The organism is Microbacterium sp. KR10-403 (genome assembly GCF_040196215.1).
In the GTDB taxonomy this organism is placed as follows: domain Bacteria; phylum Actinomycetota; class Actinomycetes; order Actinomycetales; family Microbacteriaceae; genus Microbacterium.
Genome location: NZ_JBEGDC010000002.1, coordinates 569677 through 627347 on the forward strand (window position 1 = coordinate 569677; position 57671 = coordinate 627347).

Genomic DNA, 57671 nt, shown 5'->3' on the forward strand with positions numbered 1-57671 from the left:
CCGGATCGGAGGAGGAACAGTGCCCTCACGCGCGCGCACCCTTGCGCTTCTGGTCGCCTGCGCGGCCGCCACGCTCGCCCTGGGCGGGTGTGCCGATCCATGGGACGCGCCGCATGCCGCGCCCTCTCCGATCGGCACGCCCGCGCCCGGATTCCTGCCCACGCCCGCTCCCACACCGGCGGCGACGGTGACCCCGAAGGCCGGGTCATGGAATGCCGTGCGCCCGTCCCCCGGCTACCGAGTGGTGCTGGTCACGGCCGGCGACGATGCCGCCACGCGCACGCTCGTGGCCGCCGTGCAGCGCTGGGCCGACGCAGAGGAGGTCGATCTGCGCACCCTGCACGTCGACGACGACCTGCTCGCGGGGATCGTGGAAGCCATCGAAGCCGGGCCGGATCTCATCGTCTCCGCCGGCGAGACGCTGGTCGACCCGCTCGAGACGGTGTCGGCGAACAACCTCGACCGGCAGTTCCTCGTGATCGGCGCGGAACTGGCCGAGCCCACCGAGAACGTGACGGCCGTCGACTGGACCGGGGCGTCCTATCGCGGCGATGACGCCGCACGGGCGTCGGCCTTCGACGCGACGTCGTTCACCTCGGAGCGTGCCGGCGCGGCCGTGCGCGCGGGCGTCGCGGCGGTGCTGCACGACCTCACCGGCGTGGTGCTCTGGATCGACTGACCGCGAGCCCTCAGCGCCGGAAGATCCCCGCGGCGAGATCGGGATGGTCGGCGAACACCCCGTCCAGACCGGTGTCGCGCAGCATCCCCCACTCTCCGGCGTAGTCGCCGAAGGCCGCCTTGCCGCCGCGCCCCCGGTACTGCCGCGCGAGGAACGCGTTCTCGGGTCGGCAGGTCCACGCGTACACCGTCAGTCCCCGCGCGTGGGCGTCGTCGACGAGCGTGCCCGCCCCCGCCGCTCCCGTCAGGAACGCCTTGTCGACGCTGATCCCGTCGACCGCGCCGACCAGCGAGTCGAGGCCGGGTGGCGACGCCGTCCACGCGTACGTGGGCGCCTCGCGCCCCTGCGCGAGCGCGAGGTCCACCGGGCTGCCCGTCGCCTCGAGCAGGTAGACGTAGCGCGCGACGATCCCCTGGTCACGCACCTGCGCGAGGGCCGTCGGTTCGAACGACTCGATCACGAGAGGGTGGATGCCGTCGGCCCAGCCCGCCGCACGCAGCTCTGCCGCCACGAGCCCGGGCAGATCCCAGCCGATGCTCGCGAAGTACACGGCGTGCTTGAGCTCGACCACCACGCCGCGGCCCGCGGCGGCCGCCAGATCGAGCACATCGCGCAGTCGCAGCATCGGCTCCTGCCCGTCGTACGCCGTGTTGTCGGGGCGCAGCTTCGGCAGACGCTCGCGGCAGCGGAGCGTCGCCAGCTCGTCCCAGGTGAAGTCCTCGGCGAACCACCCGGTGAACTCGTATCCCGCGAACCGCTTCGTCACGCGCCGCGACGCGAACTCAGGGTGGTCGGCGACGTCCGTCGTCGTCGAGATCTCGTTCTCGTGCCGCACGACCAGCACCCCGTCTTTGCTGACCACGACGTCGGGCTCGACGGCATCCACCCCCTGCGCCAGGGCGAGCCCATAGGACGAACGGGTGTGCTCGGGCCGGTATCCGGGTGCACCGCGGTGCCCGATGACGAGAGTGCTCACCGCCCCAGGCTACGCATCGCGCCTCCGTCTCGCTCTGAGCGGAATCACAGTCCGGGACTGCACGGTTCGAAGGGTTCCCCGTTATCGTTGAACAACAGCAGATCGCTGCCCACAGATTCGGAGAGTGCGAGCATGCCCTCGGCAAACCCCGCTTTCAACAACCCGGCGTTCCAGGACCAGAGTGCGGTCCGGACTTATCCCGGCGGCGCGCAGGCCGCGAACATCGGCGGACAGGCCCAGAGCGCCGCCGCCGCGCAGCAGGCGCAGGCGGCGTCGGTGAACGCCCACCTTGAGGGGCAGTTCGCGGCGCCTTCCGCGGGCGCTGTCGAGACCGACCGCATGACGGTGGAGGACACCGTCTGGAAGACCGTCGGCCTGTTCGGCATCCTCGTCGTCACGGCCGTCGTCGGCTGGTTCTGGTCGTACAGCACCGCCGTCGCGACCGGCCAGGCCACGATCCTCCCCTGGATCATCGGCCTCGCGGGCGGATTCATCCTCGCCATGGTGATCTCGTTCTCGAAGCAGGTGCACCCCGCGCTCATCTTCGCGTACGCAGCGTTCGAGGGCCTGTTCATCGGATCGATCTCCCTCTTCTTCGAGCTCGTCTGGCCCGGCATCGTGCTGCAGGCGACCCTCGCGACGCTCGCCGTCGTGGGCGTCACGCTCGCCCTGTTCGCGAGCGGCAAGATCCGCGCCTCGAAGCGCGCGACGAAGATCTGGATGATCGCGATGATCGGCTACCTGGTCTTCGCGCTGCTGAACGTCGTGCTGATGTGGACGAACGTGCTGCCCCGCGATGCCATGTTCGGCATGTACAGCGTGCGCGTCGCCGGCATCCCACTCGGCCTGATCATCGGCGTCTTCGTGGTCATCATGGCCGCGTACTCGCTGGTGCAGGACTTCGACTTCATCCAGCAGGGCGTGCGCAACCGCGCCCCGCGCAAGTACGGCTGGCTCGGCGGCTTCGGCATCATGGTCACCGTCGTGTGGCTGTACATCGAGATCCTGCGGATCATCGCCATCGCACGCAGCAACTGACCTGCGTCTTAGGGGATCGCCCGGCCGGGCGGTCCCCTTCGTCGTCCCCCGCGCCGAGACCACCCTCCGAGCGCCGGGAAGGCCCTCCCGTCGCCGAGTGCCGCGGCATCCACCGTTGTGGAACGCATACAGACTTCGGACGATCGCACGAACTCCGGACCGTATCCGCTGATCGCTCCGAACTTGGTGCGATTCTCCGAAGTCTGGGAGTGGCGGGGCGGCGACACGGGGATCTTCGTCTGTTCAGCCATGCCCCCAGCCTGCGTCGCGACGGCCCGGGTGCGCGCGCCGCACTGCTGACGGCGGATCCGCTGCCAGCAGAGCGGGCCGCGGCATCCATCGCCGTCCACCTCGCAGGACAGAAGTGCGATCCCGGGCGAGTCGCCCGGCGTGTCGAGGTCCTCGGGCCACAACGTCCTGCGAGACGAACGCCGCCCTGCCGACGGCGGGTCGGCAGGGCGGCGGGAGATGCGGCGAGCGTCAGCTCAGCGCGTGGCCTGCAGCGCGAGCTGCGGCTCCGCCTCCGGCGCGGCCTCGGGTTCGGACTCTGCGGCGACGCCGTGTCCGTCATCCTCGAGGGCGAGCTCGTCGAAGGGGCTGGCGCCGGCCAGCGCGGCCTTCGCCTGTGCGAGGTCGATCTGGTGCGTCCAGCGGCCGATCAGCAGGGCCGCGACCGCGTTACCGGTGAAGTTCGTCAGCGCGCGGCACTCCGACATGAACTTGTCGATGCCCACGATCACGCCCATGCCGTCGAGCAGCTCGGGACGGTGCGCCTGCAGGCCCGCGGCCAGCGTCGCCAGCCCCGCACCGGTCACGCCCGCGGCGCCCTTCGACGCGATGATCATGAACACCAGCAGCGAGATCTGCTCGGGCAGGCTCATCGGCATGCCCATCGCCGACGACACGAACAGCGACGCCATGGTCAGGTAGATCGCGGTGCCGTCGAGGTTGAACGAGTACCCGGTCGGCACCGTGATGCCCACGACGGCCTTCGAGACGCCCGCGTGCTCGAGCTTGGCGATCAGGCGCGGAAGGGCCGACTCCGACGAGGACGTCGAGAAGATCAGCAGGTACTCGCGTGCGAGATACTTCATGAGCCGGAAGATGTTCAGCCCGACGACCATCTTCAGGATGCCGCCCAGCACGACCACGATGAACAGGGCGCACGTCAGGTAGAAGGCGCCGAGGAGGACCGCCAGGGATCCCAGCGCCGCCCACCCGGTCGCGCCGACCACGGCGGCGATGGCGCCGAAGGCACCGACGGGGGCGACCCACATGATCATCATCATGATCTTGAACACCACGGCCTGGATGTGACGGATGCCGGTGATCACGGGCTCGCCGGCCTTGCCCATCGACTGCAGGGCGAAGCCGACCAACAGTGCCAGCACGAGCGTCGGCAGCACCGGGATGTCGCCGGGGATGAGGCTCATCAGGAAGTCGACGGTGGCGTTCGAGTCGCCGCCGGCGGCCGCTTCGTACGGGCGCAGGTCGAGCCCCGCCCCCGGGTGGATGAGGTTGCCGACCACCAGACCGATGATCAGGGCGACCGTGGCCATGACCAGGAAGTAGATCAGTGCGAGACCGCCGACCTTGCCGACGGTCGCGGCACGGGCCACCGACCCGACGCCCAGCACGATCGTGCAGAAGATGATGGGCGCGATGATCATCTTGATCAGCGCGACGAAGGCGGTGCCCAAAGGCTTGAGCGCGATGCCGACCTCGGGGAAGATGAGGCCGATCGCCGCGCCCAGGATCACGGCCACGATGACCGAGATGTAGAGCCAGTGCGTGCGGTCCTTCTTGCGACGGCGGGATGCCGCGGCCTCGGCCGCGCGCGGTGCGGTGTTCTGCGGCGTCATTGCCATGTCCGACTCCTCTGTCTGGGGGATGATGCGCGACCATGCTCCGCCACCGCGGCCGCGCGGGCGCGGTTGCGTTCATAGAGTTCGCGGACTTCTCGGCCGCCGCGTGCGAACCTTGAAGGCGGAGAGGGCGGGTCGATGGGTCGAAGAAGCACCATGGGCGCACCGCGCGCGCCGCGGCGCGTGCGGTCGCTCGCCGGCATCCTCTTCGGCGTGCAGCTCGTGCTGATCATCGCCGTCTGCGCCGCGCTGAGCATCACCAGCTACGTCTCCACGAGCAGCCGGATGCGCACGGCGACCGCCGACCGCGTGCTGAGCATCGCCGAGACGCTCGCCCACGACCCGTTCGTCACCGCGGCCGTGCAGAAGCCCGACCCCTCGGCGACCCTGCAGCCGTATGCGCTCACGGTCATCTCCACCGCCGACGTCGACTTCGTGACGATCATGGACCGCGACCGCACCCGCTACACGCATCCGAACCCCGAGGAACTGGGCAAGAAGTACATCGGCAGCATCGACGAAGCCCTGGAGGGGCACAGCCAGGTCGAGCAGTATGCCGGCACGCTCGGCCCGTCGGTGCGCGCGATCGCGCCGATCATCGACGACACCGGCGCGGTCACCGCCATGGTCTCGGTCGGCGTCACCGTGCGCACGATCTCGATCGCGCAGGCCGCGGCGCTGCCCCAGATCCTCATCGTGGCGCTCGCGGCCATCCTGCTCGGCGGCATCGGCGCGTGGTCGCTCAGCCGCTACCTGAACCGCGTCACGCTCGGCTACGGTCCCGAGCAGCTCAGGCGGCTGTTCGCGTTCTACGATTCGGCGCTGCACTCGCTGCGCGAGGGGCTCATCCTCACCGACGACGACGGCCGGCTCGTGCTGTACAACGACCAGGCCGCCGAGCTGCTGGGCCTGCCGATCACCGGCACGCACGATCCTCTCTCCGTCGACGACCTCGCCCTGCCGGCATCCATCCGCTCCCTGCTCTCATCCGGTCGCGATGCGCACGACGAGATCCATCTGACCGCCGATCGCGTCATCGTCGTCAACCAGCAGCGTGCGCGACAGCCGGCGAGGCGCACCCGCATCCGCGAGGAGAGCATGGGCACCGTCGCGACCCTGCGCGACCGCACCGACATCCAGGAGCTGACCGGCGAGCTCGAGACCATGACGACGCTGTCGCAGGCGCTGCGCGCTCAGACGCACGAGCACGCCAACCGGCTGCACACGGTCGCGACGCTCATCGAACTGGGGCGCGAGCGCGAGGCTCTCGACTTCGCCGTGCGCGACCAGCAGGAGTCGCAGCGGCTGACCGACTCGTTCGTGCAGTCGCTGGACGAGCCGTTCATCACCGCGCTCATGATCGGCAAGGCCGCGCAGGCGCACGAGCGCGGCATCCGTCTGACGATCACCGCCTCCGGCGAGCTGCCGCCCGGCGCCCTCGACGCCCGCGATCTCGTCACCGTCACCGGGAACCTGCTCGACAACGCGCTCGACGCCGCCGCCGCATCCGACGAGCGCCACGTATGGGCCGACTTCTCGGCGGCCGACGGCGAGCTGACCATCACCGTCGCGGACTCGGGCCCGGGCCTCGACACCGGTGCCATCGACACGATCTTCCACCTGGGCGAGTCGACGAAGGCAGCCCCCGCGGCGTCCGGCGGGCGCGGGTACGGGCTCGTGCTCGTGCGGCAGGCCGTGGCGCGGCTGGGCGGCACGCTCGAGGTGGAGTCCGATGCCGGCGCGATCTTCACCGTGACCCTTCCTCTCGACCGCGCGCCCGCCGGAGGAGGCCCCGATGACCGCTGACCGCGAGCTGCGCGTGCTGATCGTCGACGACGACCCGCTGACCGCCGAGGCGCACGCCGACTATGTGCGCCGCGTGGCCGGGTTCGCGGTGGTCGGCGTCGCGCTGACCGCGAACGACGCGCTCGCGCGGCTGGATGGGGCCGCGGCATCCCGCTGCCCTGTCGACGTCGTGCTGCTCGACATGAATCTCACCGATGCGCACGGTCTGGACGTCGCCCACCGCATGCGACAGAAGGGCCACGGGGCCGACATCATCGCGGTGACCGCCGTGCGCGACCTGCAGATCGTGCGCTCGGCGATCTCGCTCGGTGTGACGCAGTACCTCATCAAGCCGTTCACGTTCGCCGCGTTCCGCGAGAAGCTCGAGAACCAGCGCGCCTTCCGCCTGAACCTCACCGAGACCGGCGCCCTGGCGACGCAGTCGGCCGTCGACAACGCGCTCAGCGCCCTGCGCTCGGTGTCGCAGAGTCACCTGCCGAAGGGGCTCCTCGACGAGACGCTGTCCGCCGTGTCGACCGAGCTGCGCACCGCGGGCACGCCGCTGTCGGCCGGCGAGGTCGCCGAGCGGCTCGCTCTGTCACGCGTGACCGCGCGCCGCTACCTCGAGTACCTGCTCGAGTCCCGGCAGGCCGTCAAAGAGCCGCGGCACGGCACCCCGGGGCGCCCGACCTACGAGTACCGCTGGGTCTGAGGCGCCCGCCGAGACCGCCCTCCCATCGCCGAGACGACCCTCCCCTGCGCCGAGTGCCCCGGCATCCACCGTTTCGGAACGCGTACAGACTTCGGACGATCGCACGAACTCCGGACCGTATCCGCTGATCGCTCCGAACTCGGTGCGGTCCTCCGAAGTCTGGGAGTGGGACGGCGACACAATGGGTCGGTGATCCCTCTGCCCGGCGCGGCAGGGGCCTCAGCTCGCGGCGTGCCGCGGGGAGTGCGCAGCGGCCGCCTGCAGCGCCTCGACCAGCGCCGGCTGGATCGCCGCCGGAGCGAACCGGCGCGCGGCATCCCGCGCCGCCGCCGACAGTCTGGACCGCCGCGCGTCGTCGCGCAGCAGCGCGATCGCCGCGTCCGCGAAGCCTGCGACGTCGCCGGGCTCGATGAGCACTCCCCCGTCGCCGATGACCTCGCGCGGCCCGTACTTCGCGTCGAACGCGACCACCGGCAGTCCGCGCGCGAGGGCCTCGGCGATGGACAGCCCCTGCCCCTCGAACGCCGCCGTCGAGAGCATGAGCGCCACGTCGTCGTACACGGCGTCGCGCGCGGCCGGCGTGATGCGCCCGCGCAGCGTGACCGCCGCGCCGAGTCCGAGCGCGTCGATCCGCCCCTGGAGCTCGTCGCGCAGCGGTCCGTCGCCGTACACATCGAGCGTCGCCTCGGGCACCTCCGCGCGCACCCGCGCGAACGCGTCGATCGCCAGATCCACGCGCTTCTGTGCGGCCAGACGCCCCACCATGACCAGGCGGAACGGAGAGCGGGACGCCGCCGGCACCGGCTCCTCGCCGAGCTCGATCGGGTTCGGCACGACGAAGAACCGGTCGTCCGCCCCGAATCGCGCCGCGACGTCATCACGCTGCGCGCCGGTCGGCCACAGCACCGCGTCATAGTCGTGCACGTGCTCGAGCCACCGCGCCCACGGCGGCGCGAGTTCGGCGTCGGGGTCGTCGTACGGCGCCGGCAGATGCGAGTTGTGCACGGTGTGCACGAGCCGCGTGTGCTCGTCGCCCCAGCCCACGAGCAGCTCGCCCACCTGCCGCGCCTCACAGATCACGACGACGAGGCGCTCCGGGTCCCCCTGCCGCTGCTGCGCGACGACGTGGTCGAGCCACGCGCGGTACAGGCCGCGGAGCCCCGCGAGCACCCGGTCGCCGCCCGGCGCGTGCACGACCACCGGCGCGGTGGTGAGGTGCCAGGCGGGGTTGTTCGGGATCACCGGCAGATCGATCAGCGGCCGGCCCGCGGCATCCCGCACCTCCCGGTACTCGATCTCGGGGTCCGCTGCTCCCGGCTCGCCGGCCGCGAACAGCCACGCCGGATCGTGCTGCGCGTCGTCGAAGAGGTTGCGCCAGGCGGCGGCATCCATGCCGTGTACGGCCAGCTCGTCACGCCACTGCGCGTGGGTGGCGACGTCTCCCGCATCGAGCGTGAGGAGGAGGGGATGCCGCGCCCCGGCGTCGACCAGCTGGCGCACGCGCCACGGCACGGCGACCGCGAAGCCGCCGTCGAGCGCGGGCGCGACGCGGCTCGCGAGCACGAGGTACGCGGCGTCGGGCAGGGAAGTCACCGTCCTATCGTGCCGCATCGCGGCCACCCGCCACTCTCAGACTTCGGAGGATCGCACCGAGTTCGGAGCGATCAGCGGATACGATCCGAACTTCGTGCGATCATCCGAAGTCTATGCGCCGCCAAAGCGCGACTACTCAGCCTCGATGCGGAAGACCGGAAAGCCGGGGGCGATCTCGGCCAGCCGCTCGTCGGGCGACGACGCATCGACGCCGTCGAAGAAGCGCCCGACCTCCCACGCCCACGCCTTCAGGTACGCACGCAGGATCGGCGTCTTGTCGGCATCGGCGACCTCGATCGCGGTGAACGACTCGGCGCGACGGCCCTTGCGCAGCTCGCCGGCGCCCGACACCCGCAGATTGCGCACCCACTGCGTCTGGCCGCGCGGAGCGACGAGATGCCGCTGTCCGCCGACGCGCAGCGGGTTCACCGGAGTCGTGCGCCACTCCCCGGAGGAGCGGCCGCGCACGGCCAGCACCCGGCTGCCGGCAACCGGCAGTCCGAGGCGGGTGAAGAAACCGACGACGCCGTTGAAGACCGCGTCGGCACCGGTGGGCTCGATGAAGCGGGAGGTCACCCGTCCATCCTGCCCGGATCGCGGCGCGGCGACTACTCCCACTCGATGGTTGCCGGCGGCTTGCTCGTCACGTCGAGCGTGACCCGGTTGATCTCGCGCACCTCGTTCGTGATGCGGTTCGAGATCTTCGCGAGCACGTCGTACGGCAGGCGCGTCCAGTCGGCGGTCATCGCGTCTTCGCTCGAGACAGGGCGCAGCACGATGGGGTGCCCGTAGGTGCGCCCGTCGCCCTGCACGCCCACCGAGTGCACGTCGGCCAGCAGCACGACCGGGCACTGCCAGATCTCACCGTCCAGACCGGCCTTGGTCAGCTCTTCGCGGGCGATGGCGTCGGCCTCGCGCAGGATCTCCAGCCGGTCGCGGGTGACCTCGCCGATAATGCGGATGCCCAGCCCCGGGCCCGGGAACGGCTGCCGCGAGACGATCGCCTCGGGAATGCCCAGTTCGCGCCCGATGGCGCGCACCTCGTCCTTGAACAGCGTGCGCAGCGGCTCGATGAGCTCGAAGTCGAGGTCGTCGGGCAGGCCGCCCACGTTGTGGTGGCTCTTGATGTTCGCGGTGCCGGTGCCCCCGCCCGACTCGACGACGTCGGGATACAGCGTGCCCTGCACGAGGAACTTGATCGGCGCGCCGCCCGAGGCCGCGGCCTCGGCCACCAGCTCGCGCTGCACCTTCTCGAACGCGCGGATGAACTCGCGGCCGATGATCTTGCGTTTCTGCTCGGGGTCGGTGACGCCTTCGAGATGCCCGAGGAACGTGTCCGCGGCATCCACCGTCACCAGACGCACGCCCGTGGAGGCGACGTAGTCGTGCTCGACCTGCTCGCGCTCGCCCTTGCGCAGCAGCCCGTGGTCGACGAACACCGCGGTCAGCTGGTCGCCGATGGCCTTGTGCACCAAAGCGGTGGACACCGCCGAGTCGACACCGCCCGACAGCGCCGAGATGACGCGCGCGTCACCCACCTGGGCGCGGATGCGCTCGACCTGCTCGGCGATGACACTGTCGCTGTTCCAGTCGGCCGCGAGCTTCGCGGCCTTGTGCAGGAAGTTCTCGATGACCTCCTGACCGTGATCGGAGTGCTTGACCTCGGGGTGCCACTGCACGCCGTAGAGGCACTTCGCGTCGTTGCCGAACGCGGCCACCGGGGTCGCCGTCGTCGAGGCGAGCACGGTGAAGCCTTCGGGGGCAGCGGCGACCTGGTCGCCGTGGCTCATCCACACGTTCTGGTCGGCCGGCTGGCCGCCCAGAAGCACGCCGCCGTCGCCGGTCAGCGCCGCGTCGGTCGCGCCGTACTCGCGCAGACCCGTGTTGGCGACCTCGCCGCCGAGGGTCTTGGCCATCACCTGGAAGCCGTAGCAGATGCCCAACGTCGGCAGCCCGAGATCGAAGACGCCGGGGTCGAGCTGCGGCGCGCCCTCCTCGTACACCGACGACGGCCCGCCCGACAGGATGAGCGCCACGGGGTTGCGCGCGGAGATCTCGGCGGCCGAGGCGGTGTGCGGCACGATCTCGCTGTAGACGCCGGCTTCGCGGACGCGTCGTGCGATCAGCTGCGCGTACTGCGCACCGAAGTCGACGACGAGAACCGGGCGCTGCGAGGTCTCTGTGTTGTCGGTCACCGGGCTCCTTCAGAGGCGGGGGTGGACGGATCGGATGCCGCGGCCGACGCCTCGCGTTCGGCGAGGTAGCGCTTCACATCGCGCGCGACGATGCCCTCCATGATGAAGGACAGGAACGGGACGACGCCACCGGCGGCGAGCATGATGAAGCGCCCGAACGGCCAGCGCATCAGGCTCCACAGGCGGAAGCAGCTGAACAGGTAGACGACGTAGAACCAGCCGTGCACGATGAGGATGGCCATCGAGAGGTTGACGCCGTCGCCGGTCGAGGTGAGCCCGTTGGGGCCGTCCACGACGTCGGCGAACCAGAGGAAGCCGCCGGAGCCGCCCAGGAACAGCTCGAGGCGGATGGGCGTGTACTTGAAGATCATCTCGGCGACCAGCAGCAGCAGGAACGTACCGGTGATGACCGAGCAGATCTGGTAGAACTTCAGGGCACCGCGGATGGCCGGGAAGGTCGCCAGCTTCGGGGCGAGAGGCATGGATCCATCCTACCCGGGGCTCTCCGGGTGCTTCCCGGACGGCGGTGCGGATCGTGCGCGGACGTGACGCGGGTGGGATGCGGACGTGACGCGGGTGGGATGCGGACGTGACGCGGGTGGGATGCGGCATCCGCACCCCACCCGATCGTCACCGCGTCAGCGGATCACCGCGTGGCAGCCGCCGTGGCCCGGTCCGGCATGGCCGCCGCCGTGACCCGGGCCGCCGTGCCCGCCGCCGTGGCCGCCACCGTGCCCGGACTGCGCCTTGTTCACGTGCACTGTGGCGGTGGCGGCATCGCCGTCGGCCTGGGCGACCTTCAGCGTGTAGTCGCCTGCCTTGGTCGAGCGCGGCACCGTCAGCTTCGCGCGGAACGCGCCGTCGTCACCGACGGTGATCTTCCCGAGCGAGACCCGCGCCTTCTTCTTGCCCTGCAGCGTGGCCGTCAGCTTCTCGCCCGCATCGAAGCCCGTGCCGCTGACGGTCAGAGTGCCGCCCGCCGACACCTTCGACGGCTTCACCGTGATCGCGCCCTCGAATGGCGGCGCCGTGATCTCGATCGGCACCTGGATGCTGGTCCCGGTGTCTCCCACCGCCAGCGTCAGCTGCTGGGCACCCTCGGCACCGCTCGGGATCGTGAAGGTGAGCGTGGCGCGTCCGGCCTCATCGGACGCGTCGATCACGGTCGGATCGACGGCGGCCGAGGCGAGCTGCGTGTCGCCGAGCGAGATCGTCACCTCTCCCGGAGCCGGCTCGCCCGCGCTGAATGCGAGCGACGACAGATCGGCGGTGACGGTGTCGCCAGCGCTGTAGCCATCGGCATCGGGTGGGCTCAGCACCACTCCGACCGCGCGCTGGGCGTAGTCGGGCGAGGCTGTGCCGTTCTCCGAGAACCAGTCGACCATCGACTGCAGGTCGACCTTGCCGCTGTCGGCGGTGTTCGCGCCGTCGGCGAGGGTCGTGAAGTTGTCGCCGCCCGCCGCCAGGAACGAGTTCACCGCGACCGTGAACGTGTCATCCGGTGACACCGTCTCGCCGTTGACCGTCATGGTGGTGATGTGCGAACCGGCCTCCGCCGTCGGGTCGTACGTGTACGACAGCGACTTCGAGACGCCGAGCTTGAGCACGGGCCGGCTCGCTCCCGCCGGCTGCCACTGCTCTTCGAGCACCTGCTTGAGCTGGGCTCCGGTGAGAGTCGTCGTCATCATCGTGTTGGCGAACGGCTGCACCGTCGCCGCCTCGCGGTAGGTCACGTTGCCGTCGGGATCGTCGGCACCGCTGGAGGCGTAGGTGATGTCGGTGCGCAGGCCGCCCGGGTTCATCAGCGCCAGATCGGCCCCGGTCGACCATTGCTGCACGTCGGCCACGAAGTTGCCGAGCGTCGACTCTCCACCGCGGTTCTCGGTGGTGCCGTCGCTCTGCCGTGCCCGGTTGAAGTCGGCCGTGACGGCGCCGACCGTCGCATTGCCCGGCCCCTCCGCCGCCGTGACGGCGTCGTCGACGATCCCCTGGACGGTGGGATCGGGGGCGTAGAGAGGAGCACCGTTCGCCGCCAGCGGCTTGATCTCATCGGTGATCGACTCCACCTGCTTGGTGGTCGGATCGACCTTCAGCGTCATCAGCCCGTACGCCTCGCCGTACTTGCCGGCCGAGACGACCGGACGCCCGTCGATCGTGAAGTTGTAGGCGAGGTGCGTGTGCGCCGACACGATGGCGTTCACATCGTCGTCGACGTTGTACACGATCTGTCCGAGCGGTGAGTCGGGCGTCACGCTCGACACATCGGTCGTGGTAGCCCCCTCGTGCACGAGCAGGATGATGACGTCGGCTTCGCCGTTCGTCGTGTCGCCGTCCTTCAGATCGGCGGCCACCGCATTGACCGAGTCGGCGATGTTCCGCACCTCGAGGTCGGCGATGCCTGCGGGCGAGACCAGCGAATCGAGCGCCTCGGTGACGGCGCCGATGAAGCCGACGCGGATGCCGTCGACATCCTTCACCCAGTACGGTGCCAGCGCGGGCTCGCCCGTGGACTTCAGCACCACGTTGGCGTTGATGTACTCCCAGTCGGCCCGCGGCACCACGCGGTCGCGCAGGTCCGCCCAGCCCTGGTCGTACTCGTGGTTGCCCGTCGAGCTCACCTCGAGCCCGGCGGCGTTGAGCGCATCGATGGTCGGATTGTCCTGCTGGATGAACGACGTGAACGTGGATGCCCCGATCAGGTCGCCCGCGGCGGCGAAGATCGTGTTCGGGTTGGCCTCCCGCACCTGCTTGACCGCGGTCGCCAACGCCGCGGCTCCGCCCGAGGCGCCGTCGGCCTCGATGCGCCCGTGGAAGTCGTTGATCGTCACGATGTTGATGTCGACGGGGTCGCCGTCGGCGGCCGTGGCCGGGACAGCTCCCATCACTCCCAGTGCGGTGGCTGCCACCGCCCCCACGGCCAGCGCCGCCAGGCGCGGATGTCTGCGGACAGGATTACGGGACATGTGACTTCCTCCATCCTCACAGCGATGCCATCACCGCTTCAGAGCGTATGCACAGCGTCGTGCATGATGCCGAGCCTAGGGACAGCCGCCGACATCCTCAACGGAATCGGCGAGCCCTCATCCGGCTCTCATCCGCAAGCCCACGGGGCCGGCGCCGTCGGTGTCAGGACCGGGCGCGCGCCTCTTCGATCTCCTCGATCTCCTTCTCGCGCTCGTCGCGCGCCAGGCGATACCAGAGGTAGAAGGCGAACCCGGCGAACACGGCCCACTCGGCCGCGTAGAAGAGGTTGAGCCAGTTGATGCTGTCGCCGGCCTCGGGCGGGCGCGACACGATCGTCACGAGCGAGTCGAGCGGCTCCTGGCTGACGACGTACGCCCGGTACACGTCGAGCCCGGCGTTGTCGTGCCAGCGGCTCACGAGCGCCGCGGGCGACATCGTCTGCATCTCATCGGGAGCGCTGCGCGGTGGCAGCGTGGGACCCTCGTCGGCGACGATGCGGCCCGACACGGTCGTGGTCTGCGGGGCCGAGGCGTTCAGGGCGGCCGCGGCATCCTTCGCCTTCTCGATCGTCGGCGCCCAGCCGATGGCCACCGCGAGCGACGTCGGCGTGGACGTGTCGGCCACACGCAGCTGGCCGGTCACCCAGTAGCCCTGCGCGTCGCCGTTCATGCGCTGCGTCACGATGAGGAAGTCGCCGGCCACGAAGCGACCGGTGACCTCGACCTTCTGGCCTTCGAGCGGCGAGTTCAGGTACTCACCGGGCTCGACGACCTGCGCGATCGGCAGCGCCTGCTCGGATGTCTCGGCGGGCGTGCTCGCGCTCGTGTCGAGCGCGCGGCCCAGCTGCCACTGCCCCAGCCACGCGAAGACGCCGGCCACGACGAGGCACAGGGCGAGCAGCGCCAGCCAGCGCGGGCGCAGCATGACCTCGCGCAGGGTCGGCGGGAAGACCTCGGGCAGGTCGTCGTCTGCGGTCATTCGATGCCGTAGGGCGCCACGACGACCTCGACGCGCTGGAACTCCTTCAGATCGGAGTACCCCGTCGTGGCCATCGACTTGCGGAGCGCGCCGATGAGGTTCGCGGTGCCGTCGGCCACGGGCGCCGGGCCGTACAGGATCTCCTCGAGCGAGGCGACCTGGTCGACCTTCACACGACGTCCGCGGGGCAGCTGCAGGTGGTGCGCCTCGGGGCCCCAGTGGTAGCCCCGGCCGGGTGCATCGGTCGCCCGCGCGAGCGCGACGCCCAGCATGACGGCATCCGCCCCCATCGCCAGCGCCTTCACGATGTCACCCGAGGTGCCCACGCCGCCGTCGGCGATGACATGCACGTAGCGACCGCCCGACTCGTCCATGTAGTCACGGCGCGCGCCGGCGACATCGGCGACCGCCGTCGCCATCGGCGCGTGGATGCCGAGCGTCGCACGGGTGGTGGATGCCGCGCCGCCGCCGAATCCGACGAGGACGCCCGCCGCACCCGTGCGCATCAGGTGCAGGGCCGCGGTGTAGGTGGCGGCACCGCCGACGATGACGGGCACGTCGAGGTCGTAGATGAACTTCTTGAGGTTGAGGGGCTCGGCCACGCTCGAGACGTGCTCGGCCGAGACCGTGGTGCCGCGGATCACGAACAGGTCGACGCCGGCGGCGACGACGGTCTCGTAGAGCTCCTGCGTGCGCTGCGGGGTGAGCGACCCCGCGACGGTCACGCCGGCCTCGCGGATCTGCGCGAGACGGTCGCGCACGAGCTCGGGCTTGATCGGCTCGGAGTACAACTGCTGCATGCGCCCGGTGGCCGCGTCGTCGTCGAGGGTCGCGATCTCTGCCAGCAGCGGCTCGGGGTCGTCGTACCGCGTCCACAGGCCCTCGAGGTCGAGGACGCCGAGGCCCCCGAGCTGCCCGAGCATGATCGCCGTGTTCGGGCTGACCACCGAGTCCATCGGTGCGCCGATGACCGGCACGTCGAACGAGAACGCGTCGATCGTCCAGGTCGTCGAGACGTCCTCCGGGTTGCGCGTGCGCCGCGAGGGGACCACCGCGATGTCATCGAAGGTGTATGCCCGACGCGCGCGCTTGGAGCTGCCGATTTCGATGTCCATGGTCACCCCACTACCCTACCCGCGCGGCCCGTGTGCCGCTTCTGCGCGGTCCTGCCCGCGCCGTGGTTCGTGGCGGAGGATCGCTCCCAGACTTCGGAGCATCGCAGCGAGTTCGGAGCGATCGGAGGCAATCGTCCGAGTTTCGCACGATGTTCCGAAGCCTGAGTACCCCGTGCTCACACGGCCCGCGCGTATCCCGCGGCGACAGCGCGGCGCAGGGTGAGCAGGACATTCGCCGCGTCGTGCACGACCTGCGCATAGCTGAAGCGCAGCACCGTGTACCCGCGCAGACGCAGCTGTGCATCGTGGGCGATGTCGCTGCTGCGCTGGGCGCTCGATGAGTGGAACGCATAGCCGTCGAGCTGCACGACGAGCCGATCGCCGATCACGAGGTCGACGGGACGCCCTGCGAGCACGATCTGCTGACGCACGCGCAGTCCCGCGCGCCGCAGTGGTTCGACGAGAAGCGTCTCGAGGCCGGAGTCCGACAGCCCCGTCACCTGGGCTGCGAGATTCCGAGCCGCGCGGGACGCCCATGCCAGACCGCGCAGGTAGTCACCGGCGAGCTTCTCGATGTTCGCAGCCGATTCCCACAGCACGAGTGCCACATCGTACGGCTGGCAGATGGCGATGTGGGCGAGCGCATCCTCGACGCTCCCGACGAGGGCGGGCGCACCCCACGGCATGACCGGCTTCGCCCAGTGCAGCACGCCTGGCCACGCGTCGCCGAGTCGAGCCGACCCTGCTGTGGGCGGCAGATGCAGGTGGATGCCGCCGCTCACCGCTTCCGGCATCCACCACCCTCGTCGCCGTGCCAGGGTGATGCAACTCACGCGGCCGCCGGCTCGAGCGGCGGTGACGAGGTGCCCATCAGCCTGAGGCAGCGCCAGCCAGACACGGCGGATCAGCGTCGCACGCCGATCTCGCACGAAGGAGCGCAACAGCGCGATCGCGAACCCTGCGCGCAGGAGGTCATCGCGATGCGCGATGCCGTCGTGGCTCTCCAGCCAGGTCGTCAGCTCGTCGAATGTCTTCCGCATCCTCGAAGTCTGGGTGCCCGCGGGAGCCCCGGGACATGCCGGTTCGAAGAATGTGGAGAACTGTCGGCCTCGCCCCGCCTGGGGAGGAACCGGCGTGCTCCCCTGCCAGGCGGCATCCACCCCTCACAGACTTCGGAGAGGCGCATCAACCTCGGAGCGATCCGGCGAATCACTCCGAACTTCGCGCAGTGCTCCGAACTCTGTGAACGCGACGTGGCCCAAGGAGAGTGGATGCCGCAGCCGCAGCCGCCCGCAGAGGATACGAGCCGCGACCCCTACTTCTTGTAGTTGGGCGCCTCGACGACGATCTGCACGTCGTGGGGGTGCGACTCCTTGAGCCCGGCGGCGGTGATGCGCACGAACTTTCCGCGCTGCTTGAGCTCGTCGATCGTGCGCGCGCCGACGTAGAACATCGACTGGCGCAGCCCGCCGATGAGCTGGTAGGCGACGGCGGCGAGCGGGCCGCGGTAGGCGACCTGGCCCTCGATCCCCTCGGGGATGAGCTTGTCGTCGCTGGGCACATCGGCCTGGAAGTAGCGGTCCTTCGAGTACGAGGTCTTCTTGCCGCGCGTCTGCAGCGCGCCCAGCGACCCCATGCCGCGGTACTGCTTGAACTGCTTGCCGCCCTGGAAGACGATCTCGCCCGGCGCCTCGTCGGTGCCGGCGAACAGCGATCCGATCATGACCGAGTCGGCACCGGCCACGAGGGCCTTGGCCAGGTCGCCGGAGTACTGCAGGCCGCCGTCGGCGATCACCGGCACTCCCGCTTCGCGGGCGGCGAGATATGCCTCGTACACGGCCGTCACCTGGGGCACGCCGACGCCCGCCACGATGCGCGTGGTGCAGATCGAGCCCGGGCCGACGCCCACCTTGACGGCATCCACCCCCGCGTCGATGAGCGCCTGCGCGCCCTCGCGCGTGGCGACGTTGCCGCCGATGATGTCGATGTGCGCGAAGGTCGGGTCGGACTTCAGCCGCGTGATGATGTCGATGACGCCGGCCGACTGCCCGTTCGCCGTGTCGACGACGATGACGTCGACGCCCGCGTCACGCAGGGCCTCGGCGCGCTGCCACGCCTCGCCGAAGAAGCCGATCGCCGCGCCCACACGTAGGCGGCCCTGATCGTCCTTGGTGGCGAGCGGGTACTTCTCGCTCTTGTCGAAGTCCTTGATGGTGATGAGCCCGGCGAGCTTGCCGTCGTCGTCGATGAGCGGCAGCTTCTCGACGCGGTGCTTGGCGAAGGTCGCGATGACGTCGCCGGCGCTGATGCCCACGGGACCGGTGATCAGGCCCTCGCTGGTCATGACGTCGCGCACCTTGGTGGTCTGGCGCTCGAAGCCCGAGACGAAGCGCATGTCGCGGTTGGTGATGATGCCGACCAGGCGCCCGTCGTCGTCGACGACCGGCAGGCCCGAGATGCGGTACTGCGCGCACAGCGTGTCGACGTCTTCGATCGTCGCATCGGGCGTCGTGGTGATCGGGTTGGTGATCATGCCCGACTCGCTGCGCTTGACCTGGTCGACCATGGCCGCCTGGTCTTCGATCGACATGTTCCGGTGCAGGATGCCCAGGCCGCCCTGTCGCGCGATGGCGATCGCCATGCGCGCCTCGGTCACGGTGTCCATCGCCGCGGAGATCAGCGGCGTGGCGACCGTGATGTTCCGCGTCACACGCGACGAGGTGTCCGCCTCGCTGGGGATGACGTCGGTGTGTCCCGGCAGCAGGAGGACGTCATCGTACGTGAGACCGACGAAACCGAACGGGTCGGGCTGTTCCATGAAGTGATCCTCCTGACGGCCACCCGGGAGCCGGGGGCGGGCTGACATCGACCGGGTGCGGGAGGGAGATCCCGACCTTGTCAAGTCTAAGCGCCGCACGTCGTCGTTTTGTTCCCGGAGCGGCCACTCCCATCGGGTTCACACCGCAGCGCTCGCACCCCAGCACTCGCCGAGGAGCGCCCGCACCCCAGCGCTCGCCCCGAAGCGCTCACACCACCGCGGCGAGCGCACCGGGTTCGGGGAGGGGATGCCGCGACGCGGCCGGCCATGCGCGCTGCAGCGCCGCGACGGCCCGATCGACCTGCGCGGGCGCGGAGGTCAGCGGCAGACGCAGGAACCGCTCGAACGCTCCGTCGACGCCGAACCGCGGGCCCGCCGTGACCAGCAGGCCCTCACTGCGCGCGGCGAGGGCGAGCTGCGAGCTCACCGGCGCGCCGATGTGCGCCCAGACCGCGAGCCCGCCGTGGACGTGCGGCACCGTCCAGTCGGGGAAGGCCGCGGGCAGCCGCGCCTCGAGCGCCTCGCGCCCCGCCGCGAGCGCCGCACGGCGCTCGGCGAGCACGGCGTCGAACCGGTCGAACAGTCGCGCGACGACGAGCTGCTCGAGCACGGGCGTGCCCAGGTCCATCGTCGCGCGCACACCGTGCAGACGGCGGATCATCGCGCGCTCGGCGCGGATCCAGCCGACGCGCAGACCGCCCCACATCGTCTTGCTGGCGGAGCCGATCGTGATGACGTGCGCGCCGCCGGCCGCGGTCGCCAGCGGCGGGAAGCTCTCGGGCCGATCGATGTCGAGCTCGGCCGGCGTCTCATCGGCGACGACGATCGTGCCCTGCGCGGCGGCGGCGGCCAGCACGCGGCGGCGCACCGCCGCCGACATCGAGCGGCCCGTCGGGTTCTGGAAGTCGGGCATCAGGTACGCGATCGCGGGACTCGTGCGCCGCATCACCGACTCGAGCACGTCGACGTCCCAGCCGTCGACACCCTCGGTCGAGACCGGCACCGTGACGATGCGCGCCCCCGCCGCACCCAGCGCGTCGTACGCGTGCGGATACGTCGGCGCCTCGATGAGCGCCCGGTCGCCGCGGCTGACGAGCGCCCGCGCGAGCAGCGCGATCGCCTGCTGGGCCCCCACCGTCACGAGGATCTGGTCGGCGTCGGTGGGCAGTCCCCGCTCGGTGAAACGCCGCGCGACGGCCTCGCGCAGCACCGTGAGTCCGAGGGTGTCGTAGCCCGAGTCGAGCAGGAGGGGACTGAGGAGAGTGGATGCCTCGGCCACGGCATCCGGCATCATCGAGGGCGCCGGCAGCGCGGCCTTCGTGAAATCGAGCAGCCCGCTCGGATGGGCGCCGGGCGTGCGCACCGCCCCGGGCAGCGCCGTGCGCGTGCCCGAGCCCTGGCGGCTCACGGCGAAGCGCTGCTCGCGCAGCCGCTGGTAGGCCGCGGTCACCGTGGTGCGGCTCACACCGAGGTCGGCGGCCAGCTCGCGTTCGGCCGGCAGCCGGGCGCCCGACGGAAGCCGTCCGTCGATCACGAGCAGGCGCAGCCGATCGGCCAGCGCCTCGTACGACGGCCCCGCCCCGCGCCACTCGCCGAGGAGGTCCAAGAGTGCCCGGGCGCCGATCACCGTTTCCGACATGAGGCCACTTTACGCAGATTGGCCCTACCGAGCGCAAGCCTCATGACGATTGGATATCCACTGTGCAACCAATCCCGTCCACTGACCTCGTGACCGCGCCCCGCCGACGCCTCGCGCTGCCGACGTTCGAGCCGAAGCCGCTCAGCCGGCGCCCCGCCTCGCGCGCCCGGCGCATGGTGCAGCTGCTGGTCGGGCTCTTCCTGTACGGCATCGCCATCGCCACGATGATGCAGGCGACCATCGGCATCGAGCCCTGGGACGTCCTGGCTCAGGGGATCACGCGGCACACCGGCATCCCGTTCGGTGTCGTCACCAACCTCATCGGCGGCGTCGTCCTGCTGCTGTGGATCCCGCTGCGACAGCGGCCCGGCATCGGCACGGTGCTCAACGTGCTGCTCATCGGCCCGTCCGCGCAGCTGGGGCTGTGGCTCATCCCGCAGCCCGAGTCGCTGGCCGTGCGCATCCCGCTGTTCGCGGCGGGGCTCGTGCTCATCGCCGCGGCGTCGGGCCTGTACATCGGCGCGCAACACGGGCCGGGCCCGCGCGACGGGCTCATGACGGGTCTGCACGCGCGCACCGGGCTGCCGATCTGGCTCGCACGCACCGGCATCGAGGCCGCCGTCCTCGTGATCGGCTGGCTGCTGGGCGGCAACGTCGGCTGGGGCACGCTCGCGGTGGCGCTGTGCATCGGTCCGCTCGTGCACCTTGCGATCCCCCTGTTCGCGCTGACGCCCGCGCCGCCCGCACCGGCGCTGCAGTTGATCGAGTCGGATGCCGCGACCCGCGGTCGCGCACCGGCCCCCGAGCCGTGGGTCTTCGGCCCCCGACGGTGACGCGGGCCCGCGGCATCCCGAACCGTCGCGCCCGCCGCCGCTCTCAGGCGATCTCGGCCACGTCGGCGACGCCGCGCTGGCGTCGCGCGTGCCGCACCGAGTCGACGCTCAGCACGATGAGGGCGACCCAGACCAGCGCGAAGCCGATCCAACGCTCGAGCGGCATGGTCTCGTGCAGCACGAAGGCGCCGGTCGCGAACTGCAGGATCGGCGTCAGGAACTGCAGCAGACCGATGAGGCTCAGCGGCGCGCGACGCGTCGCAGCGGCGAACAGCAGGAGCGGCACGGCGGTGACGACGCCGGCGAGCAGGAGCAGCACGGCGTGCCCCGCGCCGGCGGTGCCCAGGGTGATGCCCGAGGTCGCACCCACCCAGATGAGCATGCCCGCGGCCACCGGCGAGAGCCAGGCGGTCTCCAGCGTCAGCCCGCTGACGGCGTCGACCGATGCGCCGACCCTGTTCTTCGTCAGCCCGTACAGGCCGAACGAGAACGCGATCAGCAGCGAGATCCAGGGCACCTGGCCGTAGCCGACGACGATCACGACCACCGCGATCACCGCGATGCCGATCGCGGTCCACTGCGCGGGGCGCAGCCGCTCGCGCAGCACGAGCACACCCAGAAGCACGGTGACGATCGGGTTGATGAAGTAGCCGAGGCTCGCCTCGATCACGTGTCCGGTGAGGGTGGCGACCAGGTAGACGGTCCAGTTGACGAAGATCAGGATGCCGGCGGCCGCGGTCCAGCCCAGAAGCCGGGGCTGCCGCACGATGCGGCCGAACGCGCGCCATCCGCGGGTGACGGTCAGCGCGACGACGCAGAAGACCAGCGAGAGAAGCACCCGCCACGCGACGACCTCCCAGGGGGTCGTCGGCAGCAGGGTCAGGAAGTAGAGCGGGAACAGCCCCCAGAGCAGGTAGGCGGCGAAGGCGTAGATCCCGCCCGCGGTCGCCCCGCCCGTGTTCTGCTTCACCGCACCAGCCTAGAGACACGACGAGGGCCCGGGTGCACGCAGCACCCGGGCCCTCGCTCGAGAGGACTAGCGGACGACGACCGCGAGGACGTCGCGGGCCGACAGCACGAGGTACTCATCGGCACCGAACTTGACCTCGGTCCCGCCGTACTTGCTGTACAGCACGCGGTCGCCGACGGCGACGTCGAGCGGAACGCGGTTGCCGTTGTCGTCGATGCGGCCGGGGCCCACGGCCACGACCTCGCCCTCCTGGGGCTTCTCCTTGGCGGTGTCGGGGATGACCAGACCACTCGCGGTGGTCTGCTCGGCCTCGACCTGCTGGATGACGATGCGGTCCTCGAGCGGCTTGATGGAAACCGACACGGTCTACCTCTTCCTTCGTTGAGACTGAAGACTCGTTAGCACTCAGACATCGAGAGTGCTGATGACAGTTTAGGCGCACGATTGGCACTCTCGCAACGCGAGTGCCAACCTGCGTCTCCCATACGCTGGGAGCATGGAGATGGCCGAGCTCACCGCCCTGCTCACACCCGCAGGCCTGAGCCTGCTCGACGAGCTGGGCCCCGTGACCTCGACCGGCGATGCGGCCCGTGCCGTCTCCCGGCTGCGCGCGGCCGGGCGCTCCCCCGACCTCGTGTCGGCGGTCGTCGGCCAGGCGCACCTGCGCGCGAAGGCCACGGCGAAGTTCGGCGACTTCGCCGCACGCATGCTCTTCACCCGGGCGGGCCTCGAACAGGCCACCCGCCTGCCGGTGGCCGCGCACCACGCCTCGCGGATGCGCACCGCGGGCATCGCCCACGTCGCCGACCTCGGGTGCGGCATCGGCGGCGACGCCCTGGCGTTCGCGGCCGCGGGCCTGCGGGTCGACGCCGTCGACGCCGACGAGGTCACCGCCGCGATCGCCGCGTACAACCTCGCCGTGTTCGGCGACACCGTCACCGTGCGACAGGGCGCGGCCGAGGCCACGGACCTGGCAGGCGTCGATGCGCTGTGGCTCGACCCCGCTCGTCGCACCGCGGGTCACCGCGAGACCCGCCGGGTGAGCGCCGCCGACTACTCGCCGCCGCTCGACTGGGTGTTCGAGATCGCGCGGACGCTGCCGACCGGCATCAAGCTCGGCCCCGGCCATGACCGCGACGAGCTGCCGGCCGAGGCCGAGACGCAGTGGGTCAGCGCCGACGGCACCGTCGTCGAGCTCGTCGTGTGGACGGGCGCACTGGCCCGGCCGGGTGTTCGGCGGGCCGCGCTCGTGCTGCGCGGCGACAGCGTGCACGAGCTCACCGCCGCCGATGACGCGCCTGACGCCGCCGTGCGCGAGCTCGGCGCCTACCTGCACGAGCCGGACGGCGCCGTGATCCGTGCGCGGCTGGTCGGCGAGGTGGCGCGGGAGCTCGAGGGCGGCATGCTCGACCCGCACATCGCCTACATCACCGGGGACGCCGCGCTCACCAGCCCGTTCGTCCAGTCGTTCCGCGTGCGCGAGACCCTGCCCGCGAATGCGAAGGCGGTGAACGCGGCCCTGCGCGTACACGACATCGGCACGATCGAGATCAAGAAGCGGGGCATGGATGTCGACCCCGCCGCCTTCCGGAAGAAGCTGTCACTGCGCGGTGACGCATCGGCGACACTGATCCTCACCCGGGTGGGTGCGCGCCATCTGGCGATCCTCGCCGATCGGGTGGGGTGAGGATGCCGCGGCTCAGGTGAAGAGCTGCTCGTGGACCGCGAGCCACACAAGCCAACCGGCGCTGTAGAGGACCGACAGGATGCTCAGCCCGAGCGCCCAGGCCGCCATGAAACGGCTGTCCCACGGGCGGCGCAGTGCGACCGCCGAGACGATGACGCCCGCGATGCCGAGGGGGAACGTCCACCCCACGAAGAACGAGGCGGCCAATGCCACCACGGCAAGCCCCAGCGCCCATGCGCTCAGCGTGCCGTGCACCTGCTCGGTGCCGACCCATTCGGCATCGGGCAGCGGCTCGATATCTTCGCTCGGACCGACGTCCGTCGGCGTCACGTCCACGGGCGCGGTGGGCAGACGCTGGAAGCCGCCGCGATGCTCGCCGGGCAGGGCCGGGTCGTCCGCTCGGGCGGGGCGACCGAGCCCGAACTCGACCTCGGGTGAGGGCGGCGCCGTCTCGATGTGCGGCGCCGGCGGGTCCTTCTCGTCGTTCACCGCTCCCCCACCGGAGTGCTCTCGGCGACCTGGATCTGCGTGACGGGCAGCGTCGAGTCGGCGCCGAACGCGAGAGTGGACGGCTCGCGGCCCGATGCAATGAGCTGCGCGGCCAGAGCCGCGATCATCGCCCCGTTGTCGGTGCACAGCGACAGCGGCGGGATGCGCACGGTGACCCCGGCCTGCTCGGCCCGGGCGAGGGCGACGTCGCGCAGTCGCCGGTTCGCGATGACGCCGCCTCCGAGCAGCAGTCGCGGCACATCGTAGCGGGCGCAGGCGTCGAGCGCCTTGGTGACGAGCACGTCGACGACCGCTTCGCGGAAGCTCGCCGCGACATCGCCGGTCGGCACCGGCTCGCCCGCGGCTTCCCGCTGCTCGATCCAGCGCGCGACGGCCGTCTTCAGCCCCGAGAACGAGAAGTCGTACCGGTGCGCGGCCATGTCGGACGCGCGGGAGAGGCCGCGGGGGAAGCGGATGGCACCGGGATCGCCGGATGCCGCGGCGCGATCGATCTCGGGCCCGCCGGGGTACGGCAGGCCGAGGATGCGGGCCACCTTGTCGAACGCCTCGCCGGCCGCGTCATCCATCGTCTCGCCCAGCAGCTCGACGTCGGTGGTCAGATCCCGCACGAGCAGGAGGGAGGTGTGGCCGCCGGAGACCAGCAGGGCCACCGTCGGGTACTCCAGAGGACCAGCCTCGGTGTCGAGGATGTCGGCGGCGATGTGCCCGACGAGGTGGTTCACCGCATACAGCGGCGTGCCCAGCGAGACGGCGAGCGCCTTGGCCGCCCCCACGCCCACCATGAGCGCGCCCGCGAGCCCCGGGCCGCTCGTGACCGCGACCGCGTCGAGGTCGGCGAGCGGCAGAGGCCCATCGAGTCCGAGGTTCGCGCCGGCCTCGGCGAGCGCGGCCTCGATGGACGGCTGCAGCGCCTCCAGGTGGGCGCGCGCGGCGACCTCGGGGATCACGCCGCCGTAGCGCGCGTGCTGCTCCATGCTGCTGGCGATCGTGTTGGAGAGCAGGGTGCGTCCGCGCACGATGCCGATGCCGGTCTCGTCGCAGCTCGACTCGATGCCCAGTACGAGGGGTTCAGACATCGTGCGTCACCTCCGTCGGCGCGTAGGCGCCCTGCGTCACCCGCTGCTCTGGCTGCTGCCCCTGCTGCCCTTGCTCTGGCCGCTGCCCCTGCTGGCCCTCACAGACTTCGGAGGATCGCACCGACTTCGGATGATTCGGCGAGGATCCTCCGAGCTTCGCGCGATCATCCGAAGTCTGTGAGGCGCCGGCATCCGCAGAACCCGCAGAAGCCGCGGCCGCGGTGACCGCGACGGGCGCGGCATCCCGCCCCCGGAGATCCGCCTGCATGACGATCGCGTCCACATCGTCGGGCTGGTAGTAGCGCGGCCGGCGGCCCACCTCGCGGAAGCCCTCCGACGCATAGAGGCTCTGCGCGACCGGGTTGTCGGCGCGCACCTCGAGGAAGAGGTCCCGCACGCCGCGGCGCCTCGCCTCGGCGATGAGTTCGGCGAGCAGCATCCGCCCCCATCCGCGACCGCGGGATGCCGCGGCCACGGCGATCGTCTGCACGTCGCCGTCGCGCGATCCGGCCACCGCGCGCAGCCCGGCGTAGCCGACGACGGCGCCGTCGCTCTCGAGCACGAGGTAGCGCCCGTGCGGCGAGGCGAGCTCGTCGCGCATGGTGCGCTCACTCCATGCGTCGGTCGGGAACGACGCGTGCTCGAGCGCCATGATGGCCTCGAGATCGGAGGCCGTGGCGGTGCGCAGCGCGGTCACGGGCCCACCTTCTTGCGTGCCGCGGGAGGGGCGACGTCGGGCGAGCGCAGGTAGAGCGCGTCGTGCGGCCCGATCTCGCGGCCGGCGGCCAGGGCCCGGGCGGCGGCGAGCGCGAGCATCGCGCCGGACACGGCCGCGGCGTCGCGCCGCTCGGCAGCGGCCGCGGCGAGCACGGCGTCGATCTCGTCGCGCGGGGCCAGTGCGGGGCCGGCGGTGCGCACGGGCAGTCCGTCGTCGTCGAGTCCGTCGTAGACGGAGTACGCGACCTCGCGGCGGCGCGCGTCGGTGACGACCGCGAAGCGGGGGGCGTCGGCATCCCGGATCGCGTCGAAAAGAAGCAGCTCGAGCGCCACCGCGTCGTGACTGACCACCGGCACGACCGGGACGCCGCGCCCCAGCGCGAACGCGCGCGCCGCGGCGATGCCGATGCGCAGCCCGGTGAAGGGCCCGGGCCCCATGCCCGCGGCGACATGCGTGATCTCCCCGTCCGTTGCGCCAAATTCATATGTATTTGTCCCACGCACATCAAACTGCCGACGGTTTGATGTTCGCTCGGCGGTGTGATGTGCACTCGCGGCCCGCGCATCAGGGGCGGGATGCCGCGGCCCCACGACCTGCTCGAGCAGCGTGCCGATCACCTCAGCGTGCGCGAGCGGGTCGGCGCTGTCGGCGTGGGCGCGCACGACGCCGTCATCCTCGATGACGGCGACCGTCGTGCCGAGCGAGGTGTCGATACCGAGGATCACGCCTTCCAGGGTAATGGGCACAGGTCGAGCGGACGCTGTGGGGCGCTCGGACGCCGCGCCCGCGCCCCGCGCCGCTCCGCGCTTCGCGAGGTCGCACGAGTTCTCGCGAGGTCGTACGAGTTCTCGCGAGGTCGCGCCAGATCTCGCGAGAAACCATGCGATCTCGCGAGAAACCATGCGACCTCGCGGGCTCAGGCCCCGCGCCGCGAGACGGTGACCACGCGGGGGTCGGGGGCGTCCTGATCCTCCGGGTCCCAGTCGGGCAGCGCGCACGCCGAGTCCGAGCCGTGCCCGCCCACGGCGCGCTCGAGTTCGACCTCCCACCACGTGTCGCGCAGCCCCTCGGCCATGCCACGGCCCCACTCCACCACCACGACCGAGCGCTCGGTATCGATGTCGAGGTCGTCGAGCTCGAGCGCCGAGCCGAGCCGATACGCGTCGGCGTGCACGAGCGGCGCTCCGCCGACCAGCGACGGATGCGTCCGAGCGATCACGAACGTCGGGCTCTGCACGGGTCCGCGCACGCCGAGACCCTCGGCGATCCCGCGGGTCAACGTCGTCTTGCCCGCACCGAGCGGGCCCGTGAGCACGACGAGGTCGCCGGCGTGCAGCATCCCGCCCATCCGGCGCCCGAGCGCCTCCATGTCGGCGGCCGACGCGATCTCATGGCGGCCGACGAGGTCGTCGAGGCCGCTCATCGCTGCGCCTCCCGGCGCGGCACGCGAGGTCCGATGCGGGTCACGATCTCGTAATTGATGGTGGATGCCGCATCCGCCCACTCGCGCGCGCTCGGGGCACCGAGCGTCGCGTCGCCGAACAGCACCGCCTCGTCGCCCACGGACACCGGGGCGTCGCCGACGTCGACCACGAACTGGTCCATCGCGATGCGCCCGGCGACGCGGAACCGCCGCCCGCCGATGACGACCGGCCCGGCGTTCGACGCCTGCCGCGGCACCCCGTCGGCGTAGCCGGCGGGCACGAGCGCGAGCGTCGTGTCGCGGTCGGTCCGATACGTGTAGCTGTAAGAGACCCCGTGCCCGGCCGGCACTCGCCGCACCGCCGCGACCGACGCGTGCAGCGTCATCGCCGGGCGCAGTCCGAGCTCGGCCGGCGTGCGGTCGTCGAACGGCGACAGCCCGTAGATCCCGAGCCCCAGGCGCACGCAGTCGAGCCGCATCTCGGGCAGGTCGATCGCCGCCTGAGTGGCGGCCAGGTGCCGCACCCGCGGGGCGAGACCCACGGCCGACGCCGCCTCCGACGCCTCGCGGAAGCGGGCCAGCGCCGCCCGGTCGTCGTCGGGCGACGCGTTCGAGACATGGCTGAACAGCCCCGTCACGCGCAGCCGGCCGATGCGCTCGAGGCGCGCCGCCTCGGCGAAGACGGCGCCGAAGTCCTCGGGCGCGATGCCGTTGCGACCCAGCCCCGTCTCGACTTTCAGATGCACACCGACGGGGCGGTCGGCGGATGCCGCGGCCGCCGCCCTCTGCAGCTGGTCCATGCTCGAGATGCCCAGTTCGACCCCGAGTGCGGCGGCCTCGTCGAACGAGGCGCCGGGCGCGTGCAGCCACGCGAGGATCGGCGCATCGATGCCGCCGCGGCGCAGCTGCAGCGCCTCGGCCACGTCCGTCACACCCAGGCGCGTCGCACCGCCGGCAAGGGCAGCGGCCGCCGAGCGCACCGCGCCGTGGCCGTAGCCGTCGGCCTTGACCACGGCCATGACCTCGACGCGCGTCAGAGCGCGCAGGTGACGGGTGTTCTGGGTGATCGCGCTCGTGTCGATGACGGCTTCGCGCAGCACGCCCGGGGCGAGGCGGCTCATGCAGTCTCCTGTTCGGCGGGTTCGGCGGGTTCGGCGGGCCCTGCGGGCTCCGCACTCTCCACGGTCTCGGCGATCACGTAGGCGATCGCCAGGCCCGCGTCGTGCGACATGGACAGATGAAGGGCCTGGATGCCGCGCGCGGCGACCACCGCTGCCGTGGTGCCGCTGAGCTCGAACCAGGGTTTGCCCGCGGCATCCGGCACGATCTCGATCTCGGTCCAGTGGACGCCGTCGGATCCGCCCAGCGCCTTGATCAGCGCTTCCTTCGCGGCGTAGCGCGCGGCCAGCGAGCGCGCCGCGAGCGGCCGTTCGGACGGCGCGAACAGCCGCGCGAGCAGCTTCGGCGTGCGGGCCAGCGTGCGCTCGAAGCGCGGGATGTCGACCAGGTCGACGCCGATCCCGGCGATCATCCGCACTCCCCTCGCACCCCCTCGACTTTAGCGCGCCGAGGGGCGCGGGCCCGCGAGGGCGAGGCCGCTACTCGACGGTGACCGACTTGGCGAGGTTGCGGGGCTGGTCGACATCCAGCCCCTTGGCCTCGGCCAGGCCCATCGCGAAGATGTGCAGCGGCACGACCGCCAGCAGCGGCTCGAAGAGGGGCCCCGCCAGCGGGATGCGCAGCACCTCGTCGGCGAAGGGCAGCACCGCGGCGTCGCCCTCCTCGGCGATCACGATCACGCGGGCGCCGCGCGCGCGGATCTCCTGGATGTTCGAGACCACCTTGTCGTGCAGCTGCGCCGAGTACACCGGCGACGGCACGATGACGAACACCGGCTGCCCCGGCTCGATCAGCGCGATCGGGCCGTGCTTGAGCTCGCCGGCCGCGAAGCCCTCGGCGTGGATGTACGAGATCTCCTTGAGCTTGAGCGCGCCCTCGAGCGCGATCGGGAAGCCGACGTGCCGGCCGAGGAACAGCACCGAGCGGGTGTCGGCCATCCAGCCGGCCAGGTGCGCGGTGCGCTCCTGCTCGTGCGCGAGGACCCACGCGATCTTGTCGGCGACGCCCTCGAGCTCGGCGACGGCGGTGGCCGAGTCGTCGTCGGTGAGCACGCCGCGCACGCGGCCGACGTGCAGCGCCAGCAGGTACAGCGCCGTGATCTGCGCGACGAAGGCCTTCGTCGAGGCGACCGCGACCTCGGGACCCGCGTGTGTGTAGACGATGGCGTCCGACTCGCGCGGGATCGTGGCGCCCTGCGTGTTGCAGATCGAGAGCGTCTTCGCCCCGCGCTCGCGCGCGTACTTGACGGCCATGAGCGTGTCCATGGTCTCGCCCGACTGGCTGATCGAGACGACCAGCGTGCCCGCGTCGAGCACCGGGTCGCGGTAGCGGAACTCGTGCGCGAGCTCGACGTCGACGGGTACCCGCGCCCACTGCTCGAGCGCGTACTTGCCGACCTGACCGGCATAGGCGGCCGTGCCGCACGCGATGATCAGAATGCGATGGATGCCGCGGAACAGGTCATCCAGACCGTCGAGCTCGGGGATCTCGACGATGCCGTCGTGCGCGCGCCCGCGCACGGTGTTGGCGACGGCCTCGGGCTCTTCCGAGACCTCCTTCGCCATGAACGACGACCATCCGCCCTTCTCGGCGGCCGCGGCATCCCACGTCACCTCGAACGGCTCCACCTCGACCTCTCCCCCGTCGAAGTCGGTGACCCGCACGCCGCCGGGCGTGATCGACACGATCTGGTCCTGGCCGATCGCCAGGGCGCTGCGGGTGTGCTCGACGAACGCGGCGACGTCCGATCCGAGGAAGTTCTCGCCCTCGCCCAGGCCGATCACCAGCGGCGAGTTGCGGCGCGCCCCGACGACGAGGCCGGGGTGGTCCTGATGCATGGCGAGCAGTGTGAACGCGCCCTCGAGCCGGCGCACCGTCGCGCGGAACGCGGCCTCGAGGTCGTCGCCGTGCGCGTGGTACTCGCGGGCCAGAAGCTGTGCCGCGACCTCGGTGTCGGTCTCGCTCGCGAAGCTCGCGCCCTCGGCTTCGAGCTCGGCCTTGAGCACCGAGAAGTTCTCGATGATGCCGTTGTGGATGACCGCGAGCCGCCCGTGGTCGGCCAGGTGCGGGTGCGCGTTCGCGTCGGTGGGGCCGCCGTGGGTCGCCCAGCGGGTGTGCCCGATGCCGGTGGTTCCGTCGGGCAGCGGGGTGCGCTCGAGGTCGTCGCGAAGCACGCTGAGCTTGCCGGCGCGCTTGCGCATGCCGAGGGTGCCGTCGCCGTCGATCACGGCGATGCCGGCCGAGTCATAGCCCCGGTATTCCAGTCGCGCGAGCCCCGAGAGGAGAATGCCCTCGCTGGGGCGCGGGCCGACGTATCCGACGATTCCACACATGGGATCAATCGTATTCAGGGGTGAATGCGAGGGGTCCGAACATAAGGGGCGGGATGCCGCGGCCCGACCCACCCGCAGAGCGCTGCGAGCCGAACCGGCTCACAGCTTGCGCAGCTGCACGTACTCCACCGCGTGCTCGCGCCCCTTGCGCAGCACGAGGGTGGCCCGGTGCCGGGTGGGCAGCACGTTCTCCTCGAGGTTCGGCAGGTTGATGTCGTTCCAGAAGCCCAGCGCCCGCTTCTCCGCCTCGGCGTCGCTGATGTCGGCGAAGACCTTGAAGAACGAGTTCGGGTTGCTGAACGCCCCGTGCCGCAGGGCGAGGAAGCGATCGACGTACCAACGCTCGATGTGGGCGGCGTCGGCGTCGACATAGACCGAGAAGTCGAACAGGTCGCTGACCGCGACGTCGTTGGGCGCGGGCGGGGGCTGCAGCACGTTGAGCCCCTCGACGATGAGCACGTCGGGGCGCCGCACGGTCACGTGCGCGTCGGGCACGATGTCGTAGCGCACGTGCGAATAGAAGGGGGCGCGCGCTTCGGCCGCACCGCTCTTGACCTGGATGAGGAAGTCGACGAGGGCCCGCCGGTCGTACGACTCGGGGAAGCCCTTGCGGTCCATGAGCCCGCGCCGCTCGAGCTCGGCGTTCGGATACAGGAACCCGTCGGTGGTCACGAGCTCGACCCGCGGCGTGTCGGACCACCGGCTCATCAGCTCGCGCAGCAGCCGCGCGATGGTCGACTTGCCGACGGCCACCGAACCTGCCACGCCCAGCACGAAGGGGGTCGTGGTGTCATCGCCCTCCTGCAGGAACGACGACGTCTCGGCGCCCAGCCGCTTGGTCGCCGTCGCATAGAGGCTGAGCAGACGGCTCAGCGGCAGGTACACATCGCGCACCTCGGCGAGGTCGAGCCGGTCGCCGAGCCCGCGGATCTGCACGACCTCGGTCTCGGTCAGCGGCTGCGCCATCCCGCTCGCGAGTCGCGCCCAGTCGGCGCGGGCGATCTGCCGATACCGCTCGGGCGCGGATGCGTCATCAGTGGCCACCCGGCAATCGTAGCGGGGTGGATGCCGCGGCCCGCGGCATCCACCCCTCCGTCCTACAGCTGATGCCCGATCCGTGCGAACGGCACAGAGAACGCGTCGGTGTCCTCCTTCTCCGCAGACGTGGACTCGTCGGCACTGTACGGCTCGAGCGCGTTGTCGAGCGTCGTCTCGTCCTGCGGGAGCGACCCGATGCCCGAGGCGCCGAACGTCGAGATCAGCATGACCCCGATGCCCTGCGACGTGAGCTGGTCCTTCGTGATGCCGAGCGCGGGGAACGGGATCTTCATCTCGTACACCGTGTCCTGCGCGGTGTCGTGCCCCTTCGTCAGGAAGTCGACGTACTTCGCACTGTCTTTCAGATCGGCCGGCGTGTACCCCGACGCGCCCTCGGCGTCGACGCCGTACAGGTGCGAGCCGACGAACCCGTCGCCGTACGCGTACTCGATGCCGGCGTCGTCGAACCCGGTGACGTCGGCCGTGGCGTAGTCGAACGCGCCGTCGGCGTTCAGCGAGAAGACGGCCGGCTGTCCGACGCCCGGCTTCACCGAGAACATCAGCATGTGGTCGGTCTCCTTGCTGGTGAAGGTGTCGCCGATGCCCCAGACGCCCTGGGTGGTGCCGTCGATGAGCCCGTCGCCGCCGACACCGGGAGTGGTGTCGAACGCGAGTGAGATCGGGATGTCGCCGTTGTACGGCTTGCCGTTGTCACTGATCGGGTACCCCTGCGCCGGGTCGACGACGTCGGTGACGTTCGTGAACTGCCACATCAGGTAGAGATCCTCGTCGTCCCATGACGCGTACAGCGCGTAGGGGTCGTAGACCGGACCCTCGTGGATGCCCCGGAACGCGCGCGGGTCGTCGTTGGCGACGCCCTGTGCGATGAGTTCCGACGCGTTCCAGTCGGACGCGTCGCCGTCGACGGTGATGGATGCCGCCTGCCCGACGCCTCCGTCGGGGTTGGTGGCGTAGTGACCGTACGAGATGACATCGGAGAACGTGCCCTCCGTGCCCGACCCGGTGCCACCGGTGTCGCCCGAGCCGTCGCCCGACCCACTGCCCGACCCGTCGCCCGACCCACTGCCCGACCCGTCGTCCGACCCACTGCCCGAGCCGTCGTCGTCCCCGCCGGTCGACGCCGCATCCGACGCCGTGACGGTCACGGGACCGGCCGCCGCCGACAGGTTGCCGGCGGCATCCACCGCCGCGACGGAGTAGTGGTAGACCGCACCGGTCGTCACGTCCGTGTCGGTGTAGCTCACGGCGGCCGTCGTCGTGGTGGTCGTGCCGCCGGCGCCGGTGCGCACGATGACGTACGCGTCGACGGCGACGTCGTCGTCCGACGCCGTCCAGGTCAGCGTCACGCTGGCATCCGACGAGGTCGCGTCCAGGTCACCGGGTGCGGTGGGCGCCTCGGTGTCGTCGCCCGCGGCCGCGATAGTGGCCCGGGCCGCGTCGCTCGCGGCCGACACGTTGCCGGCGGCATCCTTCGCCTGCACGGTGTAGGCGTAGGTGACGCCCGCCGCGGCCGACGAGTCCGCGTACGAGGTGCCGGTCGCCGTGAAGGTCGCCGGCGCGCCGCCGCCCGTGCGGGAGACGATGTAGCCGGTCACACCGGTGTCGTCGGACGATGCGGTCCACGACACGGTGATCGCGCTCGCGCCCGCCGTCGCCGTGACATCGGTGGGCGCGGTCGGCGCCGTCGTGTCGGCCGCTGCCGGGCACGGGTTCGTCGTGGAGACCGCGCCGTCCTTCACGGCGCTCACGCCGCCGCTCAGCGCGTAGTTCTTCGACCCGTTGTTGTCCCAGGTGCCCGAACCGTCGGTGAACGTGACCGCCAGGGTCGTGGCATCCCCCAGCTCGATGTCCTTCTCGACCCAGCCGTCACAGGCGGCCGCCATCGCGACACCGGGAACCGTCGTCCACGCACCGTCACCCACCTGATAGTGGATGTTGTACGCCGACCAGCCCTTGTCGGTGGAGTAGTACACGTGCGCGGTGTCGTCGTCCGACCCGCTCGTGGACCCGCCGTCCGTCGCACACGGGCTCGTCGTCGAGACGGAGCCGTCCTTGACCGCACTCACCCCGGTGGCCAGCGCATAGTTCTGGGATCCGTTGTTGTCCCACGTGCCCGAACCGTTGTTGAACGTCACTGTCAGGGCGCTCGCACCCGTGGTGTCGATCTCCTTCTTCACCCAGCCGGTGCAGGCGGCCTCCATCTGCTCACCGGGGGCGGTCGTCCACGCGCCGTCACCCACCTGGTAATGGATGTAGTACGACGACCAGTCCTTGTCGGTCGAGTAGTAGACCGTCGTGTCGACGGTCGGTGTCGGGGTCGTCGACGCGGTCGGCGTCGGGGTCGGCGTCGACGTCGGGTCGGTGCCGTCGGCCTTCTTGGCGACGTCGATGGCCAGTGCGCCGTTCGCGGGCACGGTCGCGGTGAACGTCCCCGAGCCGTCGACGGTGACCGTGTGGCCGGCGTCGCAGGTGGTGGATGTCGCATCCGACGCCACCACGTCGCAGTACGTGCCGGCCGCCAGCGACGTCTGGAACGTGCGGGTCAGTGCACCGCCCTTGTTGATGACGACGTAGCCCTTGTCGCCGCGGCCGAACGCGATCTGGTCGCTGCCGTTGGTCCACCAGTTGTTCACGGCGGCGTCGCCGACCGCGTTGTGGAAGCCGACCATGCCGACGATGGGCTGCTCAGCGTGCTCGCAGACCCACACGCCGGTGCCGCACGTGGCGTCCTTGACGTGGCCGGTGTCGTCGACCGGCGCGCCGGCGTCGGTGTCGCTGAACGCGAAGCCCGACTGGATGTTCGGCGACCCGTACGGGTACGCGAGCATGAAGACGTTGGCGAGCTGGTAGCTCGCACCGTCCTTGTAGGTCAGGTCGTCGCTGCCGCGCTCGGTGTCGTGGTTGTCGACGAACACCGCGGCGTCGGCGCTGGCCGTGAGCCCGTTCGCGATCGACTGCGCGTTGTTCAGCGACGAGCCGCCGAAGACGTTCTTGAGCTTCTTCGCGTAGTCGAAGCCGTAGGTCTGGCCGGTGCCCCAGTACTGGCTCTCGGTGATGCCCTCGCCGTTGATCACCTCCTGTGCGAAGTAGACGTCGGGGTCCGTGAGCTTCGCCTTGATCGCGGCCAGGTCGGCGGGCCACACGTGCTTGGCGGCGTCGATGCGGAAGCCGGAGACGCCCAGCGAGATGAGATCGTTCATGTAGTCGGCGATCTTCGTGCGCACAGCGTCGGTCTCGGTCTTCAGATCGCTCAACCCGACCAGCTGACAGGTGCGATCCTCGTCGGGGCTGTTCTTGCTCCAGTCGATGTCGCGCCGGCAGTCGTGGAAGTCGCTGTCGCTGTAGATGCCGGGATAGTCGTAGTAGCTGAACGAGCTGCCCGCGAGGCCCGTGGAATCCTCCGGCGGACCCGACATGTGGTTGATCACCGCGTCGATCATGACCTTCACGCCGGCGCTGTTGCAGTCCTTCACCATCTGCGCGAACTCGGCCCGCGTGCCCTCTTTGCCGTCGATCTTGTAGCTGACCGGCTGGTACGAGGTCCACCACTGGTCGCCGATGCGCGCCGTCTCCTGCGGCGGCGAGGTCAGCACATACCCGTAGCCGGCCGGACCCAGAGTGCTCTTGCACTCACGGCCGATCGAGGTCCACGGCCACTGGAACATCACCGCGGTGACGTTCCGGTTGCCGTCGGAGGCGTTGCTGCTGGGCAGCCCGTCGGCGCTCGCGGTCGTGGTGGCGCTCAGCGCACCCACCAGGCTCGCCGCCGCGGTGGCGAACACCGCCAGCCCGACCAGCGGCCGGCACCATCGCGCGCTGCGGCGCTGTTTCGTGACATCCATCGTCTTTCGTCCTCACTCTCATCACACCGCGACGCTGCCGGCAGACGACGCTGCAGCGCGTCGCGGGAGGGGGCACCCGGAGCTCAGGCACGTGGGGGTGGATGCCTCGGGTCCGGGGTTCGAGCTTCGACGGCTGCGCCACTGACGACTCGCGCAGCGTCGGCAGCGGAACTCGGACGGCTCGTGGCGGCATCCCGTCCACTGCACTGTCGGCGAGTGTATTGCGATCCGGAATACTCTGCAAGCGTTTACAGATTTGGGAGCGGTTTCTGGCGCCTATTGCCTTCAAAATACGGAGTTCCGCCCTCCCTCACCATGTAAGCGCTTGCCACGTGGCGTACTCATGCATGTTTCAGAGGTTCGCGTGCGGAGCGCGACCCGCCACCGGAGGCGGAGTCGCTTCTCGCGGCCGGCGACGGTACTCTATTCGTACTAATCGTTCTATTCGATAGGAGCACCATGACCGAGCCGGAGTCCTCCTCCCCACTCAGCGAGGAGGCCGTGACGTCACGGCACACGATCGCCCTCACTTCAGGAACGCTCGATTACACGGCCACCGCCGGCACAGTCCTGGTGCGGGACGATGACGACACCGCACTGGCGAGCATGTTCTATCTCGCGTACGTCGCCGATCGCTCGGCGGGGGCACCGCGGCGACCGATCACCTTCCTGTTCAACGGCGGCCCCGGTTCGGCGAGCTTGTGGCTGAACATCGGTGGTTTCGGTCCGCACCGAGCGCCCACTGCGACCCCGACGGCGACGGCCCCGGCTCCCTACACGGTCGGCGACAATCCGCACACGCTGCTCGCCGACAGCGACCTCGTGTTCCTCGATGCCCCCGGCACCGGGTACTCACGGCTGGCCGGCGACACGCGCGGCGATCGCGTGTGGGGTGTCGACCAGGATGCCGACGTCTTCGCACGGGCGATCACACGCTACCTGTCGATCACGAACAATTGGAACGCCCCGCGGTTCCTGTTCGGCGAGTCCTACGGCACGACACGCGCCAGCGCGCTTGTGCATCGACTGCAGAACCAGGGGCTCGACTTCAACGGCGTCGTGCTGCTGTCGACGATGCTCAACTGGGCCGAGAACAACCTCGGACTCGACCAGGAGCACATCAACCTGCTCCCGTCGTTCGCCGCGACCGCTCGCTATCACGGTCGTTCGCGCGTCGAAGCCGGTTCACTCGAAGACCTGCTCGCGCAGGCGCGCGCGTTCGCCCAGGGACCTTACGCGCATGCATTGCAGCAGGGCGACCGCATCGATCCCGATGAGGAGCGCGTCGTCGCCGAGCGCTTCGCCGACTTCACCGGCCTGGAGACCGACGACGTGCTGTCGCACCATTTCCGCATCGGCATGGAGCCGTTCCGCTATGCGCTGATGAAGCAGGAAGGTCGCGTGATCGGTCGGTTCGACACGCGGTTCACCGCCGAGCACCAGTACGTGGTCGGCACAGGTTCGCACGACCCCGCCACCGACGATGCCGCAACCGCGGGGGTGAACAGCGCCCATCTGTCGACGTTCCGCGAGCACGTCGCCGTCGACCTCGGATACACGACCGAGCTGCACTACCGGCACCTGTACAACATGCACATCGAACCCCGGTGGGACTGGCATCACAAGGCGCCGGGCATCGACGGCCCCACACCGATCCCTGATGTGAGCCTCGACCTGTCGGCGGCACTGCGGCGCAACCCGAACCTCAAGGTGGCCGTCATGGGCGGCGTCTACGACCTCGCCACGCCGTTCTTCGGCGCCGAGGTCGACATCGCGAAGCTCTATCTCGCACCGCGGCTGCGCGAGAACGTGCGCTTCCGCTTCTACGAGTCTGGACACATGACGTTCGTCGACGAGCAGGTCGTGGCACGGATGGCGCGTGACCTGCACGACTTCTACACCGACGCCACCGACCACACCCCCGTGCAGGTGTGAGCCGGTGCGGTCAGCCGCGCAGAAAGGCGCGCAGGTCGCCGACCAGCGCCGAGCGGCTGACCGGGTCGGTGTACATCATGTGGCCGCCCGGGTAGCGGCCCTGCGTCACACGGCTGGCCGGCAGCCCGTACTGCACGAGCAGGTGTTCAAGTGAGCCGACGGTCGTCAGCGCGTCGAAATGCCCGGTGCCGAAGAACAGCCGCGCGCCCGAGTCGGCCCGCAGCAGCGCCGACAGATGTGCCGGATAATCGAAGACCGCGAACGGGGATGGCAGGGCGCTTCCTCCGAAGCGGCCGACGGCGGACGCCTCGAGATAGTCCCAGTGCTCGTGGGATGCCGCGGCGAAGCGGTATCCCACGACCTGCGTCACACCGAGCCGGCCGAACAGCTGCTGAGACGCCGCCGTGAAGACCGGATCGAGTCGCACGTCGGCGGCGTCGAGCTCCGGCTGCGTGGAACCTGCGGGTGCGGCATCCACGGTGTATCTCGTGTCGGTCAGCCCGACGACCCGGCCCGGCAGGAGGATCGTCCGGAACTCCTCCTTGTCGATGCGCAGTCTGCGCTCGCGGACCTGACCGGTGGTGAGCCCGGTGTAGCCGGCGACGGCATCCACCATCGACGGCTCGAGGGCTGACTGCGAGAGCGCTTGCGCATACGGTCCGATCGCGAAGGCGTGCGCTCGGCACACCAGCTCGTCGAGGTCGGCATCGCGGTACGCGCCGCGACCGTGATACCAGGCGGTCGCCGCGAGGAACGGCAGCGCCGCGACGAAGCCCGCAGGGTTTCCGGGGCGTTGCGTGGTCTCCTGTGCGTTCAGGCATTGTCCGAGGAAAGCGATGCCCGCCACGGACGCCCCCTCCTCGCGCAGCCGCGTCGCCGTCAGTGCTGCGCGGATCGTGCCGTAGCTCTCACCCAGCAGGAAGACCGGTGAACCGACGCGTCCGTGGCGCACGAGCCAGGCGCGGATGACGGCGGTGGTGAGGTCCGCATCACGGTCAGTGCCGGAGATCGCGCTGACGTCGGCGCGCGGGTCACGGCGCGAGAAGCCGGTGTCGACCGGGTCGAGAAAGACGAGGTCCGCGGCGTCAAGGAGGCTGTCGCCCACCGGGATCAGCGGCTCCTCGGGCAACGCGGTCTGAGTGAGGTCAGCGGGAACGGCCGCGCCGAACGGGCCGAGTCCACTCAGGTGGAGCCACACCGACGAGCACCCCGGGCCCCCATTGAACAGGAACAGTACGGGGCGCCGGCCCGAACCGACCGAATACGAGTACGTCCACGCGTCACCGACAGGCAGGCCGTCCACGACCAGCGGCGTCGTCTCGACGACGGCCGCCACATCGAGATCGCCGATGCGATGACGAGTGCGCGCGTGCTCAACGGCGGGCCTCGCCTCCGTCACACCGCTCATGCGTTCAGGTGCGTCAGCGCGACGGCGGCGAGCGCCGCGGCCTGGTCACCGAGCACAGAGTCGTCGAACACGACATGCGGCGTGTGATTGGGCGCCGCCTGCTCGGGATCGATGTCCGCCGGCGTCGCGCGGAGGAAGAAGTAGACGCCGGGCACCTCGCGCAGCACGTAGCTGAAATCCTCTGAGCCCATGACCGGTTCGGGAGTCACCCAGACGCGATCCTGCCCGAACGTGTCCGCCAGCGTCTCCAGTGCGCGGCGACCGAGCTCGGCGTCGTTCGACAGCGGCGGACACAGGAGCTCGAGCCGCACCTCGGCCGTGCAGCCGTGGGCGGCGGCGATGTGCTCGATCAGAGCCGGGATCTCGGCGACGACCCGCTCATGTGCGGGCGCCGACAGCACGCGAATGGATGCTCCGAGTCGAGCCGTCCCCTCGATGACGTTGAACGCGGCCGCCCCTGCCTGCAGCTGCGTCACGGTGATGACGACGGGATCGAACACGTCGTGACGCCGCGTCGCGTACGACTGCAGCGCCGTGACGATCTCGGCGGTCGGCGGCACGGGATCGACCGCGAAGTGCGGCTGCGACGCGTGGCCGCCCTTGCCGCGCACGGTGACCTGCAGCTCGAACGCCCCCGCCATGAGCGGGCCGGGCCGGGTGGAGAAGATCCCTCGCGGTCCGGCGACCACATGAAGACCGTAGGCTGCTGCCACCCGCGTGCCGGTGATCTCCAGCAGACCCTCCTCGACCATGAGTCGTGCGCCGTCGCCCACTTCCTCGCCCGGCTGGAACATGAACACGACATCGCCGTGCAGCTCGTCACGCCGGGCCGCGAGCAGGCGGGCGGCACCCACCAGACCGGCCACGTGAAGGTCGTGTCCGCACGCGTGCATGGCGTCGCCGGTCGCACGGAACGGCACATCGGCCTGCTCGTGCAGCGGCAGGGCGTCCATGTCGCCGCGAAGGAGCACGGCCGGGCCGGGATGCCCCCCGCGCAGCACCGCGACCACCGAGTCCAAGCCCTCTCCGCGGGTGATCTCCAGCCCCAGGCCGTCCAGCGCGGCGATCACGCGCTGTTGCGTGTGGGGCAGGCGCAGGGCCAACTCGGGGTCGGCGTGGATCTCCCGGCGCAGCCGCACCAGGTCCGGGAGTAGTGCGCGGGCGTCGTCGACGAGGGTCACGGTGTTGCCTCCAGGGCGGTCAGCAGGTGGTCGGTGCCGGCGTGCTCGATCCGCGGGATCGCGGCGACGAGGCTGCGCGTGTAGTCATGCCGCGGGTGCGCGACGATCTCGGCCGCATCGCCGGTCTCGACGATCTGCCCATGCCGCATGACGGCGGTCGTGTCGGCGATGTAGCGGACGGCAGCGAGATTGTGCGTGATGAACAGGACGGACAGGCCGAGCTCGCGCTGCAGGTCTCGGATCAGGTTCAGCACCGCGCCCTGCACCGACGCGTCCAGCGCCGAGGTGATCTCGTCGGCGACGATCAGCTGCGGGCGTACGGCGAGGCAGCGAGCGATCGCGACGCGCTGCCGCATGCCGCCCGACAGCTGGGCCGGGTAGCGGTCACCCGCGCTCGCCTTCAGCCGCACGAGCTCGAGCAGCTCGCCGACGGCGGCGGGACCGGCGCCGTCACGTCCGAGGTGGATGGTGAGCGCCTCGGCGAGTGTCTCCCCCACCGTCATGCGCGGGTTCAGCGACGAGTACGGGTCCTGGAAGACCATCTGCACATCACGTGCGCGTTCGCGCGCCGATCCGCGGTGCACAAGCAGATCGCGATCGCCGAGCCGGATGCTGCCGGAGACGGCCTTCTGGAATCCCGCGACCGTGCGCGCCACGGTCGACTTCCCGGAGCCGGACTCTCCGACGAGCCCCACGATGCGCCCGTGCGGCACCGTCAAGGAGACACCGTCGACGGCGGTGAAGGATCGCCGACCATGGCCGAACGTGACGACGAGATCGTCGATGACCAGATCCGCCATCAGACGGTCACCTCCGCACGGGGACGCTCTTCGCGCGACATCCCGTCCTGCGGGTGCCAGCAGGCCACACGTCCGCCATGCGCGTGGGCGCGCAGGGGCGGCGCCTCGGTGCGACAGCGGTCGGTCGCGAACGGGCAACGTGCTGCGAACGCACATCCAGGCAGCTCCTGCGACAGGTCGGGCGGTTCGCCGGGTATCGTGGCGAGCGGCGCGGACCGGTCGGTGTCGAGGTCGGGCAGCGAGGCGGCAAGGGCGCGCGTGTACGGGTGTGCGAGCGCATCGGACCGGGCCAGCAGTGTCGCATCGACATCCTCGACGATGCGCCCCGCATACATGACGATGATGCGGCGGCAGAGCTCGCCCAGCACGGCGATGTCATGCGAGACGACGATGGCGGCCGCGCCGTTGTCGGCGCACTCCTTGCGCAGCATGACGAGCACGCGCCGCTGCACCGTGACGTCGAGAGCCGTCGTCGGCTCGTCGGCGATGATGAGCGAGGGGGATCCCATCTGCGACATCGCGATGAGTGCACGCTGCCGCATCCCCCCGGAGAACTCGTGCGGGAACTGCTGCGCGCGCTGCTCGGGGTTGGGGATGTCGACGCGACCGAGTGCTTCGACCGCCTGACGATGCGCGTCGGCGCGGCTCGATCCACCGTGCACGCGCGGCACCTCGGCCAACTGCCCACCGACGCGGAGCGCCGGGTTCAGGGCTGTCAGTGAGTCCTGGAAGACGACGCCGACCTTCGTGCCGAGCGCCTTGGACGCCTGGCGATCCGACAGCGGCGCGATATCGGTGCCGTCGAACGAGATACGGGATGCCGTGACGGCGGCGCCGGCGGGGGCCAGCTGCGCCACCGACATGAGGGTGACGCTCTTCCCGCTGCCGGACTCGCCCACGACGCCGACGAGTTCTCCCGCCTCGACACGGAAGCTGACGTCCCGCACGATCCGCTGCCATCCACTCTCACCCGGGAACGAGACGCACAGCCCTTCGACCTCCAGTAACGCAGGAGGAGCAGACTGCTGCGCAGGCGTTGCGGCCCGCGGCGCAGGGCCCAGCCGCCGACGGGAGAGGGCCCGCGAGCCTCCGCGATTGCGCAGGAATGCGGCCAGCGCCTCACCGAAGAGGCTGAAGGCGAGTCCCGCGAACACGACGGCGACGCCCGGCCCGATCGCCGCGATCGGTGACACATAGACCTGTGCAAATCCTTCCGACAGCATCCGGCCCCAGTCGAACTGGGGCGGCTGCACGCCGATGCCGAGGAAGCTCAGGCTCGACAGCGCGAGCAGCCCTCCCCCGACAGACATCGTGACGTTGACGATGACCGGCTCGGCGATGTTCGGCAGCACGTAGTGGGTGAACTGACGGCCCCGCGAGACGCCCAGCATGCGGGCCGCTGCGAGGTATTCCGCGCCGGCGACGCGCGCCGAGAGCGTCTGTGCGAGTCGTGCGAACGACGGCACCATCGTCACGGCCAGCGCGACGACCGCGGTGATGGCTCCCGGTCCGAGCAGGATGACGGTGAGCATCGCCAGCAGCAGCACGGGGAAGGCCAGCCAGGTCGCGATGACATCGGCGAACCAGCGCTGCGCCCGCGGTCCGAGCACGGCCGGGAGCGCGCCCAGCACGAGGCCCGCGACCGCGCCGAGTCCCGTCGCCGCCAACGCCATGACCAGCGAGAGCCGGGTCGCGACGAGCGTGCGCAGCAGGATGTCGCGACCCAGCTTGTCAGTGCCCAGCAAGTGCTCGGACGACGGGGGCAGACCGATGGCGTCGGGATCGGCCGCCACTGCCTGCTCACCCCACCACATCGGCGCGAAGATCGCGACGAGCACGAGGATCAGCAGCATGACGGTCGTGATGACGGCCATCGGCTGTGTCGGCAGTGCCATACGCCGGCGGATCATGCGGTCTCCATGAGGGTCGTGCGACGGTCGAGGATCGAGAGGACGACGTCGACGAGCAGGTTGACGACGAGGATGATCGCGGCGTACACGAGCGCGAGCCCCTGCACGATGCCGTAGTCCTTCGACGTGATGGCCTGTACGAACGCGGTGCCCATGCCGGGCCAGTTGAAGACCTGCTCGACGAGCACGCCGCTGGCCACCATCGTGCCGAGCATCGTGCCGCCGATCGTGAGCGTCGCGGTCAGCATGTTCGGCAGGGCGTGCTTGAAGTAGATCATCGCCGCCGGCAGGCGCTTCGACCGCGCGGTGCGCACGTAGTCGTCGCCGAGCGTCGCCAGCGCCTCGATGCGGGCGATGCGGGCGATGGACGCCGAGGAGGCGATCGAGAGGGCCGCCACCGGAAGGACGTACGAGGCCGGTCCGCTCTGGCCCGCGACCGGCAGGGCGTGCAGTGCGATGGCGAAGACGATGATGAGCAGGACGCCGAGGAGGTACTCGGGCACCGCGGCGATGAACGAGGTGATGCCGGTGAACGTGACCTCGACGCCGCGTCGCCGCCCGCCCTGCGTGAGGATCGCGACGAACAGTCCGACGGGCACCGCCACCAGGAGGATCACGGCGAACGATATCCCGGCGAGTTCGAGCGTCGCGGGGAGACGGCCGGCCACGATCTCGTTCACGGAGCGCCCCGTGATCAGGGACACGCCCAAATCGCCGTGCAACAGCCCCCACAGATAATCGGCATACTGCACGATGAGCGGCCGGTCGAGACCAAGCTGCTCGCGTCGCGCCTGCACAACCGATGGATCGGCCGTGACACCCAGCGCCGCCCGCACCGGGTCGCCGCCGGCCACCCGCAGCACGATGAACGCCGCCGTGACGATGACCCACATCGCGACCAGGGCACGCCACACCCGGCCGACGAGGAAGCGCAGCCACGGGCTGCCGCGGCGGCTCCGACGTTCGGAGGCCGCCACGACAGCCGTGGGCGTAGGGGCGAGTGCCGTCATCCGTTTACTCTGACACCCGCACCGTCAGCGGGGCGACGATGCCGCCGGAGTTCACTCCGAACGTGACGCCGCTGCCGTAGTAGGTCTCGCTGGACTCGTAGAACGGAAGGATGTCGGCATCCGAGATCAGCGACTTCTGCGCCGCGGTCCACGCGTCGCAGCTGTCGTCGCCGGCCAGCTTCTGCGCCTGTGCGGCCAGGTCGAAGAACTCCTGGTTCGTGTTGTACGTCCAGTTGCCCCCGTTCGGCGGGAAGTCGCCCGACATGATGCCCTGCCAGTCGCTGGGCAGTGTCGTCGAGATGGGCGCCCAGATGAGGTCCCAGTCACCACCCGAGAAGATGACGTCGGTGTACGACGGCGACGGGGTGGGGGTCGCCTTCACGCCGATCTTCGCCAGCTCCTGCTGGATGAGTTCGATGCCGGAGACCACCGAGTCGTCGGAGTTCCCGGGGTACAGCAGCACGAGCGAGAGCTTCTTCCCGTCTTTCTCCCGTACTCCGTCGGAGCCGACCGTCCAGCCTGCCGCATCCAGGGCCGACCCCGCGGCCGCCTGATCGTAGGCGTGGAGTGCCGACGATGCATCCGCGCCCGTGCACACGTTCGAGAACGTGCTCACCAGCGTCTTCATCGGGGTGCCACGTCCGTCGGACGAGACCTTCCCGACGGCGTCACGGTCGATCGCCGAGGCGAGGGCCGTGCGCACGGCGATGTCGTTGGTCGCGCGGCCCTTCGCCTGGTTGAAGAACAGCAGGCCGGGACGAGTGGGCACCTCGATCTTCTTGAGGTCGAGGCTGTCGAGCCGGTCGCGGTCGGAGCCCGCCACCATGCCGATGTTCAGCTCGCTCTGCTGCAGCATGTTCGCGACGGTCGACTCGCTGTCGACGACCTTGAGCGTCACCTTCTTGGGAAGCCCGGCTGTCTTCGACGTCACGTCCCCCGCGCCCCACGTGTAGTCGTCGCGCAGCGTGAAGGTGTAGCTCTGCCCCGCCGTCGACGCCGTCAGCGTGTACGGTCCGGTGCCCATCGACGTCGTGTTCAGCTGGGCGGGGTCCTTGCTCCCGGCCGCGCAGACGATGGGCATGAGCCCGATCGTGCCGAGCAGGAAGCTCTGCGGGTCGGCGCTGGTGAACGTGACTGTGCCGGCGGTGTCGTCGGCATCGATTGTCAGCCCCGAGGCGGGGAAGTAGACGCCCTTGTACGGTGAACCGGTCTTCTCGGCGCCGGCGTACTCGAAACTCGCCTTGACGTCGGAAGCGGTCAAGGGCGTGCCGTCGGCGCACGTGACACCGTCCTTGAGAGTGAACTCGACCTGGGTCGTCGACTCCGTCCAGCTCTTCGCGATGGCGCCGACGGGGTCCTTGCCGGCTGGGAACGAGACGAGCGACTCGTACGCGTACGACGCCACGATCTGGCCCGCTTCGGTCGCGTTCGTGATCGGGTTCAGATCACCGGGGTCGCCCGTGAGCGATACCGTGATATCGGTGCTCGCGGTGCCCGATGCGCCTCCTCCTCCCCCGCTGCACGCGGACAGGGCCAGCGCGGTGACGCCGAGCGCACCGACCAGGGCGATAGCGCCTCGTCTCATGAGTGGTCCTTTCTCCGGGGATGCTCCTTCGCATCCGCTCAAATGATTGTTATCAATTATGTCGTTGTGGATGTTGCGTCGGTGTAACGATCGAGTGTGTTCTTCATGACGTCTTCACGAGGTGGGCAGCGCCCATGACGGACTTGACCTCGAGGAACTCTTCAAAGCCCAGGCGGCCGGCCTCCCGCCCCAGTCCGGACTGCTTGTACCCGCCGAACGGCGCACCGACATCGAGGCCGGCGCCATTGATGCCGACGGTGCCCGTACGCAGCCGCAGGGCGATCTCGAGCGCGCGTACCTCATCGGCCGACCACACCCCGCCGGACAGACCGTAGTCACTGTCATTGGCGAGGGCGACGGCCTCGTCGATCGTCCGGTAGCCGGTGATCGCGAGGACGGGCCCGAACACCTCGTCGCGAAAGAGCGCCATGTCGGGATCGACGTCAGTGAAGATGGTGGGGCGCACGTAGGCCTCCCCGATCTCCAGCGCCTGCGTGCCGCCGACGAGCAGCCGCGCGCCCTCCTCCTGCGCTCGCGTGATGTGAGCCACGACTCGCGAGTGCTGCGCGGCCGAGGCGAGCGGTCCCATGCGGGTGTCCTCGTCGCGTGGATCACCGGGCATCCACGTCTGAGCGGCCGCGACCGCGGCATCCTCCCACCTGCTCTTGATCGTTTCGGGGACGAGTGCCCGCGTCAGCGCGGCGCAGGTCTGCCCCGCGTTGGCGAAGCACGACGCCAGAACACCGGCGACGGATGCCTCCAGCGGTGCGTCGTCGAGAATGACAGCGGCCGACTTTCCGCCCAGTTCGAGCGCGACACGCGTGACGGTCGCGCTCGCCGCGCGGGCGATACGCTCGCCGACGGCCCGTGAGCCGGTGAACGTGACCATGTCGACATCGGGGTGCGCCGCGAGCGGCTCGCCGACAGCGGGTCCGTCTCCGAAGACGACATCGACGACGCCGGCCGGCAGACCGATGGCGTCCAAGATCTCGGCGACGATGACGGCGTTCAGAGGCGCGACCTCGCTCGGCTTGAGCACCACGGTGCAACCGGCCAGGAGCGCCCCACCGAGCTTGAGCATGATCTGGTGCAGCGGAAAGTTCCACGGCGTGATGGCGGCGACGACGCCGACGGGCTCGGTCACGACGAGGCTGTTCGAGACGGCTTCCGCGGAGACGTGCTCTCGCGCCGCTGCGATCAGCTGCCGCAGATCAGCGATCGCGACGCCCACCTGCGCCGCGCGGGCGAACGCGATGGGCGTGCCCATCTCAGCGGTCAGAGTTGCTGCGAGCCGCTCGCGATGCTCGTCCAGTCCGGCCGCCAGTGCCTCCACGATGCGGATGCGCTCCTCCATCGGGGCGGCCGCCCACCCGGGCAGCGCCGCACGGGCTGCGGCGACGGCCCGGTCGACGTCACCGGCATCCCCGGACACCACGGCCCCGACCACGGCGCCGTCGGCGGGGTTGACCACCTCGATGACCGCACACCCCTGTGGCGATTCGACGCGGCCGCCGATGACGTGACCCGCCACGGCGCTCATGCGCCCGAACCTTCCGTGACGAGCGGTGCCGGTACGAGATGTGCGCCGACCGGGAGCGGCTCGGGACGCGGCACACCCTCATGGATCAGGTGCCAGGGCGAGGGGAACTCCCCGACCGGCACGTCGATGAGGATCGGCTCCTGGGCGGTCACCGCCTCGGCGAGCACACCGCGCAGCGAGGCGGGGTCGTAAGCCGTCGCGCTCGCCACACCGAAGGCACGGGCGAGCGACGGATAGTCGGGGTTGGTCAGATCGGTTGCGAAGTAGCGCGCACCGAAGCGGTTCTTCTGGATGCGACGAACATTGCCGTAGAAGCCGTCGTGGAAGACGACGGCCGCCAGACCCAGACCGTACTTCTTCATCGTGGACAGCTCCTGCAGCGTCCATGAGAAGCCGCCGTCGCCGTTGACGGACACCACGGCGCGCCCGGGGTCAGCCGCCTTGACGCCGAGCGCCGTGGCGAACCCGTATCCGAGCGTGCCCTGATATCCCGGACCGATGTAGGTGCGCGGAAGGTACGCGGGGTAGCACGCACTGGCGGCGTACCCGACCTGCGTGAACTCGCTGACGAACACCCCGTCCTCGGGCAGCACCCCACGGATCGCCGCGAGATACTCGCGCTGCGGTGCGATGTCGTCGAACTGCGCGGCCAGCCACGCGCGAACGGCGGCGAACTCTGCGGACCGGTCCTCACGGGCAGGATGCCCCAGCTCGGCTGCGAGCGCGTCCAGACCGAGACGCGCGTCGGTGAGCACACGCACTGCCGCCACCCGGGGGCCCTCGAGATCGGCGGCTTCGGCGTTCATGAGGATCGCCGGGGCGCCGGCGGTGTCCAGCGGGGTGCCGAAAGTCGAGACGAACCGCGTGCCGACGGCCAGGACCAGATCGGCTTCACCGCGGAACGCGCGCAACGCGAGCGCATCGAACGCCAGCCGGTGACGGGCATCGATCGCACCTCGACCGTTCTCGGTCATCAGGACGGGGGCCTCGAGGATCTCGGCAACCTCACGCAGCGCGGCAGAGGCGTCGGCGGCGATCACCCCCCCTCCGACGATGATCAACGGCTTGCGCGCCGCGCGGAGGAGGGCCGCCGCCGCGCGGATGTCGCCCTCGTCGGGAGCCGTGGGCGCAGGCGCCACGGCACCGGCCGGGGCTGCGGAACCGAGCGCCGCCAGTACATCCGGCGGCACTTCGAGCGCGACCGGGCGAGGCCTGCCAGTGCTGAGCTGCCGGAACGCCTCCGTGACGAGCCCCGGGATCTCATCGACATGTCGGGCACTGCCCGTCCACTTCGTGAGCGTGCGCAGAATACCGGTCTGATCCGGGATCTCGTGCAAGGCACCAAGGCCCTTCCCGATCGCACCGGAGTCGATCTGCCCGGCCAGCAGCAGCATCCGCGAGTTCGCGGAGTATCCCGTCGCCACTCCCGCGAGCGCATTGAGCACGCCCGGCCCCGGGACGACCATCGAGACACCGACCCGTCCGGTGCTGCGCGAATAACCATCGGCCATGTACGTGGTCGCCTGCTCGTTGCGGGCGCACACGAAGTCGATCCGATCCGACCGCCGGTACAGTGCGTCGGCCGCGGGGTCGAGCTGCACGCCCGGAATACCGAAGATCTTGTCGACGCCCTGAGCCAGCAGTGATTCTGCGAGCAGGTCTCCACCCGTGTTGTCAGCCATGCCGTCCTCTCGACGTCGAGTTCCAGAGGTATGATCATATTCGTTATATCCATTTGTCGCAAATGACCTCGATCTCGGCGCGTTTCCGCCGCGGTCGGGGCGACGTTCATAGGATGTGATGAGACGGCGCCGCGGGGCGCGAGCATCGGAGGACCCATGACATCGCTCTCGCGGGAGTTCGAGTCGGAGCAGCACGCCTTCCTCGGCGGGCGTGCACGGATCGGCCACTCCGTCGCCGACGTCCTGGTCCGCGAGATCGAGGATCGCATCGCGCGCGAGTCGCTCGCACCGGGCTTCCGGATCGGTACGAAGCAGGAGCTCTGCGAGCGATATGGAGTGGCATCGGCCACCCTCGGCGAGGCGATGCGGGTGCTGCGTGCGCGGGGGGTCATCGAGGTGAGGCCCGGGCCCGGCGGTGGCCTCTTCGTCGCCGAGCAGTCGCCGCTGATCCGCCTCGCACACAGCGTGCTGCAGCTGCGCCAGCAGGGTGCGACCGTCAACGACATCGTCGCGGTGCTCGACGCGCTCGACGAAGCCGTGCTGCGCGATGCCGCCGAGCACCGCACGGCTGCCGACCTGAAGGATCTCGACAAGCTCCTCGCCGAGTTGACGAAGGTCTGGGGCGACCCGGTCGCCGGCCTGCATTGCAACTGGCGCCTGCACCGCCGCATCGCCGAGATCTCCCCGAACGCCGTGCTCCGCACGTTCTATCTGAACCTCGTCGACTACATCGAGTCCGAGAGCGTCGGCGAATCGTCGACGTTCGACGTCATGGGTTTCCACCCCGACACCCAGGAACGCCTGCAGATCCACCGCGACCTCGTCGAGGCGATCCGCATGCAGGACGAGACGCTGCAGCGCGACGCGATCGTCCGCCACCGCACACTCGGGCGCTGATCGTCGCTCAACCGGTCACGTGCCGCAGCGCGAGAGCCGCCAGCGCCGCCGCCTGATCCCCGAGGATCGCGTCGTCGAAGACCGCGCGCGGCGAATGGTTCATCTCCGCGTCCTCCGGACGCATGCCCGTCGGCGTCGCGCCGACGAAGACGAACGCGCCCGGTACCTCGTCGAGCACGAACGAGAAGTCCTCCGACGCCATGATCGGCGATTCGAGCGTCTCCACGCGCTCGGGACCGAACTCACTGCGCAGCACGTCCCGCGCCGCGATGGCACACACCGCGTCGTTGACGGTGACCGGATAGCCGACCTCGAACGTCGTCTCGGCGCGGCACCCGTAGGCCGCGGCGATCTCCCTGACGAGAACGGGCAACTCGAGGCGCAGACGCTTCACCGCCGTCGCAGACAGGGTCCTCACGCTCGCCGACAGCCCGGCGTTGTCAGGGATGACATTGACGGCGTCGCCCGCGTGCAGCCTCGTCACCGAGATGACGACGGGGTCGGACACCGGGACGCGGCGGGTGGTGTACGTCTGCAGCGCGAGCACGAGCTCGGCCAGCACCGGCACGGGGTCGACAGCCTGGTGCGGCCGCGAGCCGTGCCCGCCGCGGCCGGTGATCTGCACGTGAAGCAGGTTCGCGCCCGCCATCAGAGGGCCGGGGCGCGTCGAGAAGACGCCCGACCGGCCGGGGAGCACGTGGATGCCGTAAGCGGCGCAGACGCGCGGCCCGGCGGCATCCAGCACCCCCTCGGCGATCATCCGCGGCGCGCCCCCGCCCGCCTCCTCACCGGGCTGGAACATGAGCACGACAGAGCCCGCGATCCGCTCCCGCCGTGCCGCCAGCAGTCGCGCGGCGCCGATGAGTCCCGCCGTGTGCAGATCATGACCGCAGGCGTGCATGGCGCCTCCCGACGCCGAGAACGCGAGCCCCGTCTGCTCGACGATGGGGAGAGCATCCATGTCGGCGCGTAGCAGCACCGCGGGTCCCGGTGCCGCGCCGCGGAGCACAGCAGTCACCGACGACAGGGTCCGCCCCGTCATGACCTCCAGGGGCAGAGCATCGAGTTCGGCGAGCACGGTGGCCTGCGTCCGAGGCAGGTCGAAGCCCACTTCCGGGTCCGCGTGAAGCCTCCGGCGCAGACGGACGAGGTCGGGCAGAAGCCGTGCCGCATCCGTGCGGAGTGTCATCGCACGATCCCCCGCACCGCGGCGTCGAGCGCGTCGAGATCGACGCCTGCGATACCGCAGGACGGATCGACTCGGACGATCACGCCGTCCTCGACCTCTCCGGGATCATGCAGATCGACGACGGGACCGTCGATCCACACCCAGGGCAGCCCCCGGGCATAGTCGCGGATGACCGCGAGCTTGTCGAACTGCACGGGCAGGAAGGGCCACGGCTCGGCGGGCAGCCCGAGCGCCTCGGCGAAAGCCGTGTGCGCGTTGTGCCCCCACTCCGAGGCCCACACGACCTCATAGCGCTGCGCGAGGACCCGGATGAGGTCAGGGGCGGCATCCGGCACCGCCACATCGCGAACCCATCGCCCCCACGCCGACACATGGTGCATCGTCACCGGCACGCTCGGCGTCCCCTCGATGACAACGACGTCGCTGATGCCGAGCACCGCCAGCGGGCGGTCCCCGCGGGGCGGGCGCGCCTCGTACCGCGTCATCGCTCAATCCTCGACGGCGTCGGCGAGCAGCGGCGCGTCCGGCGCACCCTCGAAGTAGTTGCCGCCGTCGATGCGCACGAGCGCGTCGGCGGGGTCGAACACGAGGCCGACCGGATCGCCGCCCTGGGCGACCACCTTGGTCTGCTTGGCCATCATGCGCCGCACCATGGCCACACCCTGATCGGTCGTGGTCAGGTGATCGTCGCTGTGCAGCGAGATGGGGCCCTGTGACTTCTGGCATTCGTAGTCGCCGGGCAGCCGCTGGTGCTCGGCATCGGTGAGATCTTTCCAGGCCTTGCCCTCGTGGGTCGAGCGCAGCTTCGCGAGGAATGCAGGATCCTCGTCGCGCGCGACGGTGAAGATGCGGAAGTTCGTGTCGTCCTCGGGTACGACCCACCCGATCATGTTCGTCTGCCCCGAAGCGAGCTTCGGACTCGGCACCACCCGCAGGTTGGGGAACATGACCTCGGTCACCCGGCGAAGCCGTCGTCCGTCACCGAGTCCGCGCATCTGGATCGAGCGGACACCGGTGGGCGTGTACTCGTAACTCACCTCAGGGATCACCGCCATCTCGGGCGTGAACTGATTGCCACTGAAACGCGCATGCAGGATCGGCACGTGGAACGGGTCCATGACGTTCTCCCAGTGCTGCAGCCAGTTGAAGTCGAGTTCGGCGGGTCCGCCTCCTCCGACTCCGGCGTCGTTGACGATGAGCTGCTCGCCGTCGGGAAGGTCCTCGAAGGTGTCGTAGCGCGGCAGCACCGGCTTCTTCTCGGGCGGGCCCATGTACACCCAGATGAGACCGTACTGTTCCTGCACGGGGTACCAGGGCTGACGCACGCGATCACGGTGCAGCCCGAGCTCAGGCTCGCATGGCTGCTCAAGGCACACCCCCTCGGGGTCGAAGACCCAGCCGTGGTAGCAGCAGCGGATGCCTTCGTCCTCGACGCCGCCGTAGAAGAGCGATGCCCCGCGGTGGATGCATCGCGGATGCAGCAGCGCCGGCACGCCCTTGCGGGTACGGAAGAGGATGAGCTCCTCCCCCAGCACCCGCACGCGGGCGGGGCGGGTGGTGGCGTTCTCGACGAGCGCCACCGGCTGCCAGTAGCGGCGCAGCACCTCGCCATAGGGCGTGCCGGGCCCCACCTGGGCGAGGTCGTAGAGCGGCGCCCCCTGGCGCAGACCATAGGCGGTTCCGGTGTCCATGTCTCTCCCTTGCTTCAGATGTCCAGGACCAGCGTGGGAAGCTTCGAGCGCGAGACGCAGATCATCATCGTCTCGTTCGCCTCCCGCTCGTCGGGGGTCAGGATGCTGTCGCGATGCTCGGCCTCACCGTCGATGATCGTCGTCTCGCATGTGCCGCACACGCCCTCCAGGCACGAGCTCGGCACGCCGATGCCCGCCTGCTCGAGCATCTCCAGGATCGTGCAGTGCGGCTCCACGGTGACCTTCAGGCCCGAGCGCCGGGCCTCGACGTCGAATGTCTCCCCGTCACCGGCATCCGCATAGACCTTGGGTTGGAACCGCTCCATGTGCAGAACGCCGTGCGGCCACGATCCGCTGAGCTCCTCGAGCGCGTCGAGCATGCTCGCGGGTCCGCATGCGTAGACGGCATCGTGCGCGCCGGGCGCGCCGATCCACTCCCTCAGTTCCAGGCGCGGATCGCGATCGGTCGAGACGACCGTGACCTCCGGACCCTGTAGAACAGGATGCCGCAGGTATGCCATCCGCTCGCGGGAGCGCCCGAGGTAGGCGAGTCTCCACGGCCGCCCGGCCGCAGCGACGGCACGGATCATCGGCAGGATGGCGGTGATACCGATACCCCCGGCGACGAAGACGGTCTGCGAAGCCTGCGCGAGCGCGAAGTTGTTGTGCGGCGGGCCGCTGTGCACTCGGTCGCCGGGACGCAGATCTCGGTGCACATAGCGGGAACCGCCTCGGCTGACATCCTCACGCAGGACCGCGACATCCCATGTCGACGCGTCAGCCGGGTCCGAGCACAGCGAGTACTGGCGCTCAACGTCATTGGGGAGTCGCAGATCGATGTGCGCGCCCGGCTCCCAGGCCGGCAGCGCGCCGCCGTCAGGCCGCTCCAACGTCAGTAGCAGCACCCCCTCGGCTTCCCACCGCATGCCTCGCACGACGAGGTCGATGCGCTCATCCGGCGTCGCTGCGGCCACTGCTCCTCCTCGAACATCTTCGGGCTGTGCGGATATTCTCGATAATGGTTATTATGAATTGATTGGTACGGCGAGTCAAATGAGCCGGGCCGGAGAGGAATCAGAGGATGTCTGCGACAGAGACGGGTGCCGTGCGCGTGCGCGAGGACCTGGATGCCGTGCCGGCGTATCGACAGGGCCGCTCCGTCGCCGCGGGCGACGAGGAGACGGTGTTCAAGATCTCGTCGAACGAGAACCCGTATCCCCCGCTGCCCTCGGTCCGCTCCGCGGTGGCCGCGACGCTCGAGCGCATGAACCGCTACCCCGAGTCGGCCGCATCCGCCCTCACTGCGCGCCTCGCCGATGAACTCGATGTCTCGCCCGCGCAGCTCGTGTTCGGAGCCGGCTCCATCGAGATCGTCTCGCAGCTCATCCGCGCCACGAGCGGACCCGGTGACGAAGTCATCTATGCGTGGCGCTCGTTCGAGGCGTATCCGATGCTCGTACGCACCGCGGGCGCGACGCCCGTGGAGGTACCACTGACCGCAGATCACCGCCACGACCTGCCCGCGATGGCTGCGGCGATCACCGACCGCACGCGTCTGATCATCGTCTGCAACCCGAACAATCCGACCGGCACGACCGTCGGCGCGGCCGAGCTCGAGGAGTTCCTCGATCGGGTACCCACGCACATCCCCGTGCTCCTCGACGAGGCGTACGTGCATTTCAACCGGCGCGCCGACACGGCCGTCGGACTGGAGGTCTTCCGCCGCCGACCCAACATCGTGGTCGCACACACGTTCTCGAAGGCGTATGGGCTGGCGGGCATGCGCATCGGATACGCGGTCGCACACGAAGAGCTCGCCTCAGCCATGCGCAAGATGGCGGTGCCCTTCGGGGTCACGACTCCGGCACAGACCGCTGCGTTGGCCTCGCTGCAGGCCGGTCGCGAGCTCCAGGAGCGCATCGATGCGCTCATCGTCGAGCGCGAGCGCGTATTGACCGCCCTGCAGCAGCAGGGCGTATCAGTGCCCGAGACGCAGACGAACTTCGTGTGGATCCCACTCGGCGACGACACCGACGAGGGGGCGCGGCTGTTCGAGACGCACGGCCTCGTCGTGCGCGCGTTCTCCGGCGAGGGGCTCCGTGCGACGATCGCCGAGACCGAGGCCAACGATCGGATCATCGCAGCCGCGGCATCCCTGCACGCACACTGATGGGATGTCCGCCTCGCAGGACATCCGCGCCCACACACCGAGAAGCGCCGCCGACACCCCCGGGATCGCGAACCCGTCCTGCGGGATGAACACGACGAAGGGATGCCGCAGCGTGCCGCCGCGACTTCTCTACAGGCGGCCCGCACGGCGGCTTCTCCACAGATCGCTCACCGTGCGGTGAGCACCGTCCTCGCACGTGGCATTCTCGAAGAGCCCGGACGACAATGGAGGCGTGGACATCGTGACCGAACCGCAGACCTGGGTGCTGCTGGGTGTGTTCACCACGATCATGCTCGGCGGCATGACATTGATGACCACGTTGCTCACCCGCGCCATGACAGCCAGCACTGACGGTCTCCGCGGCGAGATCGGCAGCGTCCGCGGCGAGATCGGCAGCCTGCGCACGGAGATGAACGCACGATTCGAAGGCACGGATGCCAAGTTCGCCGCGATCACCTCGCAGTTCGACGCGGTGAACGCCCGCATCGACAACCTGCACCATGAGATGGACGCCCGCTTCGCGAGCCTCGACCGTGACGTCGCGGCGCTCACCAAGCGCGTCATGGGCTGACCCCTCCCCGCCCCGCACCCGCGCGCACTACGCTTTCACCGTGCGCCTCGCCGTCCTCGACATCGGATCGAACACCGTCCACCTGCTGATGGCCGACGTCCGGCCCGGGGGCCGCCCGCTCGCGGTGACGAGCGAGCGCGCGGTGGTGCGCCTCATGCGCTTCCTCACCCCCGACGGCGCGATCAGCACCGAAGGCGTGGAAGCGCTGCGGGATGCCACGACCCGTGCCCGCGATCTGGTCGCAGGCGAGCACATCGACGAGTTCCTCGCCACCGCCACCTCGGCGGTGCGGGGTGCAACCAACGGCGCCGAGGTGATCGCGATGATCGAAGAGATCCTCGGCACCGAGCTGCAGGTGCTCGACGGCGAGACCGAGGCGCGACTCACGTTCCTGGCCGTGCGTCGCTGGTTCGGGTGGGCCTCGGGCAACATCCTGCTCTTCGACATCGGCGGCGGCTCACTCGAGCTGGCCACCGGTGCCGACGAGCTGCCCGACGTCGCGGCATCCGTGCCGCTGGGCGCCGGCCGGATGACCGTGCAGTTCCTGCCCGACGACCCGCCCGGAGACATCGCGGTCGAGGCGCTGCGCGCGCACGCGCGCGAGGTGCTGACGCCGGTGGCCGAGCGCTTCGCCGCGCAGCCTCGGCCCGATCACGTCGTCGGGTCGTCGAAGGCGATCCGATCGCTGGCGCGGCTCGCCGGATTTCCGGCCGCGGGCTGGAACGGCAGCGAACGGATGCTGCTGCCCCGCGCCGCGCTGGGCTCGTGGATTCCGCGGCTCGCCCACATTCCGGCATCCGCCCGCCAAGAACTGCCCGGGATCACCCCCGACCGCACGTTCCAGATCGTCGCGGGCGCCGTGGTGCTGCACACCGCGATGGAACTGCTCGGTGCCGGCGAGCTCGAGGTCAGCCCGTGGGCGCTGCGCGAGGGCGTGCTCCTGCGCTACATCGAGTCGATGGCGTGGGACCACCTCGGGCGATAAACCCGACGAGCCGAGCTATGCGGGCAGTGCGAGATGCTCGCGCACGACGTCGGCGAGACGCCCTGCGACCTCCGAGGCCACATCCACGTCGGCGGCCTCGACCATCACGCGCACGAGCTGCTCGGTGCCCGATGCGCGCAGCAGCACGCGGCCGCTCGTTCCGAGCGATCCCTCGGCCTCGAGCACGGCGGCGGCGACGACGGGGTGACCGACCTGGGTGCGGTCGACGTCCTTGACGTTGATCAGCACCTGCGGGTAGACCGTCATGACCGAGGCGAGCTCTTCGAGCGATTTACCGGTCTGCGCCATGCGGGCGAGCAGATGCAGGCCCGTCAGTACGCCGTCGCCGGTGGTGGCGTGCTTGCTCATGATGACGTGACCCGACTGCTCGCCACCCAGCGAGAAGCCGCCCTGGTTCATGCGCTCGAGCACGTAGCGGTCGCCGACCGCCGTCTGCTCGACGCGGATGCCGTGGGCGGCCATGGCCCGGTGCAGCCCGAGGTTGCTCATCACGGTGGCGACGAGCGTGTCGTCGGCGAGCTCGCCGCGCTCCTTCATCGACACCGCGAGGATCGCCATGATCTGGTCGCCGTCGACGATGTTGCCCGCGGCATCCACCGCCAGACACCGGTCGGCGTCGCCGTCGTGGGCGATGCCGACGTCGGCGCCGAGGCGCACGACCTCGAGGGCCAGCTTGTCGATGTGCGTCGAACCGACGCCGTCGTTGATGTTGACACCGTCGGGGTCCGCACCGATCACGGTGACGCGGGCGCCGGCATCGCGGAACGTCTCGGGCGAGACGCCGGCGGCGGCCCCGTTCGCGCAGTCGAGGACGACGTGGATGCCGTCGAGCCGGTGCGGCAGCGTCGACAGCAGGTGCAGGGCGTACCGGTCTTCTGCGTCGGCGAAACGGCGGATCCGCCCGACGTCGGCGCCGGTGGGCTGCAGCTTGGGGCGCGACATGGCGGCCTCGATGCGCTGCTCGACGACGTCGGGCAGCTTCACCCCGCCGCGCGCGAAGATCTTGATGCCGTTGTCGGGGGCCGGGTTGTGCGACGCCGAGACCATGACGCCGAAGTCGGCGTCGATCGATCCCACCAGGAACGCTGCCGCCGGGGTCGGGATGACGCCCGCATCGAGCACGTCGACACCCGATGCCGCGAGACCGGCGGCGACCGCCGCGGCCAGGA

General features: G+C 70.2%; 48 protein-coding genes (1 of these 48 running past the window's edge). 11 read left to right on the plus strand and 37 right to left on the minus strand.

Annotation, left to right across the window (positions count from 1 at the left end):
- Window positions 1-19 precede the first annotated feature (19 nt).
- Window positions 20-679: a type 1 periplasmic-binding domain-containing protein gene (locus ABMQ42_RS06250; protein WP_349721995.1), complete on the plus strand. Its 660-nt coding sequence runs from the start codon at window positions 20-22 to the stop codon at window positions 677-679.
- 10 nt (window positions 680-689) lie between these two features.
- Here ABMQ42_RS06250 and ABMQ42_RS06255 read toward each other — a convergent pair whose 3' ends face one another.
- Window positions 690-1655 (minus strand): glycerophosphodiester phosphodiesterase family protein, encoded by a 966-nt coding sequence (locus ABMQ42_RS06255; protein ID WP_349721996.1) that lies wholly within the window; start codon window positions 1653-1655, stop codon window positions 690-692.
- Between the two features lie 132 nt (window positions 1656-1787).
- Here ABMQ42_RS06255 and ABMQ42_RS06260 point away from each other — a divergent pair, with 132 nt between their 5' ends.
- A complete protein-coding gene (locus tag ABMQ42_RS06260; RefSeq protein ID WP_349721997.1) occupies window positions 1788-2693 on the plus strand; it encodes a Bax inhibitor-1/YccA family protein in 906 nt (301 codons plus the stop codon).
- Between the two features lie 485 nt (window positions 2694-3178).
- On the opposite strand, the gene ABMQ42_RS06265 is transcribed toward ABMQ42_RS06260, so the two are convergent.
- Window positions 3179-4555 (minus strand): cation:dicarboxylate symporter family transporter, encoded by a 1377-nt coding sequence (locus tag ABMQ42_RS06265; protein WP_349722091.1) that lies wholly within the window; start codon window positions 4553-4555, stop codon window positions 3179-3181.
- Between the two features lie 159 nt (window positions 4556-4714).
- Between ABMQ42_RS06265 and ABMQ42_RS06270 the strand changes: the two genes are divergently transcribed.
- Both ABMQ42_RS06270 and ABMQ42_RS06275 read left to right on the plus strand, forming a co-directional pair.
- Complete coding sequence (locus ABMQ42_RS06270) at window positions 4715-6364, plus strand: ATP-binding protein (protein WP_349721998.1); 1650 nt, start codon at window positions 4715-4717, stop codon at window positions 6362-6364.
- Window positions 6354-7055: a response regulator gene (locus ABMQ42_RS06275; RefSeq protein WP_349721999.1), complete on the plus strand. Its 702-nt coding sequence runs from the start codon at window positions 6354-6356 to the stop codon at window positions 7053-7055. The genes ABMQ42_RS06270 and ABMQ42_RS06275 overlap by 11 nt, the downstream gene beginning before the upstream one ends.
- Before the next feature lie 219 nt (window positions 7056-7274).
- On the opposite strand, the gene ABMQ42_RS06280 is transcribed toward ABMQ42_RS06275, so the two are convergent.
- From ABMQ42_RS06280 to yczR, 10 genes are all read right to left on the minus strand, one after another.
- Window positions 7275-8648, minus strand: a complete 1374-nt coding sequence (locus tag ABMQ42_RS06280; RefSeq protein WP_349722000.1) for a glycosyltransferase — start codon at window positions 8646-8648, stop codon at window positions 7275-7277.
- 132 nt (window positions 8649-8780) lie between these two features.
- Window positions 8781-9224 (minus strand): nitroreductase/quinone reductase family protein, encoded by a 444-nt coding sequence (locus ABMQ42_RS06285; protein ID WP_349722001.1) that lies wholly within the window; start codon window positions 9222-9224, stop codon window positions 8781-8783.
- A 32-nt stretch (window positions 9225-9256) separates the two neighbouring features.
- On the minus strand, window positions 9257-10843 hold the full coding sequence (gene guaA / locus ABMQ42_RS06290; RefSeq protein ID WP_349722002.1) for a glutamine-hydrolyzing GMP synthase: 1587 nt from the start codon (window positions 10841-10843) through the stop codon (window positions 9257-9259).
- Window positions 10840-11325 (minus strand): DUF3817 domain-containing protein, encoded by a 486-nt coding sequence (locus tag ABMQ42_RS06295; RefSeq protein ID WP_349722003.1) that lies wholly within the window; start codon window positions 11323-11325, stop codon window positions 10840-10842. The genes guaA and ABMQ42_RS06295 overlap by 4 nt, the downstream gene beginning before the upstream one ends.
- A 156-nt stretch (window positions 11326-11481) precedes the next feature.
- Window positions 11482-13806, minus strand: a complete 2325-nt coding sequence (locus ABMQ42_RS06300) for a bifunctional metallophosphatase/5'-nucleotidase (protein ID WP_349722004.1) — start codon at window positions 13804-13806, stop codon at window positions 11482-11484.
- 163 nt (window positions 13807-13969) lie between these two features.
- The gene (locus tag ABMQ42_RS06305) at window positions 13970-14785 is read right to left on the minus strand and encodes an SURF1 family cytochrome oxidase biogenesis protein (protein WP_349722005.1); all 816 of its coding nucleotides are present in this window, start codon (window positions 14783-14785) and stop codon (window positions 13970-13972) included.
- A complete protein-coding gene (locus tag ABMQ42_RS06310) occupies window positions 14782-15900 on the minus strand; it encodes a GuaB3 family IMP dehydrogenase-related protein (RefSeq protein WP_349722093.1) in 1119 nt (372 codons plus the stop codon). Before ABMQ42_RS06310 ends, ABMQ42_RS06305 begins: the two co-directional genes overlap by 4 nt.
- A 176-nt stretch (window positions 15901-16076) precedes the next feature.
- Complete coding sequence (locus ABMQ42_RS06315; protein WP_349722006.1) at window positions 16077-16940, minus strand: endonuclease domain-containing protein; 864 nt, start codon at window positions 16938-16940, stop codon at window positions 16077-16079.
- 275 nt (window positions 16941-17215) lie between these two features.
- Window positions 17216-18718 carry an IMP dehydrogenase gene (gene guaB / locus ABMQ42_RS06320; protein ID WP_349722007.1) on the minus strand — a complete coding sequence of 501 codons (1503 nt, stop codon included), beginning with the start codon at window positions 18716-18718 and terminating at the stop codon, window positions 17216-17218.
- A gap of 208 nt (window positions 18719-18926) precedes the next feature.
- Window positions 18927-20357, minus strand: coding sequence for a MocR-like transcription factor YczR (gene yczR / locus ABMQ42_RS06325; protein ID WP_349722008.1), 1431 nt, complete (start codon window positions 20355-20357; stop codon window positions 18927-18929).
- A 173-nt stretch (window positions 20358-20530) separates the two neighbouring features.
- Here yczR and yczE point away from each other — a divergent pair, with 173 nt between their 5' ends.
- Window positions 20531-21190, plus strand: coding sequence for a membrane protein YczE (gene yczE / locus ABMQ42_RS06330; protein ID WP_349722095.1), 660 nt, complete (start codon window positions 20531-20533; stop codon window positions 21188-21190).
- A gap of 43 nt (window positions 21191-21233) precedes the next feature.
- Here yczE and rarD read toward each other — a convergent pair whose 3' ends face one another.
- Window positions 21234-22160, minus strand: coding sequence for an EamA family transporter RarD (rarD, locus tag ABMQ42_RS06335; RefSeq protein WP_349722009.1), 927 nt, complete (start codon window positions 22158-22160; stop codon window positions 21234-21236).
- Window positions 22161-22226: 66 nt separating this feature from the next.
- Window positions 22227-22523: a co-chaperone GroES gene (gene groES, locus ABMQ42_RS06340; RefSeq protein WP_067242196.1), complete on the minus strand. Its 297-nt coding sequence runs from the start codon at window positions 22521-22523 to the stop codon at window positions 22227-22229.
- A gap of 133 nt (window positions 22524-22656) precedes the next feature.
- Here groES and ABMQ42_RS06345 point away from each other — a divergent pair, with 133 nt between their 5' ends.
- Window positions 22657-23847 (plus strand): class I SAM-dependent methyltransferase, encoded by a 1191-nt coding sequence (locus ABMQ42_RS06345; protein WP_349722010.1) that lies wholly within the window; start codon window positions 22657-22659, stop codon window positions 23845-23847.
- A gap of 12 nt (window positions 23848-23859) precedes the next feature.
- On the opposite strand, the gene ABMQ42_RS06350 is transcribed toward ABMQ42_RS06345, so the two are convergent.
- The 10 genes from ABMQ42_RS06350 to ABMQ42_RS06395 all read right to left on the minus strand — a co-directional run bounded on the left by ABMQ42_RS06350 (window position 23860) and on the right by ABMQ42_RS06395 (window position 35927).
- Window positions 23860-24336: a hypothetical protein gene (locus ABMQ42_RS06350; protein WP_349722011.1), complete on the minus strand. Its 477-nt coding sequence runs from the start codon at window positions 24334-24336 to the stop codon at window positions 23860-23862.
- The gene (tsaD, locus tag ABMQ42_RS06355) at window positions 24333-25433 is read right to left on the minus strand and encodes a tRNA (adenosine(37)-N6)-threonylcarbamoyltransferase complex transferase subunit TsaD (protein ID WP_349722012.1); all 1101 of its coding nucleotides are present in this window, start codon (window positions 25431-25433) and stop codon (window positions 24333-24335) included. Before tsaD ends, ABMQ42_RS06350 begins: the two co-directional genes overlap by 4 nt.
- Window positions 25426-26130: a ribosomal protein S18-alanine N-acetyltransferase gene (gene rimI, locus ABMQ42_RS06360; RefSeq protein WP_349722013.1), complete on the minus strand. Its 705-nt coding sequence runs from the start codon at window positions 26128-26130 to the stop codon at window positions 25426-25428. The genes tsaD and rimI overlap by 8 nt, the downstream gene beginning before the upstream one ends.
- Window positions 26127-26876 carry a tRNA (adenosine(37)-N6)-threonylcarbamoyltransferase complex dimerization subunit type 1 TsaB gene (tsaB, locus tag ABMQ42_RS06365; RefSeq protein WP_349722014.1) on the minus strand — a complete coding sequence of 250 codons (750 nt, stop codon included), beginning with the start codon at window positions 26874-26876 and terminating at the stop codon, window positions 26127-26129. The genes rimI and tsaB overlap by 4 nt, the downstream gene beginning before the upstream one ends.
- 191 nt (window positions 26877-27067) lie before the next feature.
- Window positions 27068-27574, minus strand: a complete 507-nt coding sequence (tsaE, locus tag ABMQ42_RS06370; RefSeq protein ID WP_349722015.1) for a tRNA (adenosine(37)-N6)-threonylcarbamoyltransferase complex ATPase subunit type 1 TsaE — start codon at window positions 27572-27574, stop codon at window positions 27068-27070.
- Window positions 27571-28695: an alanine racemase gene (gene alr, locus ABMQ42_RS06375; RefSeq protein ID WP_349722016.1), complete on the minus strand. Its 1125-nt coding sequence runs from the start codon at window positions 28693-28695 to the stop codon at window positions 27571-27573. The genes tsaE and alr overlap by 4 nt, the downstream gene beginning before the upstream one ends.
- On the minus strand, window positions 28692-29105 hold the full coding sequence (locus ABMQ42_RS06380) for a holo-ACP synthase (protein WP_349722017.1): 414 nt from the start codon (window positions 29103-29105) through the stop codon (window positions 28692-28694). The genes alr and ABMQ42_RS06380 overlap by 4 nt, the downstream gene beginning before the upstream one ends.
- A gap of 67 nt (window positions 29106-29172) precedes the next feature.
- Entirely contained in the window at window positions 29173-31026 is a 1854-nt protein-coding gene (gene glmS / locus ABMQ42_RS06385; RefSeq protein WP_349722018.1) for a glutamine--fructose-6-phosphate transaminase (isomerizing), read from the minus strand.
- Between the two features lie 99 nt (window positions 31027-31125).
- Window positions 31126-32070 carry a type I pantothenate kinase gene (gene coaA, locus ABMQ42_RS06390; RefSeq protein ID WP_349722019.1) on the minus strand — a complete coding sequence of 315 codons (945 nt, stop codon included), beginning with the start codon at window positions 32068-32070 and terminating at the stop codon, window positions 31126-31128.
- Window positions 32071-32123: 53 nt separating this feature from the next.
- A complete protein-coding gene (locus tag ABMQ42_RS06395) occupies window positions 32124-35927 on the minus strand; it encodes a carbohydrate binding domain-containing protein (RefSeq protein WP_349722020.1) in 3804 nt (1267 codons plus the stop codon).
- A gap of 459 nt (window positions 35928-36386) precedes the next feature.
- On the opposite strand from ABMQ42_RS06395, the gene ABMQ42_RS06400 reads away from it, so the two are divergent.
- Window positions 36387-37862, plus strand: a complete 1476-nt coding sequence (locus tag ABMQ42_RS06400) for a S10 family peptidase (protein ID WP_349722021.1) — start codon at window positions 36387-36389, stop codon at window positions 37860-37862.
- Between the two features lie 10 nt (window positions 37863-37872).
- Here ABMQ42_RS06400 and ABMQ42_RS06405 read toward each other — a convergent pair whose 3' ends face one another.
- The 8 genes from ABMQ42_RS06405 to ABMQ42_RS06440 form a co-directional block, all read right to left on the minus strand.
- On the minus strand, window positions 37873-39270 hold the full coding sequence (locus ABMQ42_RS06405) for a S10 family serine carboxypeptidase-like protein (protein ID WP_349722022.1): 1398 nt from the start codon (window positions 39268-39270) through the stop codon (window positions 37873-37875).
- Window positions 39267-40451, minus strand: coding sequence for a M20 metallopeptidase family protein (locus ABMQ42_RS06410; RefSeq protein ID WP_349722023.1), 1185 nt, complete (start codon window positions 40449-40451; stop codon window positions 39267-39269). The genes ABMQ42_RS06405 and ABMQ42_RS06410 overlap by 4 nt, the downstream gene beginning before the upstream one ends.
- Window positions 40448-41251, minus strand: coding sequence for an ABC transporter ATP-binding protein (locus ABMQ42_RS06415; RefSeq protein WP_349722024.1), 804 nt, complete (start codon window positions 41249-41251; stop codon window positions 40448-40450). Before ABMQ42_RS06415 ends, ABMQ42_RS06410 begins: the two co-directional genes overlap by 4 nt.
- On the minus strand, window positions 41251-43161 hold the full coding sequence (locus ABMQ42_RS06420) for a dipeptide/oligopeptide/nickel ABC transporter permease/ATP-binding protein (protein WP_349722025.1): 1911 nt from the start codon (window positions 43159-43161) through the stop codon (window positions 41251-41253). Before ABMQ42_RS06420 ends, ABMQ42_RS06415 begins: the two co-directional genes overlap by 1 nt.
- Complete coding sequence (locus ABMQ42_RS06425) at window positions 43158-44171, minus strand: ABC transporter permease (protein ID WP_349722026.1); 1014 nt, start codon at window positions 44169-44171, stop codon at window positions 43158-43160. The genes ABMQ42_RS06420 and ABMQ42_RS06425 overlap by 4 nt, the downstream gene beginning before the upstream one ends.
- Before the next feature lie 4 nt (window positions 44172-44175).
- Window positions 44176-45756 (minus strand): ABC transporter substrate-binding protein, encoded by a 1581-nt coding sequence (locus ABMQ42_RS06430; protein ID WP_349722027.1) that lies wholly within the window; start codon window positions 45754-45756, stop codon window positions 44176-44178.
- A gap of 103 nt (window positions 45757-45859) precedes the next feature.
- Window positions 45860-47296 carry an aldehyde dehydrogenase family protein gene (locus tag ABMQ42_RS06435; RefSeq protein ID WP_349722028.1) on the minus strand — a complete coding sequence of 479 codons (1437 nt, stop codon included), beginning with the start codon at window positions 47294-47296 and terminating at the stop codon, window positions 45860-45862.
- Window positions 47293-48978, minus strand: coding sequence for a thiamine pyrophosphate-dependent enzyme (locus ABMQ42_RS06440; protein ID WP_349722029.1), 1686 nt, complete (start codon window positions 48976-48978; stop codon window positions 47293-47295). The genes ABMQ42_RS06435 and ABMQ42_RS06440 overlap by 4 nt, the downstream gene beginning before the upstream one ends.
- A gap of 156 nt (window positions 48979-49134) precedes the next feature.
- Between ABMQ42_RS06440 and ABMQ42_RS06445 the strand changes: the two genes are divergently transcribed.
- On the plus strand, window positions 49135-49875 hold the full coding sequence (locus ABMQ42_RS06445) for a FadR/GntR family transcriptional regulator (RefSeq protein WP_349722030.1): 741 nt from the start codon (window positions 49135-49137) through the stop codon (window positions 49873-49875).
- A 7-nt stretch (window positions 49876-49882) separates the two neighbouring features.
- Here the strand turns inward: ABMQ42_RS06445 and ABMQ42_RS06450 are convergent, their stop codons facing one another.
- Genes ABMQ42_RS06450 through ABMQ42_RS06465 form a run of 4 tightly spaced genes read right to left on the minus strand, consistent with a single transcriptional unit; the run spans window position 49883 to window position 53729 of the window.
- Entirely contained in the window at window positions 49883-51064 is a 1182-nt protein-coding gene (locus ABMQ42_RS06450) for a M20 metallopeptidase family protein (protein ID WP_349722031.1), read from the minus strand.
- Window positions 51061-51549, minus strand: a complete 489-nt coding sequence (locus tag ABMQ42_RS06455) for a hypothetical protein (RefSeq protein ID WP_349722032.1) — start codon at window positions 51547-51549, stop codon at window positions 51061-51063. Before ABMQ42_RS06455 ends, ABMQ42_RS06450 begins: the two co-directional genes overlap by 4 nt.
- A gap of 3 nt (window positions 51550-51552) precedes the next feature.
- Window positions 51553-52755, minus strand: a complete 1203-nt coding sequence (locus ABMQ42_RS06460) for a Rieske 2Fe-2S domain-containing protein (RefSeq protein ID WP_349722033.1) — start codon at window positions 52753-52755, stop codon at window positions 51553-51555.
- Between the two features lie 14 nt (window positions 52756-52769).
- On the minus strand, window positions 52770-53729 hold the full coding sequence (locus tag ABMQ42_RS06465) for a PDR/VanB family oxidoreductase (protein WP_349722034.1): 960 nt from the start codon (window positions 53727-53729) through the stop codon (window positions 52770-52772).
- A 107-nt stretch (window positions 53730-53836) separates the two neighbouring features.
- On the opposite strand from ABMQ42_RS06465, the gene hisC reads away from it, so the two are divergent.
- From hisC to ABMQ42_RS06480, 3 genes are all read left to right on the plus strand, one after another.
- Window positions 53837-54925, plus strand: coding sequence for a histidinol-phosphate transaminase (gene hisC / locus ABMQ42_RS06470; protein WP_349722035.1), 1089 nt, complete (start codon window positions 53837-53839; stop codon window positions 54923-54925).
- A 232-nt stretch (window positions 54926-55157) separates the two neighbouring features.
- Window positions 55158-55496 (plus strand): hypothetical protein, encoded by a 339-nt coding sequence (locus ABMQ42_RS06475; protein ID WP_349722036.1) that lies wholly within the window; start codon window positions 55158-55160, stop codon window positions 55494-55496.
- A 40-nt stretch (window positions 55497-55536) separates the two neighbouring features.
- On the plus strand, window positions 55537-56481 hold the full coding sequence (locus tag ABMQ42_RS06480) for a Ppx/GppA phosphatase family protein (protein WP_349722037.1): 945 nt from the start codon (window positions 55537-55539) through the stop codon (window positions 56479-56481).
- 15 nt (window positions 56482-56496) lie between these two features.
- On the opposite strand, the gene glmM is transcribed toward ABMQ42_RS06480, so the two are convergent.
- Window positions 56497-57671, minus strand: the 3' portion of a protein-coding gene (gene glmM / locus ABMQ42_RS06485; RefSeq protein WP_349722038.1) for a phosphoglucosamine mutase. The gene runs 187 nt beyond the window's last position; 1175 of the gene's 1362 nt are visible here — the last part of the coding sequence; its start codon lies beyond the right edge, outside the window; it ends in the stop codon at window positions 56497-56499.

Bases quoted from the DNA above. Each gene is read 5' to 3' on its own strand.
- ABMQ42_RS06265 (WP_349722091.1), bottom strand. From the start codon at position 4,555: ATGACGCCGCAGAACACCGCACCGCGCGCGGCCGAGGCCGCGGCATCC.
- ABMQ42_RS06420 (WP_349722025.1), bottom strand. From the start codon at position 43,161: ATGATCCGCCGGCGTATGGCACTGCCGACACAGCCGATGGCCGTCATC.
- ABMQ42_RS06405 (WP_349722022.1), bottom strand. From the start codon at position 39,270: ATGAGCGGTGTGACGGAGGCGAGGCCCGCCGTTGAGCACGCGCGCACT.
- ABMQ42_RS06455 (WP_349722032.1), bottom strand. From the start codon at position 51,549: ATGACGCGGTACGAGGCGCGCCCGCCCCGCGGGGACCGCCCGCTGGCG.
- ABMQ42_RS06315 (WP_349722006.1), bottom strand. From the start codon at position 16,940: ATGCGGAAGACATTCGACGAGCTGACGACCTGGCTGGAGAGCCACGAC.
- ABMQ42_RS06415 (WP_349722024.1), bottom strand. From the start codon at position 41,251: ATGGCGGATCTGGTCATCGACGATCTCGTCGTCACGTTCGGCCATGGT.
- glmS (WP_349722018.1), bottom strand. From the start codon at position 31,026: ATGTGTGGAATCGTCGGATACGTCGGCCCGCGCCCCAGCGAGGGCATT.
- tsaD (WP_349722012.1), bottom strand. From the start codon at position 25,433: ATGTCTGAACCCCTCGTACTGGGCATCGAGTCGAGCTGCGACGAGACC.
- ABMQ42_RS06440 (WP_349722029.1), bottom strand. From the start codon at position 48,978: ATGGCTGACAACACGGGTGGAGACCTGCTCGCAGAATCACTGCTGGCT.
- ABMQ42_RS06450 (WP_349722031.1), bottom strand. From the start codon at position 51,064: ATGACACTCCGCACGGATGCGGCACGGCTTCTGCCCGACCTCGTCCGT.
- ABMQ42_RS06345 (WP_349722010.1), top strand. From the start codon at position 22,657: ATGGAGATGGCCGAGCTCACCGCCCTGCTCACACCCGCAGGCCTGAGC.
- tsaE (WP_349722015.1), bottom strand. From the start codon at position 27,574: ATGAGCGGCCTCGACGACCTCGTCGGCCGCCATGAGATCGCGTCGGCC.
- ABMQ42_RS06260 (WP_349721997.1), top strand. From the start codon at position 1,788: ATGCCCTCGGCAAACCCCGCTTTCAACAACCCGGCGTTCCAGGACCAG.
- ABMQ42_RS06380 (WP_349722017.1), bottom strand. From the start codon at position 29,105: ATGATCGCCGGGATCGGCGTCGACCTGGTCGACATCCCGCGCTTCGAG.
- ABMQ42_RS06445 (WP_349722030.1), top strand. From the start codon at position 49,135: ATGACATCGCTCTCGCGGGAGTTCGAGTCGGAGCAGCACGCCTTCCTC.
- ABMQ42_RS06395 (WP_349722020.1), bottom strand. From the start codon at position 35,927: ATGGATGTCACGAAACAGCGCCGCAGCGCGCGATGGTGCCGGCCGCTG.
- ABMQ42_RS06310 (WP_349722093.1), bottom strand. From the start codon at position 15,900: ATGGACATCGAAATCGGCAGCTCCAAGCGCGCGCGTCGGGCATACACC.
- hisC (WP_349722035.1), top strand. From the start codon at position 53,837: ATGTCTGCGACAGAGACGGGTGCCGTGCGCGTGCGCGAGGACCTGGAT.
- ABMQ42_RS06435 (WP_349722028.1), bottom strand. From the start codon at position 47,296: ATGAGCGCCGTGGCGGGTCACGTCATCGGCGGCCGCGTCGAATCGCCA.
- ABMQ42_RS06275 (WP_349721999.1), top strand. From the start codon at position 6,354: ATGACCGCTGACCGCGAGCTGCGCGTGCTGATCGTCGACGACGACCCG.
- ABMQ42_RS06295 (WP_349722003.1), bottom strand. From the start codon at position 11,325: ATGCCTCTCGCCCCGAAGCTGGCGACCTTCCCGGCCATCCGCGGTGCC.
- yczE (WP_349722095.1), top strand. From the start codon at position 20,531: ATGGTGCAGCTGCTGGTCGGGCTCTTCCTGTACGGCATCGCCATCGCC.
- ABMQ42_RS06430 (WP_349722027.1), bottom strand. From the start codon at position 45,756: ATGAGACGAGGCGCTATCGCCCTGGTCGGTGCGCTCGGCGTCACCGCG.
- ABMQ42_RS06270 (WP_349721998.1), top strand. From the start codon at position 4,715: ATGGGCGCACCGCGCGCGCCGCGGCGCGTGCGGTCGCTCGCCGGCATC.
- yczR (WP_349722008.1), bottom strand. From the start codon at position 20,357: ATGTCGGAAACGGTGATCGGCGCCCGGGCACTCTTGGACCTCCTCGGC.
- ABMQ42_RS06400 (WP_349722021.1), top strand. From the start codon at position 36,387: ATGACCGAGCCGGAGTCCTCCTCCCCACTCAGCGAGGAGGCCGTGACG.
- guaB (WP_349722007.1), bottom strand. From the start codon at position 18,718: ATGGAACAGCCCGACCCGTTCGGTTTCGTCGGTCTCACGTACGATGAC.
- ABMQ42_RS06300 (WP_349722004.1), bottom strand. From the start codon at position 13,806: ATGTCCCGTAATCCTGTCCGCAGACATCCGCGCCTGGCGGCGCTGGCC.
- ABMQ42_RS06305 (WP_349722005.1), bottom strand. From the start codon at position 14,785: ATGACCGCAGACGACGACCTGCCCGAGGTCTTCCCGCCGACCCTGCGC.
- ABMQ42_RS06460 (WP_349722033.1), bottom strand. From the start codon at position 52,755: ATGGACACCGGAACCGCCTATGGTCTGCGCCAGGGGGCGCCGCTCTAC.
- ABMQ42_RS06425 (WP_349722026.1), bottom strand. From the start codon at position 44,171: ATGACGGCACTCGCCCCTACGCCCACGGCTGTCGTGGCGGCCTCCGAA.
- alr (WP_349722016.1), bottom strand. From the start codon at position 28,695: ATGAGCCGCCTCGCCCCGGGCGTGCTGCGCGAAGCCGTCATCGACACG.